A 57242-nucleotide genomic window follows, 5' to 3' on the forward strand; every position below is an offset into this window, starting at 1 on the left:
CAGCCCTCGGCGGCGCTGGTCAAGGCCCTGCTCATCAACGGCGCCGTCGAGCTGACCGGCCAGTACGCCCCCAGCGAGGCGGGCAGCAGCCCCAACCACGACTCCGGCTTCGGCCGGGTCGACCTCGCCCGCGCCATCGTCGTCCCCGGCCGCTCCCGCGACGCGGGCTTCCTCCAGGGCGACCCGCTCGACCAGGAGCAGGAGCACAGCACGACGATCACCGTGCCGGAGCGGGCGCGCAGCACCGGCGCCACGCTGAAGGTCACCCTCGTCTGGACCGACCCGCCCGGCGCCGGCCTGCAGAACGACCTCGACCTCGTCGTCCGCGCCGGCGGCGGGGAACGCCACGGCAACATGGGCAGCGGCGACGGTTACGACCGCCGCAACAACGTCGAGCAGGTCTGCTGGAGCGGCGTCCCCACCGGTCAGGCCGTCATCACGGTCCGCGCCCACCGCATCACGCGCGGCCCCCAGCCGTACGCGATCGCCTGGCGCGTCACCTGACAGGCCCTGTGAACCTGGCCGGCCGGCCATCTTCGGGCGCGGGCGGGCCGGTGACAATGACAGGGGTGGCCGAGATGCGCAGGACCGCCGCCCGCGCCTCCGGGAGGAGTACGTCTCATGCCCTCTCTCCGTCCGGCCCGCACGTCGCGGACCGAGCAGGTGGAGCGCTTCCAGCAGGTGGCCTCCGACGCGTTCGCCCCCATGCGCATCCGCCCCACCGGGCCGGGACCCGACGGGGAGTTGCGCGGCGTCCGGCCCGGCGGGGTGCTGGTCACCCGGATCGTCGGCGGCCCCTGCGTGGTGCGGCGCTCGCGGGCGCTCATCGGTTCCGGGGACCGCGAGCTGGTGAAGGTGGCGCTGCACGGGCGGGGGCGGGCGGGCGTGCAGCAGGACGGCCGGCAGTGCCTGCCGGGCGCCGGCGACCTCGTCGTGTACGAGACCGTGCGGCCGTACGAGCTGCGGTTCTGGGATCCGTTCGATCTGGTGGTGCTCGGGATTCCGCGCCCGCTGTTCGGCGGCCACCTCGGCCGGCTGGCGGCGCGGACGGCGTCGGTGGTGCCGACGGACGGCGGCGGGCGGCGGCTGGCGGCGTTGTTGCTGCGGGAGGCGGCCGGTGAGCTCGACGCCATGGGGCGGGAGGCGGGCCCGCACGTGGCGGACGCGCTCGTGTCGGTGGTGCTGTCGGCGCTGGCCGAGCAGCCGGTGGCGGCGCCGGGCCAGGACGATCTCGGCGACCGGCTGCTCACGTACTGCCTGGGCCGGTTGCACGATCCGGGGCTGACGCCGGCGTCGGTGGCCCGCGCGCACCACGTGTCGCTGCGTTACCTGCACAAGGTGTTCGGCGCGCGCGGCCTCACGCCGGCGGCCTGGATCCGCCGGCAGCGGCTGGAGCGCATCCGCCGCGACCTGGCCGATCCCGCGCTGGCCGGGCGCAGCGTGGCGGCGATCGCCGCCCGCTGGGGCGTGCTCGACGCCGCGCATCTCAGCCGGGCCCTGCGCGCCGAGTTCGGGTGCGGCGCGGCCGAGATCAGGAAGGCGGCGTACGGTCCGCGCCCTGAGACGGGCCCTGAGACGGGCCCTGAGACGGGCGCTGGAGCGGTGCCGTGACCGTGCAGGTCAGGCGGCCACGGCACCGGATCGCAGAGCCTGCCGTCAGGCGAGGCTGGTCCAGATGCTCTTGACCTCGGTGTAGGCGGTGATGGCCTCCCAGCCCATCTCGCGGCCGATGCCGGAGGCTTTCATGCCGCCCCAGGCGGCTCCGGCGTCGAGGCCCTGCATCATGTTGATCCACACGGTGCCGGCCTTGACCTGCCGGGCGAGCCGGTTGGCGGTGCCGATGTCGCGGGACCAGATGGCGGCGGCCAGGCCGTAGTCGCTGTCGTTGGCGAGGACGGCCAGCTCCTCGGGGTCCTCATAGGGCAGGACGGTCAGCACCGGGCCGAAGATCTCCTCGCGGGCGATGCGCATGTCCTGCCGGACGCCGGCGAACACGGTCGGCGGGTAGAAGAAGCCCCGGGCCAGCTCGCCGCCGGGCCGTTCGCCGCCGGTCAGCAGCTCGGCGCCCTCCTTCTTGCCGAGCGCGACGTAGCTGTCCGCCTGCTCGACCTGCTCGGCGGAGACCAGCGGGCCGAGGTGGGTATCGGGGTCGAGGCCGTCGCCGAGCCGCAGGGTCGCCGCGGCGGTGGCGAGCTGGTGAGCGAACTCGTCGTGCCGCCTGGCGTCGACGTAGAAGCGGGTGTAGGCGGCGCAGACCTGCCCGGAGTTGAGCAGCCCGCCCAGCAGGTTGCCCTGGAGGACGGCGCCGAGGTCGGCGTCGGCGGCGATGATGCTCGGCGCCTTGCCGCCGAGCTCCAGGGACACCTTCTTCAGCGCGCGGCCGCATTCGGCGCCGATCTCCCTGCCGACCTGCGTGGAGCCGGTGAAGGAGATCTTCTTGACCTGCGGGTGCCGGACGAGCGCGCGGCCCACGTCCGGGCCGCCGGTGACGACGTTGACCACCCCGGCCGGGACGCCGGCCTCCTGGATGAGCTCGGCCAGCCGCAGCGTGGACAGCGGCGTCTGCTCGGCCGGCTTGATCACCACGGTGTTGCCGCAGGCGAGCGCGGGCGCGAGCTTCCACACGAGGATCATGAGCGGGAAGTTCCACGGGGTGATGAGCCCGCAGACGCCGACCGGTTCGCGGCGGCTGCGATAGTCCACGTCCGGGACGGACAGCGGCACGGTCACGCCGGTGATCTTGGTGACCCAGCCGGCGTAGTAGCGGAAGTGCTCCACGGCGTTCGGGACGGAGAATCCCGCGCTCACGTTCAGCGGCTGCCCCTGGTCCTGGGTCTCCAGCCGGGCCAGCTCGTCGGTGTGCTCCTCCAGCAGGTCGGCGACCCGCAGCAGGAGCCTGGCCCGGGCGGCGGGCAGCAGCCCGCCCCACCCGGGCGAGGCGAACGCGGCGGCGGCGGCCCGCACGGCGGCGTCCACGTCCTGCTCCGTCGCCTCGCGCAGCTCGGCGAGCACCTCGCCGGTCGCGGGGTTGTACGAGGGGAAGACGGGCCCCGCGCCTGCCGTCCACTCGCCTCCGATCAGCATGTCCGTACGCATCTTGCGACCTCTCCTGTTCACCAACGCGGACCGGTGAGACCTCCTTCGCCCGTTCGCCATGGGCGCACCGTACGACGGGCCGCGGGCGCGAATCTCCAGTACGCGCACGGGCGCTCTCCAACGCGCGCACCGCCCGGCCCGGCATGGACGCGGTCGTGCGCGCGCTGGAGAGCGGGCAGCTCACCGGCACGCGGGAGAGCCTGGAGGCGTGGCTGGACGGCGCCCCGATCCGGGAGGAGTATCTGATCGTCGAGGGCGGCGCACTGGCCGGCACCGGCGCCCACTCCTACTCCACCGGGAAGTGACCCTGTGATCAGCAAGCAGCAGGCCGCGGAGGCCGTCCGCCACGCCAAGGCCGTGACCGGCGTGACCTGGGAACAGCTCGCCGAAGCCGTCGGCCGCCCCCTGGTGTGGACGACGGCGGCGCTGCTCGGCCAGCACCCGATGAGCAAGGAGGAGGCGGCGAAGGCGGCGGCCCTGCTGGAGCTCGGCGACGACGTCGCGCTCGCCTTCCAGCTGCAGCCCACCCGGGGCGGGCTCGACGCCGCCGTCCCGGTCGATCCCACCATCTACCGCCTGTACGAGGTCATCCAGGTGTACGGGCCGGCCATCAAGGAGCTGATCCACGAGCAGTGCGGCGACGGCATCATGAGCGCCATCAACTTCCGGCTGGACGTCAAGCGGGTGCCCGACCCGGCGGGCGACCGCGTCGTCATCACCATGGACGGCAAGTACCTGCCCTACCAGTGGTGACCGGCCCCGGGGGCGAGGACGGCCAAAAGCAGTCGCCTCGCCGGGTGGTCCGGCGCGAAGATCTCCGGTGTGACGCTGCATGAGAACGAGGTGCCGATCGACGAGGCGACCGTCGGGGCGCTCCTGAGGGAGCAGTGCCCGCGGTGGGCCGGCCTGCCGTTGTCGCCGGCCGGGTCGGGCACGGACAACGTCATGTACCGGCTCGGTGACGACCTGCTCGTGCGGCTGCCGCGAACGGCGGAGAAGGCGCGCTCGGTGCGCAAGGAGCAGGAGTGGCTGCCCCGGCTGGCGCCGCAGCTCGCGCGGGCGGTCCCGGAGCCGGTGCATGCCGGGCGCCGGGCGCGGCGTTCCCGCTCGCCTGGTCGGTCTACCGCTGGATCGACGGGGACGAGGCCCGGCACGACACCGTCCACGACTGGTCCGCCTTCGGCGCCGACCTGGCGGCGTTCGTCCGGGAGCTGCACGGCATCGACCTGAGGGGCGCGACGCGCACGGGCGACCTCAGCTGGTACCGCGGAGGCCGTCTCCAGGACTGCGACGCGTGGGTCGCCCCGTGTTTCGCCGACTGCCGGATCGCCTCCGACACGACGCTCGACGTCGAGACCCTGGAACGGCTGTGGCGGGCCGCGCTCGCCCTGCCCGAGCCCTCCGGGGCGCACGTGTGGCTGCACGGCGACCTCAAACCCACCAACCTCCTGGTGCGGGAGGGCAAGCTGCACGCGGTCATCGACTTCGGATGCCTGTCGGTCGGTTTCCCCGACGCCGAGCACGCCACCGTCTGGGACCTGCCGCCCCAGGCGCGGCAGGCGTACCGCGACGCCCTGGGCCTCGACGATCCGGTCTGGGCGCGCGCGAGGGCGTGGGCGATCGCGGTGGGCATCACCGGAGTGTCGTACTACTGGCACATCTATCCCGCCTTCGTCGCCGAATGCCGGGCCCGGCTTCAGGCGATCGTCGCGGCAGAGGGTTGAGAGCACTGGTCGTCGGCGACCAGCACCCGGATCGTCACCACGCGTTCCCTTCCCTGGGCAGGTCGGCCCGCACCCGCCAGCCGCCCGGTCCCGCCGGTCCCGCCGACAGGGCGCCGCCGAGCAGGCGCACCCGCTCCCGCATGTCGCGCAGGCCCGCCCCTCGGTCTGCGGCATGCCGGACGGCGTTCGTCAGCGCCTCCTGGACCACCCGGTAGGCCGTGTGATCGACGGCCGGCGGCAGCGCACCCGCGCTCCCGGAGCGGGGCCGGTATTTGTCTGTCTTCTGGCGTAATGTCACACCGCGGGGCCTTCGCCTGTTAGATTCCGTTGTCATGATCAAGGAGAGGCGCGTCAGCGGCCCTGCCACGGGCCGTTGAGGCGCGCGGGGTTGCTCCACGGGGGTCTGTTCCAGGTACAGCGAGGCAGGACCGATCGAGCAGCCCGGCGGGCCCGGCGACGTGCCGATCGACGAAGAGGAGCAATGTGCTGAGAAGAACTCCCCTGCTCGCCGCCATCCTCATGATGATGGCGACGCTGCTGGCCGTCCCCATGGCGGGAGCGGCCGGCGCGGAGACGGACGAGCAGGACGTCACGGATGCCGTCGGCAGGCGCGGCATCACATGGGGGCCGTGCGAGGAGGAGCCGAGCGTCGAGTGCGGCACGCTGGCCGTGCCGATCGACTGGTCCCGGCCGTACGGGCCGACCGTCGCCCTGGCCCTGGCCCGGCGCAAGGCCACCGACCCATCCGCGCGGATCGGGTCGCTGCTGACCAACCCGGGCGGGCCGGGCAACTCGGGAGTGAACGACATCCTGCGCCCCTCGGGCTTCAGCGAGGAGATCCAGCGGCGCTTCGACATCGTCAGCTACGACCCGCGCGGCGTGGCCCGCAGCGGCTCGGTGACGTGCTCGGCCGCGGTCTACAACGAGATGCCGTACCCGGTCATGACCAGCCAGGCCGACTTCGACAAGTGGGTGGCCTTCGACCGCAAGCTGCGCGACGACTGCCGCAAGCGGACCGGCCCGCTGTACGACCACCTCGACTCGGTCAACGTGGCCAAGGACATGGACGCCATCCGCGCCGCGCTCGGCGAGAGCAGGCTGACCTCCTACGGCGTCTCCTACGGCACGCTCGCCCAGCAGATGTACGCCGAGCTGTTCCCGCACCGCATCCGCGCCATGATCCTGGACAGCAACATGGACCACAGCCTGGACGTCAAGGCGTTCCAGGTCACCGAGGCGGCCACCGTCCAGGACAGCTTCGACGAGTTCGTCGCCTGGTGCGAGCGCAGCCAGGAGTGCGTGCTGCACGGCCGGGACGTGCGGGCGCTGTGGAAGAGCCTGCTGGACAAGGCCGAGCGCGGCGAGCTGCTGTGGCCGGGCGACGGCCGCCCGGTGCCGGCCCACAACCTGCTCTGGCTGGGCGTGATCATGAACGAGGCGCCGTCCTGGCGGCTGGAGGCCCAGGTGCTGCTCGCCCTGGACGGCGGGCCGGTGCCGGACGACATGCCGGGCCCGCCCGGCAACTGGCAGGTGGGCGGCGAGACCGCCGAGCTGCCGACCGCGATCCTGTGCCAGGACTGGAACCTGGGGCTGCGCGACTACGCCCACTACGCCGAGGTGATGAGCGCCTCCAACGCGGTGGCCCCGGACATGCGCTACAACCCGATGCCGATGGGCGACATGCCGATCTGCCAGGGCCACCCGGTCAACAACCCGCAGCACCGGCTGCGCTACCTCGGCAGCACCCCGCTGCTGGTGGCCACCTCGAAGCACGACCCCGACACCCCCTACGAGTGGTCGGCCAACGTGGCCCGCCAGCTCGGCTCCAAGGCCACACTGCTCACCTACGAGGGCTGGGGCCACGGCGTGTACGGCATGACCGAGTGCACCACGAAGGTCATGGACACCTACCTCATCTCGCCGGCCACCCCGGTCACGGGCAACCGCTGCCCGGCGGAGGAGCCCCAGGGCTAGGCCGGGACCGTCGTTCCCCGCCCCTCAGGGTGCGGCCCTCAGGGTGGGGCCCTCAGGGTGGGGAACGGCGGGCGCGGTGGCGGCGGACCGCGTCGCGGTTGGCGCACGGGTGGGAGCAGTAACGCTGCCGGGCCGTGCGCGAGGTGTCGGCGAAGATGGTGTCGCAGTCGGCGGCGGCACAGCGGCCGAGCCGGTCCATGCCGCGGCTGACGAGGTGCAGCGCGGTGCCCACGGAGATCAGCGCGAACAGCACCGCGCCGAGCGGCTGGTCGTCGTCGCGATAGTGCAGGTGCCAGCCGTGGGCGTGGTCGGTCATCCGGGGATAGGCGGCCGACCGGGCCAGCATCTCGTTGACCAGCTTGGCCCGTTCTTGCTCGCCCGTGGCGTCGACGACCCGCGTCCAGGCGTCGATGACGGCGAGGGTCCGGCCGAGGTCGGCCGGCTCGACGGGGCGTTCCAGCACGAGACCGGCCGCGCGGCAGCGGCCGGCGAGCTCGTCGGCGCTGCGTGGCGGGTGGTTCGCCAGCTCCGCGGCGAAGTTCACCACATCCGCGCCGTAAGGGTTGAGGTGCACAAGCTCATTACAACAGCCTGGACGGCATGACGCGAACCGCGCGATACCGCTGGGTCATCCTGGGTGTCGCCACCTTCACCCAGGCCGCGACCGGGTTCTTCGTGCAGGGCATCGGCGCGATGAGCGTTCACCTGCAACGCGACCTGGAGCTGAACACGACCCAGCTGGGCCTGCTGCTGTCGGCCGCCCAGCTCCTCCCCCTGGCCGGGCTGCTCGTGGCGGGCCGGCTGCTGGACCGCCACGACGAACGCTGGGTCGTCGGCATCGGCGCTCTCGTGGTCGCCGCCGCGCTCGCCCTGGCCGGCGTGGCCCCGGGATACCTGTCGCTGCTGGCCGTCCTGCTGATCGTCGGCGCCGGGTACAGCACGATCCAGCCGGGCGGCAGCAAGTCGGTGGCGTCGTGGTTCGGCGCCTCGCAGCGCGGGCTGGCCATGGGTATCCGCCAGGCGGGGCTCCCGCTCGGCGGCGCCCTCGCCGCCTTCGTGCTCCCCGCCATGGCGGCGGCCTACGGCTGGCGGTCGACGGTGCTGGCCGGCGCGGTCATCGCCCTGGCGGGCGCCGTCGCCTTCATGACCCTCTACCGCCGCCCGCCGAACCGGCGTCCCGTGCCGGCGACCTCCCGCGTGCGGCTGGAGCTGTTGCGCGAGCCGTACATGAAGAAGATCGTCCTGTCCGGGACGAGCATGGTGTCGGTGCACAGCGGCCTGGGCGTCCTCACCGTCCTGTACCTGCACGAGGTGACGTCACTGAGCGCCGCCGTGGCGGCCCTGGTGTACGTCGCCGTCCAGTGCGCGGGCGCGCTGGGCCGCATCTGCCTGGCCGCCTGGAGCGACCGCCACGCCGCGGGCCGCTACGCCTGCGTCCTGACCTGCCTGATCGCCGTGATCATCGGGATGCTGGCGCTGACGACCCCGCTCGGCCGCTCCCCCGTCGCGGCCTGCCTGCTCTTCGTCTGGCTCGGCTTCTTCGGGATCGGCTGGTACGGGCCCTGGATCACCTACGCGGCCGAGTCGGCGCCGCCGGACCACACCGGGTTCGCCCTCGGCCTGGCCATGGCGGTCAACCAGGTGGCGATCGTCCTGGCGCCCTTCGTGCTGGGCCTGCTCACGGACCTGACCGGCGGCTTCGCCCCCGCGTGGATCCTGCTCTCCGCCCTGACCGCCGTCACCCTGGTCGCGACCGTCCGCCTGTGACGGACGTCACCGCCCGCCCTGTCACGCGACCGCGACGACCGGTGTCTTGGGGGCATGACAGGACACAACACCTCCCACAAGGTCGTGGTCATCGGTGGCGGTTATGCCGGAACGCTGGCGGCCAACCGGCTGCGCGTGCGCGACGACGTCGCCGTCACCCTGGTCAACCCGCGGCCGGAGTTCGTCGAACGCATCCGGCTGCACCAGTTCGTGGCCCGTACCGGACAGGCCACGATCGACTACGGCACGCTGCTCGGCGAGGGCGTCGAGCTGGTCGTGGACAGCGCGACCCGCATCGACACCGCCGCCCGCCAGGTGCTGCTGGCCTCGGGCGGCGCGCTGGACTACGACTACGTCATCTACGCCGTCGGCAGCACCGGCGCGGTCCCCTCGGTGCCGGGCGCGGCCGAGCACGCCTGGCCCCTCGCGGACCTGGAGTCCGCGCGGCGGCTGCGCGCCCGGCTGGACGAGCTGCCGCCCGGCGCTCCCGTCACGGTGGTCGGCGGCGGGCTCACCGGCGTCGAGACGGCCGCCGAGCTGGCCGAGCGGGGCCGCGCGGTCGCGCTGGTCTGCGGCCGGACCCTGGCGCCCTACCTCAGCTCAGGGGGACGCCGGTACGTCGCCAAGTGGCTGGCCCGCCACGGTGTCACCGTGCTGGAGGGCGTCACGGTGACCGAGGTCCGGCCGGAGGCGATCGTCCTGGACGATGGCGGGGTGCGTCCGAGCGTGCTGACCATCTGGACGGTCGGTTTCGGGCTGCCGGAGCTGGCGGCGGCGAGCGGGCTGCGTACCGACGCGCTCGGCCGGCTGCTCACCGACGAGACGCTGACCAGCGTGGACGACGAGCGCGTCGTCGCGGCGGGCGACGCCGCCGCACCGTCGGGCCGGCCGCTGCGGATGAGCGGCTACGCCGCGGGGCCGCTCGGCGCGCAGGCCGCCGACACCGTGCTGAGCCGCATCGCGGGCACCGAGCCGGCGGCGATCGACCTGGCCTTCACCGGCGCGTGCGTCAGCCTCGGCCGGCACGCCGGCATCCGGCAGATCGCCGGCAAGGACGACAAGGCGGTGAACGTCTACATCCCCGGCCGCGCGGGTGCCATCATCAAGGAGATGACGTGCAGGTTCGTGGTGTCGAAGCGGATCCGCGGCGAGGCGCGCAAGCCCGGCTCCATGAGCTGGCCCAAGGGCGGCCCGCGCCCCGAGACACCCGCCACCGCCCCGGTCACCCCGGCATGAGCGGCACCGACGAGCACGCCGAGCGCTTCACCGTGCTGCGGCCGCTGCTGTTCACCATCGTGTACGAGATCCTCGGCTCCGCGACCGAGTCCGACGACGTGCTGCAGGACAGCTACCTGCGGTGGGCCACGGTGGATCTCGCCACGGTGCGCGACACCCGGTCGTACCTGGCGCGGCTGGTGACCCGCCAGGCGCTCAACGCCGTGCGGGCGAGCACGCGCCGCCGCGAGGAGTACGTCGGCTCGTGGCTGCCCGAGCCGCTGCTGCTGGCGGACGACGACGCGTCCGCCGACGTGGTGCTCGCCGAGTCGGTGTCGATGGCGATGCTCGTCCTGCTCGAAGCGCTCACCCCCGACGAGCGCGCGGTGTTCGTGCTGCGCGAGGTGTTCGGGTTCGACTACGACGAGGTCGCGTCGGCGGTCGGCAGGTCCGTGGTGACGGTGCGCCAGATGGCGCACCGCGCCCGCGGGCACGTGCAGGCGCGGCGCAGACGCTTCGGCCCCGTCGACGCCGAAACGACCACGCGCGTCACGGAGCAGTTCATGGCCGCGACGGCGACCGGCGACATGGAGGGGCTGCTCGCGCTGCTCGCGCCGGACGCCACCTGGACCGCCGACGGCGGCGGCAAGGTCACCGCGACCCGCCGGCCGGTGGTGGGCGCGCGGAACGTGGCCGCGCTCGTCATGGAGCTGTTCCGCGCGGGACGGGTGCCGGGCTCGCGCGTCGAGCCGGTCACCTGCAACCACGCGCCCGCGCTGGCCGCCTACGACGGCGATCGCCTGGCCGGCGTCTGCCTGCTCGAGATCGGCGACGGGAAGATCACCCACTTCTACGTCGTCCGCAACCCGGACAAGCTCCTCGCACTGACGGCTCCGCGCCGGATCAGCCGGTAGCGGTCCTTTTCACTTGATCAAGGAGTTCAACGATGACCGACACCCAGGTGGTGATCGCCGGGGCGGGGCCGACGGGGCTGATGCTGGCGTGCGAGCTGGGGCTCGCCGGGATCGACGTGCTCGTCCTCGAACGGCTCCCCGAGCCTCGGACGGTGGAGTCGCGGGCCGGCGGCCTGCACATCCGCACGCTGGAGACGCTCGACCAGCGGGGCCTGCTCGACCGCTTCCTGGAGCGCGGACGGCCACGCCACGACGTGCACTTCTCCGGCCTCACGCTCGGCCTGTCCGGCGTGGCGACGCGGTATCCGTACGCGCTGCTCATCCTGCAGGCCGAGGTGGAGCGGCTGCTGGAGGAACGCGCGGCGCGGCTGGGGGTGCGGCTGCGCCGTGACGCCGAGGTGACGGGCTTCACCCAGTCCGGCACGGATGTCACGGTCGAGCTCGCCGACGGCTCGCGCGTCCGGGCCGGCTACCTCGTCGGCTGCGACGGCGGGCGCAGCACCGTGCGCCGGCTCGCCGGCATCGGCTTCCCCGGCACCCCGGCCACGATGACCGCGATGCTCGGCGACGTCGAGCTCGCCGAGCCGCCCGCGCACGACATCTTCCAGGAGCGGCGCGAGCACGGCAGGTTCTCGGTGCTGTCGTACGGCCCCGGCTGGTACCGGGTGCTGACCAACGAGTTCGGCCACGTCGCCGGCCGGGACGAGCCGATGACCCTGGAAACCCTCCGCAAGGCCATGCTCACCATCGCCGGCACGGACTTCGGCATGCACTCGCCGCGCTGGCTCTCCCGCCACGGCGACGCGGCCCGCCAGGCCGACCGCTACCGCGACGGCCGGGTGCTGCTGGCCGGCGACGCCGCCCACGTCCACTTCCCGGCGGGCGGCCAGGGCCTGAACACCGGCGTGCAGGACGCGGTCAACCTCGGCTGGAAGCTCGCCGCCGTCGCCCACGGCCACGCCCCCGACTCGCTCCTCGACACCTACCACGCCGAGCGGCACCCGGTCGCGGCCCGCGTCCTGCACAACACCCGCGCCCAGACCGCGCTCTGGCGGGTGGACGAGCACACCTCCGCGCTGCGCGAGGTGCTGGACGATCTCATCGGCATCGACGAGGTACGGCTCCGCCTGGCCGGCATGATCACCGCGACCGACCTCCGGTACCCGATGGACGGAACCGACGACCTCCTCGGCCGCCGCATGCCGGACCTCGACCTCGACCGGGGCCGCGTCTACGATCTCCTGCACCACGCCCATGCGGTCCTACTGGATCTCGGCGATCTTCCGGCGCTCGACGGCGTCGTGACCGGCTGGGCGGGCCGGGTCGATCTCGTCCGCGCCCACCCTGCCGGCGGCTCCGAGCTGGACGCCGTGCTCATCCGTCCCGACGGGCATGTCGCCTGGGTCGCCCGCTCCGGGCAGCGGCCGGACCTGGACGTGCTCCGGGCCGCGCTGACCACGTGGCTCGGCCCCGGCACGCGTTAGCCCGCCTGTGCGGGCGCCGGCCCTGCGCGGTTCTCTGTTCAGCGGCCGGTGAGCTCGGCGAACCTGCGGGGTCGATGGTGCCGCCGAGAGGCGATCACGCCGACGCGCCGCTGCGGTCCCGGGACGTGGCCGGCCAGGAGGGCGGCCACGGGCGCTGGCGTCGAGCAGGCGGCGGTTGACGGCGGAGGTGATCTCGCCCGGGATGGGCAGGGCCTGGCCGTCGGCGATCGTCCGCGGCACGGGGATGGAGACGCGTTCCCCGCTCTCCAGCAAGCGCTTGGTGTCGTAGCCCTCCGCGGGCTCGACGCCGACGACCTGGATCGCGGGGTGCAGCGTCCTGGCCGCGACGGCGCTGCCGGCGATGAGACCGCCGCCTCCGACGGGCACGATCAGCGCGCCAGTCTCTTTGAGCAGCTCAAGAGCGGCGGTGCTCTGCCCACCACGTTTCCCGGAGAGCTCTATCCGCCAGGTTTCCCGGAGAGCTCTGCCCGCCACGTTTCCCGGGGAGCTCTGCCCGCCACGTTTCCCGGGGAGCTCTGCCCACCGCGTTTCCCCGGATACGCGTCGGCGCGCGGACTCGGAGTCCGCGCGCCGGAAATATCAGGCCGTTTCCCGCTTCGGGAGCTTCCACCCGGGACGGGGGAAGTGGCAGGTGTAGCCGTTGGGGTACTTCTGCAGGTAGTCTTGATGCTCGGGCTCGGCCTCCCAGAAGTCGCCCGCCGGGGTGACCTCGGTGACGACCTTACCCGGCCACAGGCCCGAAGCGTCGACGTCGGCGATGGTCTCCTCGGCCACCCGCTTCTGCTCGTCGCTCGTGTAGAAGATCGCCGAGCGGTAGCTGGTGCCGATGTCGTTGCCCTGGCGGTTCTTCGTCGAGGGGTCGTGCACCTGGAAGAAGAACTCGAGCAGCTCGCGGAAGCTGGTCTTGTCGGGGTCGTAGACGACCTCGATGGACTCGGCGTGGGTGCCGTGGTTGCGGTAGGTGGCGTTCGGGACGTCGCCGCCGCTGTAGCCGACGCGCGTGGACACGACGCCGGGCTGGTGGCGGAACAACTCCTCCATGCCCCAGAAGCAGCCGCCGGCGAGAATCGCCTTTTCGGTGGTCACGTCGTCTCCTTACTTGTCGGTGTCGCTCGCGAACAGGGTGCGGTATTCCCCGTACCCCTCCTGCTCCAGGTCATCGAGGTGGATGAACCGCAACGACGCGGAGTTGATGCAGTAGCGCAGCCCGCCCCTGTCGGCAGGACCGTCGTCGAAGACGTGCCCGAGGTGACTGTCCCCGTGCAACGAGCGGACCTCCACCCGGACCATCCCGTGGCTGAAGTCCTTACGCTCGACGACGTTCGGCTGGGCGATCGGCCCAGTGATGGGCCCGGTGACCGGCCCGCTGATCGGCCCGCTGATCGGCTTGGTGAAGCTCGGCCAGCCGGAGTGGCTGTCGTACTTGTCGACCGACGCGAACAGCGGCTCGCCGGACACGACGTCGACGTAGATGCCGGGCTCGTGGTTGTCCCAGTAGGCGTTGGCGAACGGGCGCTCGGTACCGTCCTGCTGGGTCACGCGGTACTGCTCCGGGTCGAGCCGCGAAACAGCTTCCGGGTTCTTGTGGTACTGGGTCTGCCGGGGCACAACTTTCCCTTCCCGGCCTTTCGGCACGAAGCTGGGGAACCAGGTGAAGCGCTCCTGGACGCGGAGATAGAGACACTCCACGGGCCGGTTCTATTCCTACAGACACCCGCTTGCGCTCTCCCTCTGCAACCTCCGCGCCAAGGTCGCGTCCGGCCACCCACACGTCAGGTGAACACCGCAGGTCACGTAGGGCTGCGGCGCAATGTCTGGAGGCCATTGGCCCCGGGACTGGTGCGGCCGGTGCTCGTCGTCATGGATCAGATACTCCTGCGGCACGCGGGCCGGATCGTGGATCACGAACCGCAGCCCGGCGATGCGCTCCCCCAGGCCCATGCTCAGGTCGCGGGCCCGTTGCACCGTCCATGCCCCGGTCGGGTAGCCCAGGCGAGCCAACTCGCCTTGCAATCGGGAAGACTCGCGCCCACTGGCGGCGGTGGATCAGCCGCGATAACGCCGTGAGCCAGAGCCGGTCGGCGTGATTCCACCGCGGCCGAGCCGCCGACCTGGCGGCGGAGCGCCTGGTTCGATAGACAAGCGACAACACTACAACGCGATGATCGCAGCCACCGCCCTGACCTTAGCTCACAGCACGAAACCGCGTTTTCGAGCGAAACAAGGCCGAGACCATCCGCAGTGAGGATGCGACCGATGGTGCCCTCCCCTATCTGATGGCCGAGGCCCAGCAGTTCACCATGGATCCGCCGATGTCCATCGTGGGTTCTCTTCAGCCACCCGGATCACCAGATTACGCAGCCCATTCGGGACCGGTGGAGGGCTCGGCCATGCCTGGGTAAGTCCAGCGCTGGCTGATCAGACGGCGGCGCCTGGTCGACAAGGGCCCGGTGGTCGTGGCCGCAATCATCAATAGATACAGCAGGATGCAGAACCCCAGGACCTGGTACGCCGATCTGAGCAATACCAAGTTTCGGGGGCGGTGCGGGGTCGGCTCTATCGAGAGGACTGGTGGGTGGCCGGCCGGCGTGGGCGTGGACGCCGACCGTCACCTCATCGATCGTCCCTGTCGGGAGCGCTCAGCCAGCGGCCGATCGACCCGGCGAACGTGATCACAGCTCCCGCCAGGATCAGCGACGAGCCGACCACCCCGCCCGGCTCGGGCGGCGTCGTGCGCGAGTAGATCAGCGCGCCGGTCATGAGAACGAAGCCGACCACCGTAACGACCCACCACATCCTTCTCACGGACGCGCTACCCCCTGCCGGGCTGCCGGCTGTCTATCGTGGCGCTCTCGTGCCCATTGGTGACACGGTAGGTGACGACATTTCCATGGCCCTTGTTCACCGCCCCGATGGCGATGAAGAAGACTCCTGAGAACACGCTGACCATACCGCACGCAAGTCCTACCAGATGGGTTACCAAGATGAACAGCGCGTACGCGCCCGTACCTCTCCAGCGCCTCGTACACATCCTTCGCCGGCGGGCAGTTCGATCCGCTGTAGCCGATGTCACCGGCACAATCCGTTTCACCGAACTTTTGCGCGCTTCATGTACCAGTCGTCGACGACCGGGCAATCTTTGGAGCTCTTAGCCTTGAGACAGCCGAGCATGCCGTCCTGTACGGGAACCAGCCGCGGCGCACTCGCCGGTAAATGTTCCTGAGCGAGCTTGGCGATCACCGTAGTGATCGAGGCGAGCCCGGCACCGGCAGTCTCAGCTTGAGAGCGCGGAGGCCGAAGCGGGAGGTCGCGTCAGCGTGGTGAGGGTGTTGAGGTCGGCGAGAAACTCACCGGCCAGTTGCTCGTTGGTGAACAGCTGGCTCGGCCTGGTCATCGGCGCGGGGTACCGCTGATGCCGTACCGGTTCTGCCGTGCCTGTTCGAGGCCACCACGCCTGGTGAGACGTCGCGGCGGCGACCTGTCGCAGCTTCGCACGGGGATGCGTGCCGCGGATCGCCATGTGCAGGTGCGGCGTGAGCCGCCTCTGGGGCTCGACGGTGGCGGAGTACTGCACGTCATGGCCGCCACACGGACCGATCGACCGGCTTGGGAAGTGCAGCGCGTCTCACGGTGCCGTTCGGGTCGGCGACGGAGAGTTCGCCGGCGGCTGAGCCGGTTGACGAGGTTGTCTCAGGGGACTGCGTTACTGGCACGTGTTACCCACGGGCGGGCGGACGTTAGCATCGTCCCGACGGATGGACGGCGGGGGCGAGGGCAGAGTGGCGGACCAGAAAAAGGGCAAACGCCGCATCACCAGTGTGGACGTGGCGCGGGAGGCGGGGCTGTCGCGGGCCACGGTTAGTTTTGTCCTGAACGACACGCCGGGTCAGTCCATCCCCGAGGCCACCCGGCAGCGGGTGCTGCAGGCGGCGGCCCGACTGGGGTACACGCCCTACGCGCCTGCCCGTACGCTGCGCAGCGGCCGGAGCGACGTCGTGCTGTTCGTCCTGCCGGATTGGCCGCAGGGGCCCACCATGGCGGAGTTGGTCGACCGGGCCGCGCAGGTGCTGGCCGGCGCCGGGCTGACCCTCGTCACCCATGTGCACACCGGCCGGGACGACGATCTCGCGCGGCTGTGGACCGCGCTCGCCCCGGCGGCCGTGTTCGGCATGCGGCCGTTCACGGCCGGCGAAAGGGCCGGCATGAAGCGCGCGAACATCGCGGCCGTGCTGCCGTCCCCGGAGCAGAGCGGCCACGATGTCGGCTCGACCTTGTGGCTCAACGGCGTGGGCCGGCTCCAAGCGCAGTACCTGATCGGGAAGGGGCATACCCGGCTCGCCTACGTCCTGCCCGACGACCCCCGGCTGAGCGCGCTGGGTCAGGGGCGGGCCGAGGGAGCGGCGCAGGCGTGCGCGGAGGCCGGTCTGCCGGTGCCGATCGTCGCGACCATCCCCCTGGACGCCGCCGCGGCGGCCGAGACGGTGGCGGGCTGGCGGCGACCTCCGGGCGCCGTGTGCGCCTACAACGACGAGGTGGCCCTGGCGCTGCTGGCCGGCATGCGGAAGCTGGGCACGAGCCTGCCGGTGATCGGCGCCGACGACATTCCGGCGGCCCGCTTCGCGGTGCCGCCGCTCACCACGGTCGCCCAGGACAGCGGCGAGCTCGGCGCGCGCATCGCCGCCGCGCTGCTCAGGGCGCTGAACGGCGAGCCTTCGCAGCTTGACGTGCTGCCGGATGCCGGGATCCGGGTGGTCGAGCGGGAGTCCGCCTGAAGGGGCCACGGCGGGCGACTCGGGCTCGGCCGTTCATGGTGCCCGGAGATCGACGTTACTATCACGTGTAAGTAGTGCAGATCGATACCCTGCCGGAGGCTGAGAACCCCCATGTCCCCGCAAGACGTGACCGTTACCGGCGATCATCCGCCTGTCCCCGTGCGGGTGTATCCGGCGGCCGGGGAGCCTGGCAGGCCCGGTCTCGTCTGGATGCACGGCGGCGGCTTCATCGGCGGCTCCCTGGACATGCCCGAAAGCGACGCGGTCTGCCGCGCGCTGGCCGCGAACGGGATCGCCTGCGTGAGCGTCGGCTATCGTCTGGTTCCGGGCTTCGGCGACCGTCGTGCCCAGCGCGCTTCCGACGCCGTCCGGTTCCCGCTTCCTCTCGACGACTGCGAACGTGCGTGGGCGTAGGCGCGGCACCACGTCGACGACCTCGGCGTCGACCCGTGCCGCCTGCACGTCGGCGGTGCCAGCGCGGGCGGGGCGCTGGCGGCGAGCCTCGCCCTGCGGCTGTACGACGGCTCCGCCCCGCCGCCGGCGAGCGTCGTCCTGGCCTATCCGCTCCTGCACGCGGCGCTCCCTCCGCTGAGCGCGGAGGCACGCCGCAGCCTGCGCGGCCTGCGGCGGCTCGGGACCTTCTCCCCCACCTCGGTGTCCTGGATGGCGCGCAACTACGTCGGGCGCGCGAACCTGGATCGGCTGCCGGAGGCGTTCCCCGGCGGCCGTGACCTCACAGGCTTCCCGCCGACGCTGATCGTCAACTCCGAGCGGGACAGCCTGCGCGCCTCCGGCGAGGCCTTCGCGGACGAACTGCTCGCCCACGGGCGGCCCGTGGAGGTGAGCACGGAGCCGGCCACCTCCCACGGCCACCTGAACCGCCCGCGGCGAACGGCCTTCCACCGGACCATCAGCACCTTCAGCACATGGCTGTCCCGATAGGCGCCCGGCGGCGGGCCCAGCGCGTCGGCGAGGGCAGGGCCGGCCGCCGTGGCCGAGGTCGGGTGAGCGCCGCAGGTCACATGTGAGCGCCGCCGTCGACGCGGATCTCGGTGCCGGTGATGAACGCGCCGTCGTCGGAGACGAGCATGGCGACGACGCCGGCGACGTTCTCGGGGCCGGGCAGGCCGTCGCTGATGGCGGAGGTCAGCTTGAGGAAGAGGTTCCAGTCGGTGTCCTCCGGTACGAGGGAGCCGATGTTGTTGGTGATGCCGCTGCTGATGCCGCCGGGCACGACGTTCACGGCACGCAGTCCCTGCTTGGAGTACTCCAGGGCGAGGCTGTGGGTGAAGGAGGCGATGCCGCCCTTGCTGGCCGAGTAGGCGGCCATGAACGGGTGGGCGTAGAAGGCGGCGGTGGAGCTGAAGTTCACCACGACGCCCCGGCCGGACTCCAGCAGGGCCGGCAGGGCGGCCCTGGTCATGAGGAAGGTTCCGGTCAGGTTGACGGTGATGATGCGGTTCCACAGCTCCAGGGAGCAGTCGTGGGTGTGCGCGCCGCGCAGGATGGCGGCGGTGTTGACCAGGGCGTCCAGGCCGCCGAGCGCGCTCACCGCCGAGGAGACCACCTCGGTGACCGAGCCTTCGTCGGCGATGTCGACGGGGGTGACGGTGAGCCGGTCGGCGGTGCCCTGCTCGGTCGCCAGGGCGAGCGTCTGCTTCAGACCGTCCTCGGCGATGTCCGCGGCCACCACGCGGGCGCCTTCGGCCAGCAGCCGGAGCGCGGTGGCCTGGCCGATGCCGGAGGCGGCGCCGGTGATGAGGATGCGGCGGTCGGTGAGTCGCTGCATGAGAGGGTTCACTCCGTTTCAGTTGATGACGCAGGTCAGATGGCACAGGTCAGATGGCACAGGTCAGACGGTGCAGGTCAGATGGCGGTGCAGGTCAGATGGCGGTGCAGGTCAGAGGGAGGTCGGCGGCGGAGCGGCCGATGCGCAGCCGGTGCGGGCCGCTGGACGGCTTCCGCGGGGCCACGCCGATCCGTACCGTGATCGTCTGGCCCGGTGCGGCTTCGGCGGCGGCGAAGCCGGCCAGGCGCAGAGCGCCGTCCTGCTCCAGATACGCCTGGACGACCTCGCGGCCCGGCCGGTCGCCGGCGTTGCGGAGCGTCACCTCCACGGAGCCGTCCACCGGGCCGTCCACCGAGCCGTCCACCGAGCCGTCCACCGAGCCGTCCACCGAGCCGTCCACCGAGCCGTCCGCGGCGTCGTCCACGGTCTCGGCGCGCAGGTACTCCCAGGTGGTGTAGGACAGGCCGTGGCCGAACGGGAACAGCACGCCCTCGGGCCGGTAGGCGCGGTAGCCGATGCGGTCGCCCTCGGCGTAGTCGAGCACACCGTCGTCGTCGGGCCGCGTGGACAGGATCGGGACGTCGGCCTCGGTGGCGGGGAAGGTGGTGGGCAGCCGGCCGCCGGGTTCGGCGCCGGTCAGGACGTCGGCGATGGCGTCGCCGCCTTCCTGGCCGGGGAACCAGGACCACAGCAGCGCGGCCGGTTCGTGTGCCCAGGGCATCAACCACGGCGCGCCGGCGTTCACCACGACCACGGTGCGGGGATTGGCCGCGCAGACCTGGCGGACCAGGTCGTCCTGCCGTCCGGGCAGGGTCAGGCCGGTGCGGTCGAGGCTCTCGGTTTCGGTGTCGGCGTCGCTGCCGACCAGGACGATCGCCACGTCGGCGGCGCGGGCCGCCGTGAGGGCGGCCTCCAGTTCTTTTTCGTCGGTGCCGCGCGGCGGCTCGTAGCCGAGCCCGGTCAGGGTGACCGGGTAGGGCAGGTTGCGTTGCGGGCTGATCAGCAGTTCGACGTCGATCGGGCCCGCGCCGGCGGTGAAGGTGAAGGTGTGGGAGGGCGGGTTCAGCAGCAGGGCGGCGATGTCGTCGCCCTCCTGGAGCCGTTCATGGAACTGGTCGGCGTTGCCGGGGACGCGCAGGGTGTGGCGGCCGGTGCCCAGGACCGACAGCCGGTGCAGGCCGGCGGCGGGCAGGGTGAGGCGGGTCCGGACGACCAGCTCGGCGACCTCGTCGGCGAGGATGATCGGGAACCACCAGGGGGCGGGGTCGCGGTGCTCGGCCGTCAGGACGGTGCCGTCGGCCGTGCGGTGCTCCAGCCGTACGCCGTGCTCGCCGGTCTCGGGGTCGGTGGCCATACCGGGCGGCAGGGGCCGCAGCTTGGCGTGCGGGAAGACGCCGGCGTGGACGGTGATCTCGGTGTCCGCGCCGAGCACCCGGCGCAGCCCTTCGAGCGGCGTGACCACGTGCTCGGGGGTGACGTGGGCGCTGCCGCCGCCCTGGGCGGTGAACCGCACCGCGTTCGGCCCGATCAGCGCGACCTTGCGCAGACCCGGCGGCAGGGGCAGCAGGCCGTCGTTGCGCAGCAGGACCGAGCCGCGGATCGCCAGCTCGCGCAGGCGGTCGCGGACGTCGCCGGAACCGGCGGGGCCGGCGTGGCGGGGACGCCTTCGAGAGCGGGAACGCCTTCCAGAGCGGGGACGCCTTCCAGAGCGGGGACGCCTTCGAGAGCGCCGGTGCGCGCGGCCAACCGCAGGATCCGCAGCACCTTGTCGTCCACGACCTCGGCCGGGACGCGCCCGTCCTCGACCGCCGCCACCAGCGCGTCCCCCCAGGGCCCGTCCGGGCCTGGCATGACCAGGTCGAGCCCGGCCAGGGCGGTGGCCTCGCAGGATCGGGCGGCGGTCCAGTCGGAGACCACCACGCCGTCGAAGCCCCACTCCTGCTTGAGCACGCCGGTCAGCAGATCGCGGTGCTCGGTCATGCTCTCGCCGTTGACACGGTTGTAGGCGGCCATCACCGCCCAGACGCCGGCCTCGCGCACCGCCGCCTCGAACGGCGGCAGGTACACCTCGCGCAGCGTGCGCTCGTCGATGCGGGCGTCGTAGGTCATCCGGTCGGTCTCGGAGTCGTTGCCGACGAAGTGCTTGACGGTCGCCGCCACCCCCGCCGACTGCACGCCCCGGATGAAGCCGACGGCGATGCGGGAGGTGAGCAGCGGGTCCTCGGAGTAGCACTCGAAGTGGCGGCCGCCGAGGGGTGAGCGGTGCAGGTTGACCGTGGGGGCGAGCAGGACGTGGACGCCCATCTCGCGGGCCCGGGCGCCCATCAGCCGCCCGGCCTCGTAGGCGGTCTCCTCGTCCCAGGCCGCCGCCAGGGAGGTGGGGCTGGGGAACAGCAGCGAGGGCGGGGTGTCAGCGCCGAAGGAGGTGCCGCGCGGCCCGACGGGGCCGTCCGACAGGGCCAGCGCGGCCAGCCCGGCCGACGCCACCGGGGTCAGCGTCCAGGCGTCCGCCCCGGTGAGGAGGGCGACCTTCTCCTTCAGGGTCATGGCGGCGAGGCGGCGCAGCAGGTCCGCCTCATCGATCAACGGCACGGTGTCAGTCCTTCTGGAGCTCGGCGAAGCCGGTCTCGATCTCGGCGGGCAGGTGGTCGGCGTTCGGGATCAGGGCGATGGCCTCGCGGACGGTCATGTTCCGGGCGGCGGAGTCCAGGCCGGTCTCCACGTACTCGGCGATCTCCGGCAGGTGCCGGACGATGGCGTCGGTGACGACGCGCATCGCGCCGGGCCGGTCGGCCACCTCGGCCAGGGTGCTGTCCAGGGTGAGCGGCGCGGCGGCGGCTCGGGTCTCGGTGTAGGGGGAGGTCCAGCGGTGGGTGCCGGAGCCGACGGTGTGCCGGTCGCCGCCGGGCAGCGTGACGTGCGCGGTGGTGTTCGGCGGGACGACGGCTTCGACGGTGAGCGTGCCGTCGTCGATGCGCCAGGAGGCGGCGGCCAGGCCGTAGGGGGTGCGCAGCCGGGCGGCGGCATGGGTGAGCCCGCCGCCGGGCCTGGGCCGTACGGAGATCTCCCGGTAGCCCGGCGCGGCCGGGGCCAGCCCCGCGACCGTGCGGTGCAGCCAGTCGGCGACGGCGCCGAAGGCGTAGTGGTTGAAGGAGGTCATGCCGCTGGGGTTGACGGTGCCGTCGGGCAGCAGGCTGTCCCAGCGTTCCCAGATCGTGGTGGCGCCCTGCGTGACCGGATACAGCCAGGACGGGCACTCGCGCTGCAGCAGCAGCCGGTACGCGGCCTCCGTCTCCCCCGCCTCGGCCAGGGCGTCGCAGATGAGCGGGGTGCCGACGAAACCGGTGGCGATCTTGTAGCCGCTCGCGCGGACCAGCTCCACCAGGCGGGCGGCGGCGCGGGCGCGCCGGTCCGGCTCGGGGAGCAGGGCGAACTCCAGGGCCAGGGCGTAGGCGGTGGGCGAATCGCTCAGCAGCCGCCCTGAGCCGGTGACGTACTCGGCGGTGAAGGCGCGGCGCACCTGGCCGGCGAGCTCCCGATGGGGAGCGGCGTCCTGCCCGATGGCCTCGGCCGCCCGGGCGAGCAGGTCGGCCGAGCGGGCGAAGTAGGCGGTGGCGACGATCTCGGGATAGGTGCGGGCCTGCTCGGGCCGGTTGGCGGGCGCGGCGGGGTCGAGCCAGTCGCCGAACTGGAAGCCGCTGTCCCAGAGCCGGTCCGGCCCGGCCAGGCCGGCGACGTGCTCGACCCAGGCGCGCATGCTCGCGAACTGCCGTCGCAGGATGCCGGTGTCGCCGTAGCGGCGATACAGCACCCACGGGACGATCACGGCGGCGTCGCCCCAGGCCGCGGCGGCGTTGGAGGCGGAGGTGACGTTCGGCACGACGTGCGGCACCAGGCCGTCCTCGCGCTGCTCGGCGGCCAGGTCGGCGAGCCAGGAGGACAGGAAGCCGGCGCTGTCGAACAGGAACGACGCCGTGGGGGCGAAGACCTGCAGATCGCCCGTCCAGCCCAGGCGCTCGTCACGTTGCGGGCAGTCGGTGGGCACGTCGAGGAAGTTGCCGCGCATGCTCCGCACGACGTTCTCGTGCAGCCGGTTGACGAGCGGGTCGGAGCAGTCGAACCAGCCGGTGCGCTCCAGGTCGGAGTGGCAGACGACGGCGACCACGTCGTCCACCGGCCCCGACACCTCGGCGTAGCGGAAGCCGTGGAAGGTGAAGCGCGGCTCCCACGTCTCCCCCTGCTTGTCGCCGCGCAGGAGGTAGGTGTCGGTGGCCTTGGCGGTGCGCAGCGGTGCGACGCACAACTCGCCGTCCTGAAGGATCTCAGCGTGCCGCAGCGTCACCCGGTCACCGGCGGAACCGCGGGCGGTGATCCTGAGGCGGCCGACCAGGTTCTGGCCGAAATCGTAGACGGTGGCGCCGCTCGGGGTGACGCGCTTCTCGACGGGGGCCAGGGTCTCGGTGCGGCGCACCGGCGGCCCTTCCGGCGCCACCAGGGTGCCCAGGTCGTGCTCCACGATCTCGACCGGCGACCAGCCGGAGTCGTCGTAACCGGGCGACGACCAGCCTTCGCGTTCCAGGCGGGCGTCGTGGGTCTCGCCGTCGTACAGGTCGGAGGAGAGCAGGGGCCCGGACGCGGCCCGCCACGACTCGTCGGTCACGAAACGCTCTGCCGTGCCGTCGTCGTAGGCGATCTCCAGCTGGGCCAGCCAGGCGAGCCGGTCGCCGTACAGGGCCCGCTTGCCCTCGAAGCCCAGCCGTCCCCGGTACCAGCCGTCGCCCAGGGTCGCGCCCAGGCAGTTGGTCCCCTCGCGCAGCAGGCCCGTCACGTCGAAGGTCTGGTAGCGCAGGCGGTGCCGGTAGGCGGTCCAGCCGGGCGCCAGCACGTGGTCGCCGACGATCTCGCCGTTCAGCTCCGCCTCGTACACGCCCAGGGCGGTGGTGTAGAGCCGGGCGGCGCGCACGCCCCGGCGGACCTCGAACTCGCCGCGCAGCAGCGAGCCCTCCCCCGGGCTGACGAACGCGGCCGACCAGTCCTCCCGCGCCAGCAGCCCCGCCTCCACGTGCGCGGGCTCGCTCCACGCCGACCAGCCGCCGGGGCCTTCGACGCGCACCCGCACCGCCACGCGCTCGCGCGATGCCAGCGGCGCGAACGGCCAGGGCACCAGGACCGATTCGGCCGACTCGACCCGGACCCGCTCGCCCCGGGCCTCGACCTCATAGGCGCTCTGCCGCCAGTCCGGCGTGCCGGTCTCGACCGACCAGGACAGGCGGGGTGTGGGGGTGCCGATGCCCAGCGGTTCACGCAGGTGCTCGAATCGGACGGTGATCACTCGGACGAACCCTCCCTGCTTACACGTGTTAGTGCCGTCACCGTACACCCTGAACGAGCCGGACCGTCAACCCACCGACGACCGGCGCCACGGAACCTGCCCGGAATGATGTTCCGACACCTACTTGCACGTGTTAGTAGCCCGTGGTTAACATCCGGGACACATCTCCGCCTCTTCCCTCTGTGGGGTCCACATGAGCCTGCACCCCGGTGGCAGCGCATCGCCAACACCCACCCTCCCGAGGGTGGGCCCTCGATACATCTGGTTGATGGTCCTGGGCCAGTTCGGGGTCTTCATGGCCTTCATCACGCCGCTGGCCATCTCCCTGTCCGTCAAGGTCAACCAGCTCGCACCCGGACGCGAGGAGTATCTCGGCTACATCACCGGCATCGGCGCTCTCGTGCCGCTCCTGATCGGACCCCTGTCCGGCACCTGGAGCGACCGCACCCGCACCCGGCTGGGCCGCCGCCGCCCCTTCATCATCGGCGGCATGCTGGTGGGCGTCGTCTCCCTCGTCGTCATGGCGACGGCGCCCAGCGTCCTCGTCCTCGGCGCCGGCTGGGTGCTGGCCCAGCTCGGCTGGGGCACCACCTTCGGCGGATTGAACAGCTCCCAGGCCGACCGGCTGCCCGAGGAACAGCGCGGCAAGGTGGCCGGGCTGTGCGGCTTCGCCACGCTGGTCGCACCGGTTGCGGGAGTCGCCCTGGCCGGAGCCCTGGGCGGGGATCCCCTGCTGCTGTTCCTCGTCCCGGGCGCGGTCGGCGTAGTGTCCGTGGTGTTGTTCGTCTGGCTGGTCGGCGAGGCCGACAGCCGCGGCCTGCCCGCCGCCGAGCCGCTGACCGCCCGGTCGCTGCTGCTGAAGTACACCTGGAGCGTACGGCGCTTTCCCGACTTCTCCCTCAACTGGCTGGGCCGCTTCGCCTTCTACTTCGGGCTCACGCTCAACACCACTTTCACCGCCTTCTTCTTCGCCTCCCGGCTGGACGTCACCGTCGAGCAGGTCGCGGGCACCATCGCGGCGATCTCCGGCATCGGCGTGCTGGCCACCGCCGGAGGCGCGCTGGGCGGCGGCTTCCTGTCGGACAAGCTGCGCCGCCGCCGCGTGTTCGTCCTGGCCGCCGGCGTGATCTACGCCCTGGGCACGGTCACCATGGCGCTGTCGTCCGACGTGCCGCTGCTCTTCACCGGATCGATCATCAGCTCGCTGGGCCTGGGCGTGTTCTCCGCCGTGGACCAGGCCCTCGCCCTCGACGTGCTGCCCGAGCGGGAGACCCACGCGGGCCGCTACCTGGGCGTCTTCGGCTTCGCCACCTCCATACCGCAATCCGCCGCGCCGTTCCTCGCGCCCCTGCTCCTGGCCGTCGGGGCGGGCGGCGCGGAGAAGAACTACACGTTGCTCTACCTGGTGGCGGCCGCCTGCACGCTGGCCGGCGGCCTGATCGTCCTTCGCATCAAATCCGTCCGCTGAGGAGCGGCCGTCCGTGACGTGAGGCCGCCGCGTACTCCCCTCGCGTTCAGCCCCGGCGTCTCCGACGAACTGCGCAACGACCTGAAGGAAGCCCTCTCGTGAACCTGCAAGACAAGGCGTCCCTGCTGTCCGGCCGGGATTTCTGGAGCACCAAGCCGGTCGGCGACGTGCCCGCCGCCGTGCTGAGCGACGGCCCGCACGGCGTGCGCCGGCAGACCGGGGAAGCCGACCACGTCGGCATCCACGAGAGCCTGCCCGCCACCTGCTTTCCTCCCGCGGTGGCGGTCGGCTCCAGCTGGGATCCGGCCGTCGCCGGCCGGCTGGCCGCCGCCGTGGCCGTCGAGGCGCGCGCGCTGGACGTCCAGATCAACCTGGGGCCGGGGGTGAACATCAAGCGCTCGCCGCTGTGCGGGCGCAACTTCGAGTACTACTCCGAGGACCCGCTGCTCACCGGCGTGCTGGCCGCCGCCCACGTCGAGGCGCTGCAGGCGGGCGGCGTCGGCGCGTCGGTCAAGCACTTCGCGGCCAACAACCAGGAGACCGGCCGCATGCGGGTCAGCGCCGAGATCGACGAGCGCACCCTGCGCGAGATCTACCTGCCGGCCTTCGAACGCGTCGTCAAGCACGCCAGGCCTGCGACCGTCATGGCCGCCTACAACAAGGTCAACGGTGTCTACGCCAGCCAGCATCCCTGGTTGCTCACCCGGGTGCTGCGCGAGGAATGGGGGTTCGACGGCGTCGTGGTCTCCGACTGGGGCGCCGTCAACGACCGGGTCGCGGCGCTGAAGGCCGGGCTGGACCTGGAGATGCCCGGCAACCCCGCGAACGACGCCATGATCGTCCAAGCGGTCCGGGACGGCGAGCTGGACGAGGCGGTCGTCGACCGCTCCGTCGCGCGGGTGCGCGCCATGGTGCGTGCCTGGCGGCCGGAGCCTGCCGCGTTCGACGCCGATGCCCATCACGCGCTGGCCCGCGAGCTGGCCGCGGAATGCGCCGTGCTGCTGAAGAACGACGGTGACACGCTGCCCATCAGGGCGGACGTACAGACGATCGCGGTCCTCGGGCCCTTCGCCACCGAGCCGCGGTTCCAGGGCGGTGGCAGCTCCCACGTCACCCCCACCCGCGTCGACAGCCCGCTGGAGGAGATCAGGAGGCTCGCCGGCGACCGGGTCGTCACCGCCGACCCCGACGACGCCGACCTGGCGATCGTCTTCGCCGGGCCGGCCGACCTCGACGAATCGGAGGGGTACGACCGGGCGGGCCTCGATCTGCCCGCCGAACAGGTCGAGCTGATCCGCGCCACCGCCGCCGCGGCTCGCCGTACCGTCGTGGTCCTGTCCAACGGCGGGGTGGTGTCGCTGGAGGGCTGGCACGACGAGGTGGACGCCATCCTGGAGGGGTGGCTGCTCGGCCAGGCGGGCGGGGGCGCGATCGCCGATCTGCTGTTCGGCGTCGCCGCGCCCTCCGGGCGGCTGGCGGAGACCATCCCGATGCGGCTGCAGGACACCGCCAGTTACCTGAACTTCCCCGGTGAGCAGGACGTGGTCCGCTACGGCGAGGGCGTCATGGTGGGTTACCGCTACCACGAGACGGCCGGGCGGCCGGTCCGCTATCCCTTCGGCCACGGGCTCACGTACACGACTTTCGCGGTCAGCGACCTCACGGTGCGGGTCACCGGCGACGACAGCGCGCGCGTCTCCGTCACCGTCGCCAACACCGGCCGGCGGTACGGCAAGCACGTCGTCCAGCTCTATGTCGCCACGCAGGCCGGGCCGGTCCGCCGCCCGGCTCGCGAGCTGCGCGCCTTCACCAAGGTCGGCCTCGAACCCGGCCGGTCCACGACCGTGACCTTCGACCTGGACGCCCGCGCCTTCGCCTACTGGGACGTCAAGGAGGGCCGCTGGCTGGTCGCGCCGGGCGACTACACCGTCCAGATCGGTGAGAACGCCTCGGCGGTCGTCGCCGAGGAGACGATCGAGCTCGCCGGTGAGGTGATCGCCAGGGAGCTCACCCTGGACTCCAGCGTCGGGGAATGGTTCGCGCACCCGCAGGTGGGCCCGGTGCTCATGCGGCACGTCGCGGCCACCATGACCGAGGAGCAGCGGGCCGCGGCGGCCGAGCACCAGGACCTGCTCAGGATGATCGAGTCGCTGCCCATGCACCAGTTCCTCAGCCCCATGGGCGTGCGGCTCCCGGACCAGGCCGTGCGGGAGATGATGGAGCTGAGCCGGAGGCCGCAGTGAACATGCCGAACCGGCTGAGGGTGGACCATCTGAGCGAAGTGCTGGGCACCGACGTCGCCCGGCCGTGCCTGTCCTGGTGGCTGCCCGCAGGATCGGCCCGTCAGCTCGCCTACCGGATCCGCACCCAGGACTGGGACTCCGGCCGGATCGACAGCGACCGGAGCGTGCTGGTTCCCTACGCCGGGCCGGAACCGGCCGCCGGTCAGCGGGTCACCTGGCAGGTCAAGGTCTGGACCGATCTCGGCGAGAGCGACTGGTCCGCGCCCTCGTTCTGGGAGCGGACGATCGGCGCCTGGACGGCCCGCTGGATCGAACCGGCCGAGGACGGCACGCCCGAGCCCGGCAGACGCCCCGCCTACCTGCTGCGGCACGAGTTCACCCTCGACGCGGTGCCTGCCAGGGCGCGCCTGTACGCCACGGCGCACGGCGTCTACGAGGTGTTCGTCAACGGCGTGCGCGTCGGCGACCAGGAGCTCACGCCGGGCTTCACCGCCTACCGCTCCCGCCTGCACGTGCAGACCTATGACGTCGGCGCGCAGTTGCGCGCGGGATCCAACGTCATCGGCGCGGTGCTGTCGGACGGCTGGTACCGGGGACGGACCGGCTACGAGCGGGTCCCCGACGGGTACGGCACGCGCACCGCCTTCCTCGCCGAACTCCACACCGGCAACACGGTGATCGGTACCGGCCCGGACTGGCGCTCGGCCACCGGGGAGATCGTCGCCGCCGACCTCATGGACGGCCAGGAGAACGATTTCTCCCGTGCGATCCCGGGCTGGTCGCGCCCCGGGCTGGACGTCGGCGCCTGGCAGGAGGTGGGGCTGCCGGACCTGACGGCCGAGGGCAGGCTGACCACCAGCCCCGCCCCGCCCGTCCGCCGGATCGAAACGCTCGCGCCGGTGGCGATCGCCAGCCCGCGCCCCCGCGTTCAGGTGGTGGATTTCGGGCAGGCCATCAACGGCTGGGTACGGCTGAGCGCACCGCCCGGGCAGGTCACCCTGACCCACGGGGAGGCACTCGGCCCCGACGGCGACCTCACCATGGACCACCTGGCGGCCGTGGACCACGCCACCGGGACGAAGCTCGACACCGGGCAGCGGGACCGGGTCACCGCCGCGGGCGGCGAGGTGTTCGAGCCGCGCCACACCACGCACGGCTTCCGCTACGTGCGCGTCGAGGGCCACGACGGGCCACCGGACGTCGAAGCCGTGGTCGTCCACACCGACCTGCGCCGCACCGGCTGGTTCACGTGCAGCGACGAACGGATCAACCGGCTGCACGAGGCGGCGGTGTGGAGCTTCCGCGGCAACGCCTGCGACATCCCCACCGACTGCCCCACCCGCGAACGCGCCGGCTTCACCGGCGACTGGCAGGTCTTCCTGCCCACGGCCGCGTTCCTGTACGACGTGGCCGGGTTCTCGATCAAGTGGCTGCGCGATCTCACGGCCGACCAGTGGCCGGACGGGCGCGTCCCCAACTGGGCCCCGGAGCCGGGCCACGACCGGCGCGCGGACGAGACCTACGCCTACATGAACGGGTCGGCGGGATGGGGTGACGCCGCCGTCATCGTGCCCTGGCAGACCTACCTCGCCTACGCCGACGAGCGCGTTCTGGCCGAGCAGTACGCGTCCATGACCCGATGGGTCGATTTCGCCGCCACCCGCGCCCGCGAGGGCCGCCATCCCGAGCGCGCCGCCGCCCGCCCGCGACCGGCTGCGCACGAGGAGTACCTGTGGGACACGGGCTTCCACTGGGGCGAATGGACCGAGCCGCGGCAGGACCAGCCGTTCTGGGCCATCGACCAGGGAATCGTGGCCACCGCGTACCTCCACCTGTCCGCGAAGCTGCTCGCCTGCACCGCCGCGGTGCTGGGCAGGGACGCCGACGAGGCCCGCTACGCGGCCTACGCGGACAACGTCCTGGCCGCGTGGCGGGCGGAGTTCATCCGCGCCGACGGGACGCTGACCGTCGACACCCAGGCCACCCACGTGCGCGCGCTCGCGTTCGGCCTCGTGCCGCCGCGACTGCGCGAGCGGACCGCGCTGCGCCTGGTCGAGCTGATCCGGGCGGACGGCACGCACCTGGGCACCGGGTTCCTCGCCACGCCGTTCCTCCTGCCGGTGCTCGCCGACACCGGCCATCTCGACGTCGCCTACGAGCTGCTGTTCCAGGACAGTGTCCCGTCGTGGCTCGCGATGATCGACCGCGGCGCCACCACGATCTGGGAGGACTGGGACGCCGTCGCCGACGACGGCACCCCGAAATCGTCCCAGAACCACTACAGCAAGGGTGCGGTCGTCTCCTTCCTGCACCGCTACGTCGCCGGCATCCGGCCGCGCGACGACGCGCCGGGTTACCGGCACTTCGACATCCACCCTCAGCCCGGCGGCGGCCTCACCTCCGCCGAAGCCCGGCTCGACTGCCCCTACGGGCGGATCGCCGGCCGCTGGCGGATCGACGGCGGCACGTTCCACCTCACCGCCACCGTCCCGCCCGGCACCCGCGCCACCCTCACCCTCCCGGACGGAACCACCGCCGACGTCGGCCCGGGCCGGCACCACTACACCTGCCCGGCCGCATGAGCTCTGTTCTCAACGACGGTCTCCGAGCCAGGCCGCTTCGAGGATGGCGGTCAGGCTGGCGGTGTCGGTCGGGCCCGGATGGTTCTGGATCAAGCGGGTGACGCCACTGGCCAGCTCCGCGAAGCGGGGGAGGTCGGCGCGTGCCACGCCGATGTCCGCCAAGGTAGGAGGGATGCCGATGCCGGCGAGGAGCCCGTCCAGCCAGGTGAGGAACGCATCCGCGGCCTCGGCGTCCGAGGCGTCGCTCACGTCGAGCCCGCACACCCGGGCGAGGACGGCCAGCCGGTCGCCGATGGCGTCCCTGGCCGCGTCCAGCGCGTAGGGCAGCAGCAGCCCGACGCCCAGGCCGTGCGGGGTGTGGGTGGCCGCGCCGATGGGGTACTGGAGCGCGTGCGGAGCCGCGTTGCCCGCGTGGGAGAACGCTAGCCCGGCCAGCATGGACCCGTAGGACATGTCGGCGCGCGCGTCCTTGTCGCCGCCGTCCCTGACGACATGCGGCAGGCTGCGGGCGATCCGCTCCGCGGCCAGGAGCGCGTAGTGGTCGGTGACCGGGTTGCGGCCGAGGAAGACCTGTTCCACCGGGTCGCGCGGCCCGTGGGCGCGGGGCCGCGCGGTGTAGCTCTCCACCGCGTGGCAGAACGCGTCGATGCCGGAGTGGGCGGTGACGGTCGCCGGGCAGGTGTAGGTGAGCTCGGGGTCGACGATGGCGAAGTCAGGCACGATGTGGACGCTGGAGACCCCCACCTTCAGCGCGCGGTCCGGGTCGGTCAGCACCGAGACGGGCGTGAGCTCGGAGCCGGTGCCTGATGTCGTCGGGACCGCGACGAGAGGCGTCGTCGGCCCCGGCACCTTCGACTCCCCGTAGAAGTCGCGCGGCGTCCCGCCGTGGCACCGGATGACGCCGACGATCTTGGCGAGGTCGATCACCGTGCCGCCCCCGACGGCGAGGATGACGTCGGCGTCCACCTCCGCGGCGGCCGAGACGGCCAGGGCGACATCGGTGAGCGGCACGTCCGGAGTCGCGTCGGCGAACACGCCGACGACCTCGACCTTCTCCCGTACGGCGGCCACGATCCCGGCCACGCCCGGCTGCCCCAGCAGGACCCGGTCGGTCACGATGAGGGCTCGCGAGCCGCACTCGGCCACCACTCGCGGGATGTTCTGCGCGACCCCTTCGCCCACGATCAGCTGGCGTGGTCCGCGGACGGTCTCAAGCATGTCAGTGCCTCTCTGGAACGTCGGCGGTGATGTGCCGATGCCCGGCGGGCGCCCGGAGCAGCGGGCCGGTCACGGGAGGTCGATCGCCGCGTAGGTGACGTCGAGATACTCGAGGATGCCCTCGTGCGACCCCTCCTTGCCGATCCCGGACTGCTTCACCCCGCCGAACGGAGCCGACGGGTCCGAGATCAGGCCGCGGTTGACGCCGAGCATCCCCGTCTCCAGCCGCTCGGCGAACCGGAGCGCCCGCTGGAGGTCACGGGTGAAGACGTATCCGGCCAGGCCGTGCTCGCTGTCGTTGGCCTTCGCGATCACCTCGTCGTCGGAGGTGAACGAGATGATCGGGGCCACCGGGCCGAAGATCTCCGCCTTCAGCATCCGCGCGTCGTCGGGCACGTCGACGAGGACCGTGGGCGGGTAGAAGTGGCCCGGCCCGTCCGGGCGCTCGCCGCCCACCAGGACCCGGGCTCCGCGATCGACGGCGTCGGCGACGAGCTCGTCGATCTTGGTGACCGCGGCCTCGTCGATCAGCGCGCCGACGTCCACGCCGTCGTCCAGACCATGGCCCACCGAGAGCGCGGCCATCCGCTTGGCGAAGCGTGCCGTGAACTCCTCGCGCACCGGCTCCTCGACGTAGATGCGGTTGGCCGCGATGCAGGACTCCCCGAGGTTGCGCATCTTGGCCACCATGGCGCCGTCGAGCGCGACGTCCAGGTCCGCGTCGGCACACACGATCAAGGCCGCGTTGCCGCCCAGTTCCATGGAGGTGCGCAGCACGTTGTCCGCCGCCTGCCGGAGCAGCACGCGCCCGACCTCGGTCGACCCGGTGAACGACAGCTTGCGGGTCCGGCGGTCGGCCAGCAGGGCCGAGACCACCTCGCCGGCACGCGTGGTCGTCACGACGTTGACGACGCCCGGAGGAACGCCGGCCTCCTCCATGATCCGGGCCAGGAACAGCATGGTGAGGGGCGTCTGGGCGGCCGGCTTGGTGATCGTCGTACAGCCCGCCGCCAGCGCGGGAGCGAGCTTGCGGGCGCCCATGGCCAGCGGAAAGTTCCATGGGGTCACGAAGACGCACGGTCCGACCGGCCTCGGCACGGTGAGGATGCGATATCCACCGTTGGGAGCGGTGTTGTAGCGTCCCTCGACGCGCACCGCCTCCTCGGCGAACCAGCGGAAGAACTCGGCGCCGTAGGCCACCTCTCCGCGAGCCTCCGCCAGCGGCTTGCCCATCTCGAGCGTTATCAGCCGGGCGACCTCCTCGGCCCGCTCGGTCAGTGCCCGGTACGTCGCGGTCAGCAGCTCCGACCGTTTTCGCGGTGGGGTCGCCGCCCACTCCGCCATGGCCTGGCTCGCCGCGTCCAGGGCGGCGAGCCCGTCGACGACGTCGGCGTCCGCCACCTCGGCGATGGTCCTGCCGGTGGCCGGGTCCTCGACGGCGAAGGTGGCCGCGCCGGCGGCGTCGCGCCAGGCGTCGCCGATCCGGAGCCGCCGGTGCTCGGGGGCCAGGACGTCCATGGGGTCACTCATTGCGTCGCCTCCTGTGATGCTCTCGGTGATGTCCGGCGTGACCTCAGCGGTTACCTCCCGGCCTCGGACAGCGCCAGCCCGGTGTCCGCGTCGAACAGGTGCGCGCGGTCCAGGTCGACCGTGACGAGCAGCCGCTCGCCCGGCGTGCCGGTGACGGTGGTTCGTGCCTTGACCTTGAGGATCTGCGTCCCCACCCGGACGTCGACCACCGTCCGGTCACCGAGCGGCTCGAGGCCGTAGAGCTCGCCCGGCAGCGACGCGTCGCCCCGCTGCTCGACGGACAGGTCCTCCGCGCGCAGGCCCAGCAGCAGCGGACGGCCGTCCTCAGCCGTGGTCCAGCGGGGCCGCGGCAGCGTCCAGCCTTCCCCGACCAGGCGATCTCCCTCGGCGTGGCAGGCGAGCAGGCCGATCGGCGGGCTCCCGACGAATCCCGCGACCCACTGGTTGGCCGGACGCTCGTACACCTCGGCCGGCGTTCCGACCTGTTGCACCTTTCCCTCCTTGAGCACCGCGACCTGGTCGGCCATGGACAGCGCCTCGACCTGGTCGTTGGTCACGTAGATGAAGGTCGCTCCGAGGCTGCGGTGAATGCGGGTGAGCTCGGTGCGCATCTCGACGCGGAGCTTGAGGTCGAGGTTCGTCAGCGGCTCGTCCATGAGGAACGCGCGCGGCTGCCGGACCAGCGCCCGGGCCAGGGCGACCCGCTGCATCTCACCGCCCGACAACTGCGCGGGACGACGCTGCAGCAGACGCTCGATGTGCAGCAGGCTCGACATCCGCTCGACGGCGGCGGCGATCTCGCTCGGGGAGCAGCGGCGGGCCCGCAGCGGCGAAGCGATGTTCTCGTACGCCGTGTGCCGCGGGTAGAGGGCGTAGTTCTGGAAGACCATGGCCAGGTCGCGGGCGGCCGGGCTGTCACCGGTCGCGTCCCTCCCGTCCAGGTGCACCGACCCGGCGTCGAGCTTCTCGAGGCCGGCGATCGCTCGCAGGGTCGTCGTCTTGCCCGCCCGGAGGGCCCGAGCACGACGAAGAACGAGCCGTCCGGTATGTCGAGCGTCACCCCGTCCAGGGCCTGGACCTTGCCGAAGGACTTGCTCAGCCCGCGCACCGCCACGGTTCCCATCAGGCCACCAGCTCTTCCGTACTCACGTCGTAGACCGGCGGGGGCCCGCCGGTGTGCCGCAGCCCGACCGGTGCGTCAGCGGCGAAACGGACGGTCGGTGGCATCCGCACCCGTACGTCGCGGTGTCCGTCGTGGTCGACCACGTAGATGATCTCGTCGCCCAGCCACTCCGCCGAGACCACGCGGGCCGGGACCGAATGCTCCGCCCCTGGCTCCGTGACCTCCAGCGCCTCCGGCCGGACGCCCGCGACCAGGCGACGGTCGCGCGGCAGGTCCGGCGGTGGCGTGAGGGCCAGCCCGCCCTGGCTGCGCAGCTTCCCGTCGGCCACCTCCACCTCGATCAGGTTCATCGGCGGGGAGCCGATGAACGCGGCGCAGAACAGGCTCGCCGGACGGTCGTAGACTTCCAGCGGCGTGCCGATCTGCTCGACGCGGCCCTTGTTGAGTATGGCGATCCTGTGGCCGAGCGACATCGCCTCGACCTGGTCGTGAGTGACGTAGACCATCGTCGTCCCCAGCTCCCCTTGCAGGTGCTTGATCTCCGTGCGCATGTCCGCCCGCAGCTCCGCGTCCAGATTGGTGAGGGGTTCGTCCATGAGGAACGCGCGCGGCCGGCGCACCAGGGCGCGGGCGAGCGCGACGCGCTGCTGCTCCCCGCCGGACAGCCGGTGCGGCCGCCGGTCCAGGAGCGGGCCGAGCCGCATCAGCCGGGCGGCCTCCTCGACCCGCTCGCGCACCTCCGCCTTCGGCAGTCCCTCGGCCCGCAGCGGGAACGCCAGGTTGTCGCGGGTTCTCAGGTGCGGGTAGAGAGCGTAGAACTGGAACACCATGGCGATGTCACGGTCGGCCGGCGGCAGGTCGTTGACCAGCGTGTCGCCGATGCGGATGTCGCCCGTCGTCTGCCTCTCCAGGCCGGCTACGGCCCGCAGTGTGGTCGTCTTGCCGCAACCCGAAGGGCCGAGCATCACGAACAGCTCGCCGTCGCGGATCGACAGGTCCACGTGGTCGACCGCGACCGTCCCGTCCGGGTAGCGCTTGTGCAGGGCGCTCACCTCGATGCCCGCCATCAGCGTCGCACCGCCCCGAGCGTCACGCCGGCGACGAGGTGCTTGCGCACCAGGTAGGCGAAGACGAGCACCGGCAGGGCGAACACCACGGAGGCGGCGGCCACGAGACCCCAGTCCACCGTGGTTCCGCCGATGAGGCCGGCGATGGCGGGCGGGGCCGTCCGCACGTCGTCGCTGGAGGTGAGGAAGATGGCGAACACGAACTCGTTCCACGAGAAGATGAGGGCGAAGACCGCCGTCGCGGCGATGCCGGGCAGGAGCAGGGGAAGGGTGAACCGCCAGAACGCCTGCAGGCGGGTGTAGCCGTCGAGCATGGCGGCGTCCTCGTACTCCGCGGGCACCTCGTCGACGAACCCCTTCATCATCCAGATCGTGAACGGGACGTTGAAGGCGGTGTAGATGAGGATCAGGCCGAGCTTGGTGTCGATGAGCCCGACCTGGCGGTACATGAGGAAGATCGGGATCACGACCACCACGGGCGGCATGAAGCGGGTGGACAGGATGAAGAACAGCTGGTCCTTCTTGGCCTTCACGGAGAAGCGTGAGTAGGCCCAGGCCGCCGGGACCCCCAGCACGGTGGCCAGCGCCGTGGAGACCCCGGCGACCAGGACGGAGTTGAGGAACGAGGCGGACAAGGTCGAACGCCCGCCGCCGGAGGCGACGAACACGTCCTTGAAATGCTCCATGGTGACCTTGAAGTCGAAGAACTTGGCCGGGATGGCGTAGACGTCCCGGTTCTCCTTGATGGACGTCTCGATCATCCACAGCACCGGGAAGAGCATCACGACGGCCAGCACGGTCAGCAGCGCGACCTCCAGCACGGCGCGGCCCCGGCCGCCGAAGCGGCGCGAGGGGGGCGCGTGATCCCGGGCAGGACCTGTGGACACGGCCTCGTCGACGGAGAGGGCCATCAGTCCTCCTTGAGCTTGTTCAAGTAGCGCAGGTAGAGCTGGGTGAGGACGATGACGACGAGAACCATGAGGATCCCGTACGCCGAGGCGGTCCCGGTGTTGAAGCCCAGGAACGCGACCTTGTAGACGTGGAACGACAACGTCTCCGTGGAGACCCCCGGGCCTCCGCTGGTGAGGATGTAGACGAGGTCGAACAGCCGGAAGGCCTCGATGGCCCGGAACAACACGGCGATGAGCAGCAGGGGCCACACCAGCGGAAGGGTGATGGTGCGGAACTGGAACCACTGGGACGCCCGGTCGATCGCGGCGGCCTCGTACAGGTACTTGGGCACCGCGGTGAGGCCCGCGAGCGCGATGAGCATGATGAACGGCGTCCACTGCCAGGTGTCGACCAGGATCAGCGAGATCAGTGCCGTGCGCTGCCGGGTGAGCCACTCCACCTGCCCCAGGCCGAGCGAGCCGAGCATGCTGTTGATCACGCCGAACTGCGCGTCGAGCATGAAGCGCCAGAACAGCCCGACCACGACCGGCGACAGCATCATCGGAACCAGGAACAGGGTGGTCAGCAGCCCTCGTCCGTGCGTGCGCCGTGAGATCAGGTAGGCGATGGTGAAGCCGAGCACGGTCTGCAGGGTGACCGCGCCGGCCACGTAGATCAACGTCGTCAGGGCCCGCTGGTGGACCTGCGGCGACGTCAGGATGGCGGTGTAGTTCTCGAACCAGAGGAATTGGGCGGTGCCCCCGCGGGTGGCCGAGTAGTCGGTGAAGGACAGGTACAACGCCCACAGCAACGGGAACACCGACATGGCGAGCAACAGCAGCAGCGCCGGAGAGGTGAAGGCCACGGCGAGCCCGCGGTCGCTCAGGCGGCTGGACCGGCCCGGTGCGGGCGGCGTCGCGGACGCCACCTGCCCGGGGTGGTCGGTCGTCAGGGGGGCGGAGTCGCTCACAGTCCGCCGCCGCCCTTGCCACTGCCGGCGTTGAGCACGGCCTGCTGCTGCTTGGCGATGTCGTCGAGCGCGGCCTTCGGCGCCTTCGCGCCGTTGAGAGCCGCGTTCACGTTGGTGTTCTCGATGTCGACGAGGCGCGCGTACTCGGGCACGTTCCACATGTCCCGCATCCGCGGCACCGAGTCGGTGTACACCTGGTTGAACGGCGCGGCGTCGAGGAACTCGGGCGACTCCAGGGCGTCCGTACGCGAGGGCACGCCACCGGCCGCGGCCCACTTCTTCTGAATGTCACCCTGCTCGAACCACTTCATGAAGTTCAGGGCCTCCGCCTGGTTCGCCTCGGGCGAGTAGGCCGACACGTGCATCCCCATGCCGCCGAGAGGCACCAGGTTCGTCTTCTGGGCCGGCAGGGTGGCGAAGCCCAGCTTGTCGAGAATCTGCTCCCGCGTGGTGCCGAGCGTCGACTGCTTCGGGTCGAGCAGGCCGCCGCTCGCGGCGATCCAGTTGAACGCGATGCAGGCCTTGCCCTGGGCGACCGCCGCGTTCACCTCGTCGATGAACCAGTTGCCTGAGCCCTTGGCGGTCAGCGGCTTCATCTTGTTGACCAGGACGTCCATCGCCTCCTGGCCCGCGGCGTCGTTGAGGACGCCGTCGATCTTGCGCGTCTTGGGGTCCCAGAGGTTGCCGCCGTAGACGCCGTTGACCGTGTTGTAGGTGACGGCCGCGGCGTCGGAGCCGTTGGCCTGGTGGAAGGCCAGCCCGCTGACGCCGGGGTTGTCCGCCTGGCACTTCTCGGCGACGGAGATCATCTCGTCCCAGGTCTGCGGTGGCTTGTCGCCGATCAGGTCCTTGCGGTAGATCATCGTCCAGGTGTCGCCGAGCAGCGGCAGCCCGTACAGGCTGGCGTTCTCGTCGCGCTTGCCGGTCTCCGCCTGGGGGAACTGGCCGTAGGCCGCCAGCAGGTACGGGTTGTAGGCCTTGACGTCGATGTTCTTCTTGACGAAGTCGGTGATGTCGAGGATGTTGCCGTTCGTCACGGCCTCGCCGATGTGCTGCGAGTCCAGGATCGGGATGTCGAAGTCGGTCTTGTGTGCGGCGAACTGGGTGAACATCGCATCGTGCCAGTTCGCGTTCGGCACGGTCTTGACCTTGATGGTCACGTTCGGCCGCAGCTTGGCGTACTCGGCGTTCGCGAAGGCTTCCAGCGCGTGGGCGGGGGGCCAGTCGAACCAGATGAAGCTGAGGGTCAGCGGATCCTTGGTGAGCTCCGGGATGGTCGCCGGCGCCTTGGGGGCGCTGCCGTCCTGACCGCCGCAGGCCGCCAGGGTCGTGGCCGCCAACATGGCCGCCGTAGCCAGCCGCGCCTTTCGACCGGGAACCGACAATCGTCCTGTTCGCTTGGGATACCGCATCTTCTTGCCTGCTTTCTGGGGGGATTTGTGGAGCCTGGCCGCGTGCGTCGCCGAGCAGTTGCCGTTGGTCAGGCGTGTTGCCGGCTGTCGCGGGGGCTGATCAGCAGACCGGCGTCACGAGGACGCCGCGACTTCATGGGGCTTCAAGCAGTCGGGAAGTCCTTCGGTCCTGGTGCGGCCCGATGACGAACCGAAGAGGACGTCGAGCATGCTCATAAGAGCTCCAACTGATCGAAGCGGAGCGATGGCGGGCGATTCCCCGATGGGTGAAGGATGGCTGGCGTCCGCCACCTTTCCTATACGATCCGGGTGGGAGCGTCAACATCTGCCATGCTGCGACCGATGCCGGCAGGTTCCCGAAGACGCAGGAAAGGACCTCACGTGACGATGGACGACGAAGCGATGATCGCGCGGCGCCGTGGGGCCATGACGGGCGGGATCCCGCGGGGAAGATCTCGCGGCCGGCTCGCCGACGAGGTGTACGACACGCTGCTCGGACAGATGATGTCGCTACGGATCGAGCCGGGCTCCCGCGTCACGATCGACGCCCTGGCGCGAGAGCTGGGGGTCTCGCAGACGCCGATCCGGGACGCCCTGAACCGCATGGAGGCCGAGGGCCTGGTCGTGCGCGTGCCCCACGCCGGCTATCGCATTCCCCCCCAGATCACCCGCCACCGGTTCGAGGACATGCTCGAGGTCCGCCTGCTCCTCGAGCCGGCGGCGGCGCGCAGATCCGCGGAACGCGCATCGTTGCAGCAGGTGGCCGGCCTGCGGCGGCTGCTGGAGGAGATGGCGGAGCTGGAGGGGGGCGACGGGCTCATGGCCTATGGCGCCTTCGGGCTGCGCGACGCCGCCTTCCACGATCTCGTCGCCCAGAGCGCGGAGAACCAGGTCATCCGCGAAGCGCTCGCCCGCCTGCACACGCACGTGCACCTGTTCCGGCTGCTCCACGACACCCAGGTCACCCACCTGGCCATGGCCGAGCACGAGGAGGTCCTGACCGCGATCGCCGCGCGTGACCCCGACGCCGCCGCCTACGCCATGCGCCGGCACATCCTGCGGTCCGGCGAGCGGTTCCGGCGGTTGTTCGACGAGGCCGAGGGCGCGGGCGGAATGGCGGCGGAGGCTTGACGGGCGGGCCGGGCCGGTGAATGCTAGGGCAACCCGATCGGATCGGATTGGATCCACCTCACCCGCCCCAGATGCGAGGAGAAGCAGGTGCCCAGAGCGCTGCTCCTGACCGGCGACGCCGCCGAGGAGCTCGACACCATGTATCCCTACTATCGCGTGCAGGAGGGCGGCTGGGACGTCGACGTCTCGTCACGGACGATGCGTGACGTTCAGCTCGTCATCCACGAGTTCGACCCCGACTCCGACGCCTACGTGGAGAAGAACGGCCGGAAGCTGCCGGTCGACGTGCCCTGGGCCGAGGTCGACGTCGAGCGCTATGACGCCCTCATCATCCCCGGGGGACGCGCCCCCGAGTGGATCCGGGTCGACGCCGACGTCAGGCGCATCACCGAGCACTTCTTCGCGCGCAACCTCCCGATCGCGCTGATCTGCCACGGCGCGCAGGTGCCGGCCGTGTACGGGCTGCTGAAGGGCCGGAAGACGGCGTGCTTCCCGCCCATCACCGGTGACATGGAGAACGCGGGCGCGACGGTCATCGACGCTCCCGACGTCGTGGACGGCAACCTTGTCTCCTGCAGGGGGTGGCCGGACATGCCGCAGTTCGGCAGGGCGATGATGGAGGTCTTCTCGAAGTCCGTCAGCTCCGCATCGGCATGAGCGCACCTGGCCCGTCCCGGTGACGGCATCCCGGACCGTCACCGTCGGCGGCTCCCCCGTCCACGTCATGGAGAGCGGCACCGGGCCCGCGGTGCTGATGCTGCACGGCTCGGGGCCCGGTACGACCGGATCCGGCGCCTGGGCGGCGACGGCACAGGCGCTGGGCACGTCCTGGCACCTGGTGGCTCCTGACCAGGCGGGGTTCGGCCGCACACCGCTCCCGGCCGGCTCCAGGGGCGGGCTCCGGCTGTGGACGGAGCAGGCCGCGGGCCTGATGGATGCTCTCGGCGCCGAGCGGTACGCCGTGGTGGGCCACTCCATGGGCGGCGCCGTGGCGCTGGCGCTGGCGGCCGCGCGTCCCCGGCAGGTCACCCACGTCGTGGCGGTCTCGACGATGGGCGCCCCCGGGGCGCCGCTGTCCGCCGACCTCGACGCGATCTGGGCCGCCCCCGCCGACCCGCTCGGGGCACGGGACATGTTGAGCCGCCTCGTCCTCGACCAGTCACTCGTGACCGAGTCGGCCGTCGCCGCCCGCGCGGCCGCGATGCGAGCCGGGGCGGCCGCATACGCGTCGCTGTTCCCTCCGCCCAGGGCCCGCTGGGCCGACGACCTCACCCTCCCGGCGCGAACGCTGGCAGAGGTGCGCGCGCCCGTGCTGCTCGTCCACGGCGCCGAGGACCGGGTCACCCCGCTCCGGACGGCGGCCCTGCCCCTGCTCGAGCACCTGGCCGATGTCCGTCTGCACGTGCTCGGCCGATGCGGGCACGTGCCGGCGCTCGAGCACCCGCGCGACTTCCGGCGACTCCTGTCGTGCTTCCTCGGCCGGGAACGAGGTCTCTGACTCATATCCGTGGGCCGCGGGTTCCGGTCCCGCCCGCCCTGCCATTAGGCATCTCCCGGACGGCGAGCTTCGCAGGCGTCCCCGTGTGGAAGTTTCACTAACAGCGCCGCGCTGACGACTGTGATGACGCGGGTACGACCGCCGCGTCGCGCGGCGTCACATGCCCTGCGATCAGCCTGTTGATCCGCGGGGCGCGATCGGCGCCCTTTTACGGGCCGTACGGAAACCGCGATTCACCGCTTGTTTCGGAGAGCGGTCCTTTATATGGGGCTGTCCAGTTCGCGGCCATTGTGTGATCCTCCCCTCGAGAAGGCATATCCCGCGGCGTCCCGGGCGCGCGGCCCGCGCACTCAGGATTGCGACCGGCGGCAGGGAGAGATGGGAAATCTTTTCTCAGAACAATGTGGCTTACGCCGATAAAAGCACCATGGTGTCGTACGTGCCCGCCTCACCCCGGTCAGGCCGGACGTCGAGGCCGGCAACTCTGGCGAGACCTCCACAGAAAGGGAACCCCATGATCGCTGGCAATCTGATCCGCCGGGCACTGGCGGCCGGCGTGATGCTGGCCACCACCGCCGCGATGGTCGTGACCACGCAGCAGCCCGCCGCCGCCTCGACCCTGACGCTCAACGCCACGGTGGACTGCCTCAACGTCAACTACTCCGGCGACACCCGCGACTGGTACGCCTCGTACGTGGCGGTCGGCTCCGCGCCTCCTTCGTACGGCGTGACGATGCCCTACAGCTCGATGGTCGCGAACCCGGCGAACCACTCGTGGTCGTTCACGATCAGCCTGCCCGGCGGCAGCACCTCGGTGAGCGTGTCGGCCATCTGCAGCGGCGGTCACCAGTACGACCAGGTCGGCTGGACCAACGGACCGGCGATCAGCATTCCCTCCTCGGCCACGACCCTGACCGCGACCTGGGGCTGCTCCACCCAGCAGGTCTACCCCGGGCCCTACATCACCGGCTGCAGCGCGCAGTCCTACTCCTACAGCTGAGGCTCCCGCCTCCCCGGAAGGCCGTCCGCTTTCACCGCGGGCGGCCTGCTCGCATGCGGGCACGGATACCGCGCCCGTCACCAGCTCTGTCAGCGGCGGTGCGGAAGAACGGGTGCGGCCCAACCCCCGCCGAGACGTTCGCCGGGGGCTGGGCCGCTGTCCGGTCGCGTGGTCACGCGCTGGTGCAGGTGTATCCGGTCGGCAGGGCCGTGTTGCCGCTGGGGCGGCTGGCCTGGAAGCCGAAGCTGGTGGTGCTGGCTCCGGGGGCGAGCGTGCCGTTGTGGCTCACGCTCTTGGCCGTGACGGTCTGGCCGCTGGTGGTGACGGTGGCGTTCCACGAGCCGGTCAGCGTGTGCCCGGCCGGGAGCGTGAACGTGACCGTCCAGTTGGTGATCGTCGAGGTGCTCGTGTTGGTGATGGTCAGCGGCTGGATCACATAGCCGGTGCCCCACTGGCTCTGCACGGTCGGCGTCGCCGAGCAGGCTCCGGTGCTGGTGCCGCTGGTGGTGACCTGGACGGTGTCGGACACCGGCGAGAGGTTGCCGGCGGCGTCCCGCGCGCGGACCTGGTAACGGTAGGTGGTGCTCGGGGTCAGGCCCGTGTCGCTGTACGAGGTCGTGGCCGAGGTGCCGACCTGGGCGAAGGTGCCGCCGCTGGCCCCGGGTGCGCGCAGGATGTCGTAGCCGGCGACCCCCACGTCGTCCGTGGAAGCGGTCCAGGACAGGGTGGTGCCGCTGGCCGTGGTGCCGGAGGCCGCCAGCCCGCCGGGGGCGGTGGGTGGCGTGGTGTCGCCGCCGGTGGAGGTCGTGGTGAACGTGACGATCGCGGAGTTGGCCGACAGGTTGCCCGCGCCGTCGCGTGCTCGTACGTAGACCTGGTATTCGGTCTCGGCGGTCAGCCCGGTCAGGGTGATCGAGTTGGTGGCGGACTGGCCGAGCTGCGGGTCGGTGGCGCCCTGCTCCCGGTAGACGTTGTAGCCGGCCAGGCCGGAGCCGCCCTGGTCGGTGGAGGCGGTCCAGGTCAGCGTGGCGCTGGTGGCGGTCACGTTGGCCGCGACGGGGGTGCCCGGCGTGGTCGGCGGGGTGGTGTCGTTCGTGCTCTGGAACTGGTTGAAGAAGTTCCACACCACTGTCTTGGTCCAGGTCCGTGCGCCGTCGTCGGCGGTGGACCCGTCCACTGGACCAGGGGTGTGCCCCCCGTCGAACGCCGCCCACACGACCGGGTACCCGGATCGGCATCCCGAGTAGGTGGTGACGACGTGCGTCAGGCTGCCCTGCGCCGGCTCGGGCGGATTCTGGGCCGTGCACCCGTTGTTCCTGACGAACGTGTCGCGCAGCGACCGGCCCTGAGAGATGTTGAGCACGTTGTCCCTGATGCCGTGCAGCCCGATGTAGGCGATGGGCTGGGTGCCGCCGCTGCATCCGCTGAGCTGCGCGCCGGAGTAGACCGCGACCGCGCGGAAGACCGACGCCCGGGCGCAGGCCAGGGCGTAACTCATGCCGCCGCCGTAGCTGAAGCCTCCGGCGAACAGCTGCGTGGTGTCGACGCACAGGTCCGCTTCGATCAGCCTGACCAGGTCGTCGACGAAGGTCAGGTCCTGCCCGCCGGAATTCGCCCAGCCGTTGTTCAGCCCCTGGGGGGCGACGAAGATCGCAGTGTTGTTCGCCAGTTGCCTGAGCCCGTAGTAAGACCAGGTGAATCCGCTGCTCCCGCCCGTGTCGACGTCGTTGGCGGTGCCGTTGAGCCAGTGGAAACCGAAGATCAACCGGTAGGGGTTGGTGTTGTTGTAGTTGTCGGGAATTCTCAGGATGAAGGAGCGACTCTGGCCGCCGCTCTGGATCGACTGCGCACCACTTCTGAGTGTCGGAGTCTTGCCGCATCCTGCCGTCGCAGCGGCGGCGGCGCTCGCCGCGCGTGACGTGGTCGCGCTGCTGCCCAGCGCCGTACCGCCGGTGGCCACCGCGAGAAGCAGCGCCGCGATGACAGCGGCGAGGACGGATTTACGCCGCATCATCACTCACCTGCCTGTGGCACCGCCGGGAAGGACGGCGCCAGGGCGTTGGTAGCGTTAACATGAGCTGGATCAGTCCTCTCATCCATGCGGAACCGGCGTGATCGGAGGGCATGACGAAAAAACCGCGTCGTCGTTCACATCGCTTTGCCGCGCCCGTTCCTGCCGATCGGTGGTGGTGCGACGGAGCAAATACGAGGCATGCGGATCCGTCAAGGCGCGGGTCGCTCCACTGACGTTACGAGCGGCACTCCCACGCCGTTTACTGGCACGTATCGCGTCGTTCGACCTGAGAACATATTGAAAGTTTCACGGCAAGGCTCCCAGAAAGCCATGAGGCCGCATTCAACCCTTTCGACGACGCGTGGCTTTCCCCGGTGGTAAGTCAGCAACATGTCAACGCGCGTAGTGCCCAAGCCGCGGTAGGCATAAGCGAGTCAGTCAGGCAGCAACTCGCTGAGCAGTTTCTCCACTCGGGAGCGGATGTCGTCACGGATGAGGCGGACGGTGTCGATGCCTTGGCCTGCCGGGTCGTCGAGCTTCCAGTCCTCATACCGTTTGCCGGGGAAGATCGGGCAGGCGTCGCCGCAGCCCATGGTGATGACCACGTCGGAGGCCTCGACCGCGTCGACGGTGAGAACCTTGGGCCGGGCGGCGGTGATGTCGATGCCGGCCTCGGCCATGGCCTCGACGGCGGCCCGGTTGACCTCCTCGGCCGGCGCGGAGCCGGCCGAGCGGACCTCGATCCGGTCGCCGGCCAGGTGGGTGAGCCAGCCGGCGGCCATCTGGGAGCGTCCGGCGTTGTGGACGCAGACGAACAGGACGGACGGCTTGCCGGCGGGGGTCTCGGCGGCGTTCTCAGGCATGGGCAGGCTCCTTGGCGATGAACAGGCGGCCAGGCTGACGTAGGCCGAGGTCCTGATGCGGGAGACGGCCCTCGCTTCGGACGCAGGGAGCGCCGCCGCGCCATCGGGACAGGCAAGAGGTCAGGGCACCTTCCGGAGTCTGCAGGCGAAGCACTTGTACGCCTGCTGCCCCGAAAGGTTGTCATAGAACTGGTCGTCCACCAGCGTGTTGGCCGCCTCGTAGTGGGGATCGCCGAAGATGTCGCCCACTTTCTGCGCAGGTCCGAACGTGTTGGGCAGGAATATGGTGTCGGTCCGGATGCCGGGCTCGATGAGGGCGGTGCCGGTCACCGCGCCGCGCGGGCTCTCCACCAGCACCGCGTCGCCGTCGGCGATGCCGTACCGGGCGGCGGTGTCGGGATGGATCTGGATCAGGCGGATCCCGTTGAGCTGCTCGCCGGTGTACGTCCAGTGCGTCACTCCGGCGAAGTGCACGACGCTGGGGCGGCCGGTCATGCCCATCAGCGGATATCGCCGGTGCACCCGCCCGTCTCCGGGGGTGCCGAGCCGGACGGGCCGGGTCAGCGCATGAGGATTGACGGGGTTGGTGACGAACGCGTCGCCGTAGGTCAGCGTCGGGTGCGCGCCGGTCACCTCTGGGTGGGTGAAGAACACGGGAAGCGCGCCGTGCCCGCTGGGCGCGAGCCGGCTCTCCAAGGCGGTGGTGAAGATCTCCACCTTGCCGCTGGGGGTGAGGAACCGGTTGCCGGAGCCGAGCGAGCGGGCGGCCTGGTACCAGGAGGGATGATCGAGGTAGAGGGTGCTCACGCCTGGATGCCCGGTGGCGGGGCAGGGCCAGCGCAGCGGCTCGGTGCGGGCGCGCAGGCGGTCGCGGGTCATGCCGGCGGCGCTGGGGGTGTTGGCGACGAAGGCGGCCCACAGCTTGTTGTAGTCGGTCCATTCGAGAGGGAGGGCGTCCGTCCAGTACGCCGGCGGGTGCCGGCGGTCGTTGCGCGCGAGCGCGTGTGCCAGCCCGATGAAGATCTCGGTGTCGGAGCGTGATTCGCCGACTCTGGGCACGGCGGCGTCCTGCCAGCGGATGGCGCGGTCGTCACGCCGCATGTAGACGCCCTCGAACTCCATGCCGCTGCACACCGGCAGGATGACGTCGGCGTAGTGGGCGGCCTCCTCCATGAACAGCCCTGTGTAGACGTAGAAGTCCAGCTTCTCTAACGCGCGGCGGACCTTGCCGGTGTTGGCCGAGCTGATGAGGGGGTTGCCTTCGGTCATGACGGCTCGCAGCCGGTACGGCCGTCCGGTGAGAATGGCGTCGGCGAACGCGTCGGGGCCGACGGGGAGGGCCGGGCCGGGTTCGGGGACTCCGGCCTTCAGCGGAGGCAGGCCGAGCTCGCCGGGCCAGGTGTTGTGCATGAAGTTGCAGCCGCCGCCCGGCACGCCGACGTTGCCGGTGATCGCGGCCAGCATCGCGATGGCCCGGTAGGTGTCGAACGCGCCGAGCTGGTGTGAGATCCCGGCGTTGCAGAAGATCGCCGCCGGCTTCGCCGTGGCGTACTCCCTGGCGATCCGGCGGATCGTGGTGGCCGCGACCCCGGTCACCCCGGCGGCCCACTCCGGTGTGTAACCCTTGCCTGTCACGTGATCGCGGAGCTCCTCGAAGCCCACCACCCACTGGCGGACGAAGGCCCGGTCGTGCAGCTCCTCGCTGATGACCTCGTGCAGCATGCCGAGGACAAGGGCGAGGTCGGTGTGCGGTTTGGGCGCGATCCAGTCGTCCGCGAGCGCGCCGGTGGGCGTGCGCCGGGGATCTACCACGACCAGCCGGGCACGGGTGCGCTGCCGGGCCCGCAAGAGGTAGGCGAAGGTGACGGGGTGCGTCTCCGCCTGGTTGGTGCCGAGCATCAGCAGGTAGCGGGCCGCCCCCAGGTCTTCCCTGCCGGTGGTGGGATCGACGCCGTACCCGTTGGTGAAATTGCCCAGCCCGAACGTCACCGCGAGCGCGTTGCCGCCCGCATCGTTGCACACGGGGCCGACGTCGGTGTCGTTCGGGCTGCCGAGCAGGCTGAACAGGCGATGTGCCAGCGCGCCGGCGCCGCGCGGCATGCGCCCTGTGGTGCGGTTGGCGATCGCTCGCGCCTCCCCGCTGTCGCGCAGGTCGAGGAATCGGGTGGCGATGAGGTCGAGTGCCGTGTCCCAGGTCACGGGCTCGAACCGGGAGTCCGGGTCTCCCTTCGCCCCGCCGGTCCGGCGCAGCGGGCTGGTCAGCCGCAGCGGGTTGTAGGCCAGTTGCGGCATCATGGAGGCCTTGACGCACAGGTTGCCGTCCTGGACGGGGTCCGCCCGCTCCCCGCGTACATCGATGATCCGGCCGGCCTTCATCCGGATCTCCAGCCGGCAGTCGCAGTTGCAGAACTGGCAGGCGCCCGCCACCGTCCTGTCCGGTCGCAGGGCCGCGGAGCCTTCGGTGAAGTCGGGCATCGACGCGTCGCCCGTCGCGGGCGCGGCCTGCGCGGCGTACGGGACGAGGGTGGGCAGTGCGCCCGCGATCGCGCCCGTCCCGCCCAGGACCGCTCCCCGCAGCACCGACCTGCGCGAAGGAGGATCGGGTCGTGGCTCGTTCATGGCTGTCCTTCGCAGAGGGGTCAGCAGTCGCCGCCGCAGCCGCAACTTGGGGCCGACGGATCAGGAGCGGCGAGGCGGTGCACCGGCAGCGGGTAGGCGGGCTGGAAAGCCCGCTCACCGGCGCGCCGCTCGACCTGCGCGGCGGCGGCCTCGGTGGCCTCCCGCACCGCGGCGTCGACGGCCTCGTCCAGTTCGCCGGGCTTGCACGCGACGCGCGCGTTGATCCGGGCCTCCGCCTCGGGCAGCGGCCCCGGAGCCGGGCCGTCCGCCACGGGCGCTCCCCCGGCGCGGGTCAGGCTGAGCCTCGTGAGGACGCCCGGAGCGTGCAGGCTCACCTTGGCGTGGCCGACGGTCCAGCCCATCCGAAGGGCGGTCCGGGACAAGTGCTCCAGCAGCGTACGTGCCCACAGGTCGCCGTCGAGACCTTCGTCCGCGCGCACCACGAGGGTCTGATTCAGCCAGGCGAGCGCGGCCTCGGCCCGGGCGTAACGGTTGTAGTCGATCTCCACGTTGCGCGGCGCGGGCGGCTCGCCCAGCCAGGCGTTCATCAGCTGGTCGAGCCCTCTGCCCGATCTCGCCGAGTACCCGACCACCGTCGCGGCGGGGTACCGGACATGCAGGTCGTCGAGGGTGTCCCTGATCGTGTCCGGGTCGAGGAGGTCGATCTTGTTCAGTGCGATGACGTCGGCCTCTTCGAGCTGCTTGCCGAAGAGGTAGGAGAGGTCGGCGTCCCCGTTGTGCGCGGCGGTCTCGCGCAGGGCCGCGAGCCGCTCCGGATCGACGACCGTCATGAGCGAACCGGCCGTGAAGGTGTCGCCGTAGTACCTCCGGAGCGGCCGCAGGACGGTCGCCTGCAAGTCGGCGCAGCTGCCCACCGCCTCCGCGAGCAGCGTCTCGACCCGGTGGTTGTCGATCAGCTCCCGCGCCACGTCGAGGAGATCGTCGAAGCGGCAGCAGAAGCAGCCGCCCGTGACCTCCCCGGCCTCGCTGGAGGCGGATCGGGCCAGCCGGGTGTCGACGAGGTCGCTTCCCTGATCGTTCGTGATCACCGCCACCCGTTCGCCGTTCGTCCGCAGGCGCCTCGCGACCTCGACGAGCGTGGTGGTCTTGCCGGCTCCGAGAAAGCCGCTGAGCGTCATGAATTCAATCATTTTGCTCGCCTCACTGACCGATGCTTTTGTCGCACGATAACGACGGACCGAGCGGCCGATCAAGCCGTTCAATTACATGGCCGTCTAATTAGCTATCCGGGCAGGAGCACAGCCGTTCTGGCCTGCCCGTCCAGCAGAATCGACAGCTCGGCCAGCTTTTCCGGCACGGCTCGATAATGGATCCAGGTGCCTTGGCGCCGGCTTTCGATGAGGCCCGCCTTGCGCAGCACCTTCAGGTGGTGCGAAATCGTGGGCGCCGCCAGGTCGAAGGCCTTCGTCAGGTCGCACACGCACGGCTCCCCGTAAGCGGCGATCATCGATATCAGCTCAAGTCGTACGGGGTCGCCCAGGGCCTTGAACACCTCGGCGAGACTGCCGGCCTCACGGCTGGTCAGCGGTGGTACGGGGGCGGAGATCCGGCAGACGGCGGTGACATCAGGCTCCAGCACCAGATCAGGGTGACAGGAGGCCTTTGCCCGGACAAGCCGCCCGCCACCGGCCCCGCCAAACAGAATTCGACGTCCTTCTATTTACGGTCGTTCACCGACGCGTAATTGCGAGTTAATTGACGCCCCTTTTATCGTCGGCGGGACGTCGAGCGGATCGGAGGCGGATCATGACCGTCGTGATCTTCATTCTTCTCGTCGGCCTGGCGGCCGCGAACGGCGGCAATGACGTTCCCAAGGGAGTGGCGACGCTCGGCGGAGCAGGGGTCGCGAGCTACCGCACCGCCGTCGTCTGGGGAACGGTGACCACGCTGGCCGGATCCCTGTGCTCCCTGGCCCTGGCCGACCGGATGACCGCGCTGTTCTCGAAGGGCATCGTCAGTGCGCCCGCGACCGACCCGTTCGCCTTCGCGGTCCTCCTGGGGACGGCGAGCTGGATCGTGCTCGCCACGTTCCTCCGCCTGCCGGTCTCGACCACGCACGCCCTGGTCGGCTCGCTGATCGGCGCCGGAGTGCTGCTGGGGAGCTCGTCGGGATCAAGCGTGCACGTCGAAGTGCTGGGCAGCAAGGTCGTGCTTCCGTTGCTCGCGAGCATCGCGGTCGCGTACGTGTTGTCCGCGGTGCTCAGGCAGGTCGCACGGCGCTTCACCAGACCGGACCGATGCACCTGCGCCCAGGCCGAGGCCGAGGTGATCAGCGTGCCCACCGGCGGCGGCGTCCAGGTCGGCACCGTCACCACATGCGCGGTCCACCGCGACCGGACGGCCCGCGGATTCGACGTGGTGACGGCGGCGCACTGGTTGTCCAGCGGGGCCGCGAGCTTCGCCCGCGGGCTGAACGACACACCGAAGATCGTGGCCATCGGCACGTTCTCCCTGGTGCCGGCCGGGATGACGATCACGCAGGTGCTCCTGGCCGTCGCCCTGGCCATGGTCGTGGGCTCGCTCGTCGGCGGCCTCCGAGTGGCGCGGCGGCTGGGCGAGGACGTGGTCAAGATGTCGCACGTGGAGGGGCTGACGGCGAACCTCACCACCGCTGTCCTGGTCGGATTCGGCGCCGGCGCGGGAATGCCGATGTCCACCACCCAGGTCTCGACGGGCGCGATCGCCGGGATCGCGGGGCGCGACGTCGGACGGCTGAACCGCCGCTCCTTGCGCGACTTCCTCCTGGCCTGGACGGCGACGCCGCTGATCGCCGCAGGCGTGGCCGCGCTGGCCTTCCTGCTGGTGCGATAGCCGACGGCGGGAGGGGTGCCATCAGGCGTCCTTTCCGCCCGCCCGCGTTATCGCGGAAAATTCGTTGTGCTTCGTGGCGGCCGGCGACATCGACGCCCGCCGAAAGAAACATCGAACAAGTGCCTGCGGGATAAAATACCGATCCTCCGAATAATGGCGAAGGGCATTGTCATGGCACCCTTCTACAAAGTATTCGACCTGCCACCGGCCGCCCCGTCCGTCCTGGCCGAGTTCGCGACCCTTCCGCTGGATCCGTACACCGGCGGGCGGCAGCGCAGCAGACGGTTCTCCCAGTACCGCCTGCGGCTCGACCCCGAGCCTCGTCAGTGGCGGCTCTCGCTGCTGCCGCATCGGCCGTTCCTCCAGCCGCCCACAGTCAACACCCTGGTCGGCGGCATACCGCGGGAGCTGGAGCCGCTGCGGATCGACCCGACGCCGCAGATCCACACGGCGGCCCGCCAGATCGGCCTGGACGAAGGTCATGACTGGCACATCAACGTGCACCAGTGCCGGGTGAAGGTCGGCCCGGGTGTCGCCGGCGTGTCCGTGCCCGAGGGGCCGCACCGCGACGGCCACGACTTCGCGATGCTCGCCGTCTTCGCCCGGCACAACATCTCCGGCGGCGAGAACCAGTTGATGCCGCTCGGCGGCGGAGAGCCGTTCTTCCGCGTGACGTTGCAGCCGAACCAGGCTCTGGCCTTCGACGACACGGCCATGTGGCACACGGCGACCGACCTGGAGTCGCTCGACGGCGGCTTCGGGCATCGCGACCTGTGGATCGTGGTGTTCAACCGGTGGGACCGCAGGAAGTACGGGGAGGAGTTCGAGGCCCGGGCCGTCGCGGGAAGAGCCGCCTCATGACGCACCCGCGGACCCGCGCTGTCGCGGGAGGAGCCGCCTCATGACGCACCCGCAGACCCGGGCCGTCCGGGCGTGGGCGCCGCCACCGCCGACCTCGCGTCCGGTGGCCGTTCCCCTCTACCAGACCTCGACCTTCGCCTTCGAGGACCCCGACGCCTGCGCGGAAGGGCTGCGTCATCCCGACCGCGGCTACTCGTACACCCGGCATTCCAACCCCACCACCAGGGCCCTGGAGACGGCCGTCGCCGATCTGGAAGGCGGCGTCGCGGCGCTCGCGACCGCCTCCGGCATGGGAGCGATCAACGCGGTGCTGCTGGCCCTGCTCCGTTCCGGTGACCACCTCATCGTGCAGCGGCGCGTGTACGGCGGCACCCAGAGCGTGCTCATGCGCCTGGCGGAGCGCTTCGGCGTCGCCGTCACGCGAATCTCGGGTGCGGACGCCGGTGAGCTGGCCGCCGCGGTCAGACCGGAGACCAGGCTCCTCTACCTGGAGACGATCGCCAATCCGACGACCGAGGTCGCCGACCTGCCCGCGCTGCTGGCGGCGGGCCGGGCGGCCGGGCTGGTCTGCGTGGTGGACAACACCTTCGCCACCCCGATGTTGTGCCGGCCGATCGAGTACGGCGCGGACGTGGTCGTGCATTCGGCCACCAAGTACCTGGGCGGCCACGACGACGTGGTCGCGGGCTTGGCCGTCTTCGCCAGCCGTGACGTGCACGAGCGGGTGTGGCACCTCGCGGCGGACCTGGGTGCGGTGGTGGATCCGTTCGCGTCCTGGCTGGTTCTGCGCGGGCTGAAGACGCTCGCCCTGCGCGTGGAACGCCACTGCGAGAACGCCGGCCGCCTGGCGCACCTGCTGGAGGGGCATCCTCGGGTCGCCCACGTGCGCTGGCCGGGGCTGCCCAGCCATCCGAGCCACGCCGTGGCGCGGCGGATCCTCGACGGCTATGGCGGGGTGTTGTCGTTCGAGGTGGACGGCGACGTGCGCGCGTTCCTCGTCCGGCTGCGCTGCGCGGAGCTGGCGACGTCCCTGGGCGGCCCGCAGACTCTGGTGCTTCATCCGGCGACGACCTCGCACCGGGAGCTCGACGAGGCTGAGCTTCGCGCCGCGGGGATCAGCCCTGGGACGCTCCGCGTCTCCGCCGGTCTGGAGCACCATGAGGATCTTCTGGCCGACTTCGCCCAGGCTCTCAAGGCGTAGCGGCCTCGTCCACGAGGGAGTCCCCCAGCGGGGTCCGCCGGTAGAGGACGCGATACCCGGCGCGCGACCGGTCGAGCAGCCCGGCCTCGCGCAGCACCGCCAAGTGATCGCCCACGGTGCCGACGGACAGGCGCAGACCGGCCGCGAGCTGGCTCGTGGTGGCCGGCTCGCGCAGCTCGTCCAGCAGCCGGGCGCGGGTCCTGCCCATGAGCCTGGCCAGCGCGGACAGGCGGTCGCCTGTCGAGGGCTCGAAGGCGGAGCGGTGCCCGGCCGGGTAGACGAGGGTGCAGGGCCACGGCTCGTCGGCGTAGACGGCGAAACCGGGCCAGACGAAGGCGCTCGGCACGAGGAGCAGCCCACGTGGCGCGGTGAGCCGGTCGTCGGGAGCGCAGCGGGCCAGCTCAAGACCTCCTGCTCGCCACCGGATCCGCGGGTGCAGGTCGCCCAGGGTCTTGGCCCATCCGGCGCGCCCGAGCATCGCGGCGTGGGCGGTGACGTCCCGTTCGTAGGCGGAGCGGATACGGGGCCAGTGCGGAGCGAGCAGGCGGTCCCACGCGTGGGCGAGCGCGTCGGCGATCACCTCCACGATCTCCGCGCCGGCGAGCGTCGCGCGGATGCCGGCGTCCGTGACCGGGCGGGCTTCCAGGCAGGCCCTGATCTCCTCCCGGGCCAGCGCCAGCGGCGTGGCGCGGACGGCCGCCAGATCGTCGGCGAAGGTCTGGGCCATGCTGTGCGGCGGCGGGGTGATGAAGCCGGCGTGGTACGTGCCGCCCTGCAACGCGAGCAGCACGGCGCATCCGGCATGCTGCCGCAGCTCGTCGTAGGCGGGCGAAAGGCGGCGTACCCAGGTCTGGGCGGGGTATCCGCGGGACCTGCCGCTGAGCACCCGGAGCACGCCCATGAGCTCGAACAGCGGCGACACGGCGAAGCGGCTCGTGGCCAGCTCCTCCGACGACAGCTCTATCCGCATGGCGTCCGCGCTCCTCAGGCTTTCCCCCGCCCGGCGTGCACCGTGGCCGGATCAGCCGCCGGCCATGGCGCCGACGATGAGGAAGGGCTCCACCCCGGTGCGGATCATGCTGGGCAGCGGGCTGTCCGGCGGGTCGAAGGACACGTCCTCCCCGCAGGCGAAGAACTTGACGAGCGCTCTGCGCCGGCCCGTGCTCTGGTCGCGGATCGTCCCGCGCAGCATGGGGTAGCTCGCTTCGAGCGCGTCCAGCAGCAGGCGCTGGGTGGCTCCTTCTTCGCCGTCGAACTGCAGCGTCACTTCGCCGTTGACGCTCGCGAGGCGGCGCAGGTGAGTGGGGAGCACGACCCGGATCATGGCAGGGTCTGCGCTTCCACGGAGAGCACGGCGGGCAGGTGGGCGGCGACGGCCTCCCAGGAGTCGCCCTCGTCGGCCGAGGCGAACACCTGGCCCCCGGTCGTGCCGAAGTAGACGCCGCAGGGGTCGAGGGAGTCGACGGTCATCGCGCCGCGGAGCACGTTGACGTAGCAGCGGTCCTCCGGAAGGCCCTTGGTGAGCGGCTCCCACTCGTGGCCGCCCGTGCGGCTGCGATAGACCCGCAGCTCGCCGTCGAGGGGATAGTGCTCCGACTCGCTCTTGATCGGCACGACGTAGACGGTGTCGGGCTCGTGCGCGTGGACCACGATGGGGAAGCCGAAGGCGGCGGGCAGGTCTCCGCTGATGTCCTCCCAGGAGTCGCCGCCGTCATCGCTACGGTCGACGTCCCAGTGCTTCTGCATGAAGAGCACGTCGGGACGCGAGGGATGCGTCGCCACCCGGTGCACGCAGTGGCCGACCTCGGCACGGGGGTCCGGCAGGTCCCGCGAGTACAGGCCGCGGTTTCTCGGTTCGAAGGTGATCCCGCCGTCGTCGGATCGGAACAGGCCCGCGGCGGAGACGGCGGCGAAGATCCGCTCCGGGCGGGTGGGGTCCAGGACGACGGTGTGCAGGCACAGCCCGCCGCCGCCCGGCTCCCAGGTCTGTGCCGACTCGTGCTCCCGCAGCGCCGTCAGCTCCGTCCAGGTGTGGCCGCCGTCCGACGTGCGGAACAGGGCCGCGTCCTCGACCCCCGCGTACACCGTGTCCGGGTCGGTCGGGGACGGCTGGAACTGCCACACCCGTGCGAACTCCCAGCGATGCGGGGTGGCGTCGCCCCAGTGCCAGCGGTGGGTGCCGGGCGGGCTCTGGTAGCCGAAGTCGTTGCCCACCGGACGCCAGGTCTCGCCGCCGTCGTCGGAGCGCTGGACCACCTGGCCGAACCACCGCGTCGACTGGGAGGCGTACAACCGTCGCGGGTCGGCGGGCGAGCCCGTGATGTGGTAGATCTCCCAGCCCGGGAAGTGCGGGCCGGTGATGTCCCACTGCCGGCGCGCGGCGTCCGAGGTCATCACGAAGGCGCCCTTGCGGGTGCCCACCAGCAGGCGTATCCGGCTCATCGGGCTCCTCCCACGGGCGACAGGGCCTGGGCGTCCAAGGTCCGGGAGAACGTCCGGTCACCTGCTCGCGTGCGCAGGACCACCTGCGTGCTCCCGGCCTCGTCGTGCCGCACCTGAACGGTCCGCTCCCCCGTCCAGCCCGCGAACCGGAACTCGCCGGCGCCTCGGTGGACGAGCCCGTAGACAGGCTCGCCGTTCACGTACAGGCCGAGCCCGCCGGCGTGCCGGTCGACACTCGCCGGCACGCCGGGCTGATCCTCCAGGAACGCGCCTTCCGGCTCCTCCCACGAGCGGAACGACTCCGGCAGCGTGAAGCGGCACCGGAGCCTCTCCAGCGCGTCGCGGCCCAGCGGAGCCGCCTCCGGCTCGAAGATCGTGCTCCGGTGCACGGCCGCGCCGTGGAAGACGGGCGGGAAGAGGGCCAGCAGCGCGGGCGTGACCAGCGAGTCGATGACGAGGTGGACGCGCACGTCGGTGCCCGTGTTCTCGACCATGTGGCCGCGGGTGAAGTCGGCGTACCAGACGGTGCCCGGCGGCCAGCAGTGGACCTCGCCGGCGATCGTCAGCGTCGCCTCGGGCATCGTCACGATGGGGACGTGCAGCCGCACCGACCCCCAGGGCAGCCCGACCTTGGTGTCGCTGTGCAGCGGCGTACGCGCGCCGGGACCGAGCGCCATCAGCCGCACGGACGCCAGTCGCGCCGGGATCGCCTTCAGCACCTCGGCCAGATGGGGCAGCCGGGCCAGCCACGGGGTGTCGGCGAAGTCCGCCAGGTCCGGTCCCCCCGCGTCCCCCCGATCACCGTCGCCGCCGATGCTCCGCAGCGGCACGGTCCTCCAGTCGAGCTTCGTGGCGTAGTCGCCCAGCCCGTCGCCCGACACGATGCGGATCTCCTTCCAGGCCGTCGCCTTCACCTGGTCGAGGTCTTCGAGCAGGCGCGCGATGTCGAAGGAGAGGTCCAGCTGAGCGGTCGGCGGCAGTGTCGCCAGGATGGGCGCCTGTGGCCAGGGATCGACGGCTGACATGGGCTTACCTCCCGTACTGGCGCGTCAGCGTGGACGAGCTGTGACGAACATGTGGTTCAGGCCGCGCAGCGTGCCTGTGGGACGTTGCACCGGCGGCTCGGCGAGGGTGAGGCGGTAGCGCTCGGAGAGCTGGGTGAGCACCGGCATGTGCAGCGACTGGGCGAGGTGCGCGCCGATGCACGCGTGCACGCCCTTGCCGAAGCCCAGATGGGGGTTGGACTCCCGGGTGAAGTCGAGGTCGTCCGGCCGGCTGAAGACGGCCGGGTCCCGGTTCGCCGCGGCGGGCACGAGGAGGACCTCCGTGCCCCTGAGGATCTCCTTGCCGCCGAGCGTGACCGTCTCGGCGCAGCCGCGCGTGTCCACCTGCACGGCGCCGGAGTGGCGGATGAGCTCGTTGTAGACCTGGTTGCTCACCTTGAGCGGCTCGTCGAGGTTGAGCAGGTTCCGTTCGACGAGGGTGCGGGTGATGCAGCTCAACGTGCTGCTGGAGGAGAGGAACCCGGCGACGAACATCTGCCGGAGGGCGTTGAGCACGTAACCCGTCAGCGGGCCCGTCCTGCCGAAGTCGACGTGCGCGAGCAGGCCGGTCGGAGGGGGGTTGATCGCGTACGGCGCCAGGACGCTGGTGCAGTACCGGCGGGCCTCGACGCCCGGCTCCAGCAGATCCGGGTTGAGCCCGAAGTCCATGCTCAGCACCAGGCGGCGCTGGGCTTCGTGGAACTTGGCCTCGTCGCCGAAATGGGGGATGCCGAAGAACAGGCACATGCTCCTGAGCGCGAGCGGCTCGTTGAACTGCTTGACGTAGTCGAAGCGCTCGAGGTTCACCTCGGCGAGCAGCTCGTCCGCGACCCTGGAGCAGTCCTCGATCCACGCGGGCATGTCGATGTTCCGCATGGCCTCGATGAGCAGGTGCCGGACCTCGGTGTGCTCGGGGGCGTCCAGCGTCTGCAGCCCCAGGATGTCCTCCGGAGCCTCCTCGCCGATCTTCCGGTAGTCGTTGATGAACGTCTCCGGGTCCCCGAGGATGCGGATGCAGTCGGCGTGCCTGGTGACGATCCAGGCGTTGAGCTGCTCGTGCCAGTGGACGGGGTCCTCGCGCTGCAGGTGCCGGTACACCGAGTAGGGGTCGGCGAGCATGCTCGGCGAGATGGGTGAGAAGATCTC

General features: G+C 71.3%; 48 protein-coding genes and 5 pseudogenes (2 of these 53 only partly in view). 22 read left to right on the forward strand and 31 right to left on the reverse strand.

Annotated elements, in window-relative coordinates:
* On the forward strand, window positions 1-504 hold the final stretch of the coding sequence (locus KIS93_RS58885; RefSeq protein ID WP_080039735.1) for a S8 family serine peptidase. It extends 1464 nt beyond the left edge of the window; the window shows 504 of its 1968 coding nt (coding positions 1465-1968); the start codon falls outside the window, past its left edge; it ends in the stop codon at window positions 502-504.
* Window positions 505-621: 117 nt separating this feature from the next.
* Window positions 622-1611: an AraC-like ligand-binding domain-containing protein gene (locus KIS93_RS58890; protein WP_080039736.1), complete on the forward strand. Its 990-nt coding sequence runs from the start codon at window positions 622-624 to the stop codon at window positions 1609-1611.
* A gap of 45 nt (window positions 1612-1656) precedes the next feature.
* On the opposite strand, the gene KIS93_RS58895 is transcribed toward KIS93_RS58890, so the two are convergent.
* A complete protein-coding gene (locus KIS93_RS58895) occupies window positions 1657-3096 on the reverse strand; it encodes an aldehyde dehydrogenase family protein (RefSeq protein WP_080039737.1) in 1440 nt (479 codons plus the stop codon).
* Window positions 3097-3239: 143 nt separating this feature from the next.
* Between KIS93_RS58895 and KIS93_RS58900 the strand changes: the two genes are divergently transcribed.
* The 3 genes and pseudogenes from KIS93_RS58900 to KIS93_RS58910 all read left to right on the forward strand — a co-directional run bounded on the left by KIS93_RS58900 (window position 3240) and on the right by KIS93_RS58910 (window position 4820).
* Window positions 3240-3401: a hypothetical protein gene (locus KIS93_RS58900; RefSeq protein ID WP_186405096.1), complete on the forward strand. Its 162-nt coding sequence runs from the start codon at window positions 3240-3242 to the stop codon at window positions 3399-3401.
* Window positions 3402-3405: 4 nt separating this feature from the next.
* Window positions 3406-3849 carry a cyanase gene (gene cynS, locus KIS93_RS58905; RefSeq protein WP_080039738.1) on the forward strand — a complete coding sequence of 148 codons (444 nt, stop codon included), beginning with the start codon at window positions 3406-3408 and terminating at the stop codon, window positions 3847-3849.
* 192 nt (window positions 3850-4041) lie between these two features.
* Window positions 4042-4820, forward strand: a pseudogene (locus KIS93_RS58910) (phosphotransferase).
* Between the two features lie 34 nt (window positions 4821-4854).
* On the opposite strand, the gene KIS93_RS58915 reads toward KIS93_RS58910, so the two are convergent.
* Window positions 4855-5118 (reverse strand): sensor histidine kinase, encoded by a 264-nt coding sequence (locus tag KIS93_RS58915; RefSeq protein ID WP_080039740.1) that lies wholly within the window; start codon window positions 5116-5118, stop codon window positions 4855-4857.
* Window positions 5119-5303: 185 nt separating this feature from the next.
* Between KIS93_RS58915 and KIS93_RS58920 the strand changes: the two genes are divergently transcribed.
* A complete protein-coding gene (locus tag KIS93_RS58920; RefSeq protein WP_155127739.1) occupies window positions 5304-6794 on the forward strand; it encodes an alpha/beta fold hydrolase in 1491 nt (496 codons plus the stop codon).
* Between the two features lie 52 nt (window positions 6795-6846).
* On the opposite strand, the gene KIS93_RS58925 is transcribed toward KIS93_RS58920, so the two are convergent.
* A complete protein-coding gene (locus KIS93_RS58925; RefSeq protein WP_080039742.1) occupies window positions 6847-7368 on the reverse strand; it encodes a CGNR zinc finger domain-containing protein in 522 nt (173 codons plus the stop codon).
* Between the two features lie 26 nt (window positions 7369-7394).
* On the opposite strand from KIS93_RS58925, the gene KIS93_RS58930 reads away from it, so the two are divergent.
* Genes KIS93_RS58930 through KIS93_RS58945 form a run of 4 tightly spaced genes read left to right on the forward strand, consistent with a single transcriptional unit; the run spans window position 7395 to window position 12174 of the window.
* Entirely contained in the window at window positions 7395-8561 is a 1167-nt protein-coding gene (locus KIS93_RS58930; RefSeq protein WP_080039743.1) for an MFS transporter, read from the forward strand.
* Window positions 8562-8615: 54 nt separating this feature from the next.
* On the forward strand, window positions 8616-9797 hold the full coding sequence (locus tag KIS93_RS58935; protein ID WP_080039744.1) for an NAD(P)/FAD-dependent oxidoreductase: 1182 nt from the start codon (window positions 8616-8618) through the stop codon (window positions 9795-9797).
* Entirely contained in the window at window positions 9794-10690 is an 897-nt protein-coding gene (gene sigJ / locus KIS93_RS58940) for an RNA polymerase sigma factor SigJ (RefSeq protein WP_080039745.1), read from the forward strand. Before KIS93_RS58935 ends, sigJ begins: the two co-directional genes overlap by 4 nt.
* 32 nt (window positions 10691-10722) lie before the next feature.
* Window positions 10723-12174: an FAD-dependent monooxygenase gene (locus KIS93_RS58945; RefSeq protein WP_080039746.1), complete on the forward strand. Its 1452-nt coding sequence runs from the start codon at window positions 10723-10725 to the stop codon at window positions 12172-12174.
* 219 nt (window positions 12175-12393) lie between these two features.
* Here KIS93_RS58945 and KIS93_RS68670 read toward each other — a convergent pair.
* From KIS93_RS68670 to KIS93_RS66940, 6 genes and pseudogenes are all read right to left on the reverse strand, one after another.
* Window positions 12394-12669: pseudogene (locus KIS93_RS68670) on the reverse strand (pyridoxal-phosphate dependent enzyme); the annotation flags it as partial.
* A gap of 105 nt (window positions 12670-12774) precedes the next feature.
* Entirely contained in the window at window positions 12775-13281 is a 507-nt protein-coding gene (gene msrA, locus KIS93_RS58955) for a peptide-methionine (S)-S-oxide reductase MsrA (protein WP_080039747.1), read from the reverse strand.
* A gap of 9 nt (window positions 13282-13290) precedes the next feature.
* Window positions 13291-13884 carry a peptide-methionine (R)-S-oxide reductase gene (gene msrB / locus KIS93_RS58960; RefSeq protein ID WP_230466268.1) on the reverse strand — a complete coding sequence of 198 codons (594 nt, stop codon included), beginning with the start codon at window positions 13882-13884 and terminating at the stop codon, window positions 13291-13293.
* 924 nt (window positions 13885-14808) lie between these two features.
* Entirely contained in the window at window positions 14809-14973 is a 165-nt protein-coding gene (locus KIS93_RS58965) for a hypothetical protein (protein ID WP_155127742.1), read from the reverse strand.
* 309 nt (window positions 14974-15282) lie between these two features.
* Window positions 15283-15435, reverse strand: a complete 153-nt coding sequence (locus KIS93_RS58970) for a hypothetical protein (protein WP_155127745.1) — start codon at window positions 15433-15435, stop codon at window positions 15283-15285.
* 220 nt (window positions 15436-15655) lie between these two features.
* A pseudogene (locus tag KIS93_RS66940) lies at window positions 15656-15769 on the reverse strand (replication initiator); the annotation flags it as partial.
* A gap of 205 nt (window positions 15770-15974) precedes the next feature.
* Between KIS93_RS66940 and KIS93_RS58975 the strand changes: the two are divergent.
* Both KIS93_RS58975 and KIS93_RS58985 read left to right on the forward strand, forming a co-directional pair.
* Window positions 15975-16967 carry a LacI family DNA-binding transcriptional regulator gene (locus KIS93_RS58975; protein WP_222108110.1) on the forward strand — a complete coding sequence of 331 codons (993 nt, stop codon included), beginning with the start codon at window positions 15975-15977 and terminating at the stop codon, window positions 16965-16967.
* A 210-nt stretch (window positions 16968-17177) separates the two neighbouring features.
* A pseudogene (locus KIS93_RS58985) lies at window positions 17178-17909 on the forward strand (alpha/beta fold hydrolase).
* Between the two features lie 76 nt (window positions 17910-17985).
* Here KIS93_RS58985 and KIS93_RS58990 read toward each other — a convergent pair.
* The 4 genes from KIS93_RS58990 to KIS93_RS59000 form a co-directional block, all read right to left on the reverse strand.
* Window positions 17986-18756, reverse strand: coding sequence for an SDR family NAD(P)-dependent oxidoreductase (locus tag KIS93_RS58990; protein ID WP_080039754.1), 771 nt, complete (start codon window positions 18754-18756; stop codon window positions 17986-17988).
* Window positions 18757-18850: 94 nt separating this feature from the next.
* Window positions 18851-20371: a glycoside hydrolase family 3 protein gene (locus KIS93_RS64140; protein WP_246005552.1), complete on the reverse strand. Its 1521-nt coding sequence runs from the start codon at window positions 20369-20371 to the stop codon at window positions 18851-18853.
* A complete protein-coding gene (locus tag KIS93_RS64145; RefSeq protein ID WP_246005541.1) occupies window positions 20284-21348 on the reverse strand; it encodes a glycoside hydrolase family 3 protein in 1065 nt (354 codons plus the stop codon). Before KIS93_RS64145 ends, KIS93_RS64140 begins: the two co-directional genes overlap by 88 nt.
* Window positions 21349-21352: 4 nt before the next feature.
* Entirely contained in the window at window positions 21353-24088 is a 2736-nt protein-coding gene (locus KIS93_RS59000) for a glycoside hydrolase family 78 protein (RefSeq protein WP_155127748.1), read from the reverse strand.
* Window positions 24089-24332: 244 nt separating this feature from the next.
* Here KIS93_RS59000 and KIS93_RS59005 point away from each other — a divergent pair, with 244 nt between their 5' ends.
* The 3 genes from KIS93_RS59005 (at window position 24333) to KIS93_RS59015 (ending at window position 30381) form a co-directional block, all read left to right on the forward strand.
* Window positions 24333-25556 carry an MFS transporter gene (locus KIS93_RS59005; RefSeq protein ID WP_222108111.1) on the forward strand — a complete coding sequence of 408 codons (1224 nt, stop codon included), beginning with the start codon at window positions 24333-24335 and terminating at the stop codon, window positions 25554-25556.
* Window positions 25557-25654: 98 nt separating this feature from the next.
* Complete coding sequence (locus KIS93_RS59010; protein WP_080039757.1) at window positions 25655-27799, forward strand: glycoside hydrolase family 3 C-terminal domain-containing protein; 2145 nt, start codon at window positions 25655-25657, stop codon at window positions 27797-27799.
* 2 nt (window positions 27800-27801) lie between these two features.
* On the forward strand, window positions 27802-30381 hold the full coding sequence (locus KIS93_RS59015; RefSeq protein WP_080039758.1) for a family 78 glycoside hydrolase catalytic domain: 2580 nt from the start codon (window positions 27802-27804) through the stop codon (window positions 30379-30381).
* 9 nt (window positions 30382-30390) lie between these two features.
* Here the strand turns inward: KIS93_RS59015 and KIS93_RS59020 are convergent, their stop codons facing one another.
* The 8 genes and pseudogenes from KIS93_RS59020 to KIS93_RS59050 all read right to left on the reverse strand — a co-directional run bounded on the left by KIS93_RS59020 (window position 30391) and on the right by KIS93_RS59050 (window position 38523).
* Window positions 30391-31599, reverse strand: coding sequence for an iron-containing alcohol dehydrogenase (locus KIS93_RS59020; protein ID WP_080039759.1), 1209 nt, complete (start codon window positions 31597-31599; stop codon window positions 30391-30393).
* Window positions 31600-31668: 69 nt separating this feature from the next.
* Entirely contained in the window at window positions 31669-33129 is a 1461-nt protein-coding gene (locus KIS93_RS59025) for an NAD-dependent succinate-semialdehyde dehydrogenase (protein WP_080039760.1), read from the reverse strand.
* 50 nt (window positions 33130-33179) lie between these two features.
* Complete coding sequence (locus tag KIS93_RS68130; RefSeq protein WP_335673948.1) at window positions 33180-33785, reverse strand: ABC transporter ATP-binding protein; 606 nt, start codon at window positions 33783-33785, stop codon at window positions 33180-33182.
* Window positions 33783-34124 (reverse strand): annotated as a pseudogene (locus tag KIS93_RS68135) (ATP-binding cassette domain-containing protein); the annotation flags it as partial. The gene KIS93_RS68130 and the pseudogene KIS93_RS68135, both read right to left, overlap by 3 nt.
* Before the next feature lie 127 nt (window positions 34125-34251).
* On the reverse strand, window positions 34252-35319 hold the full coding sequence (locus KIS93_RS59035; protein ID WP_080039762.1) for an ABC transporter ATP-binding protein: 1068 nt from the start codon (window positions 35317-35319) through the stop codon (window positions 34252-34254).
* The gene (locus KIS93_RS59040) at window positions 35319-36230 is read right to left on the reverse strand and encodes a carbohydrate ABC transporter permease (RefSeq protein WP_080039763.1); all 912 of its coding nucleotides are present in this window, start codon (window positions 36228-36230) and stop codon (window positions 35319-35321) included. Before KIS93_RS59040 ends, KIS93_RS59035 begins: the two co-directional genes overlap by 1 nt.
* The gene (locus KIS93_RS59045; RefSeq protein WP_080039764.1) at window positions 36230-37180 is read right to left on the reverse strand and encodes a carbohydrate ABC transporter permease; all 951 of its coding nucleotides are present in this window, start codon (window positions 37178-37180) and stop codon (window positions 36230-36232) included. The genes KIS93_RS59040 and KIS93_RS59045 overlap by 1 nt, the downstream gene beginning before the upstream one ends.
* Window positions 37177-38523, reverse strand: coding sequence for an extracellular solute-binding protein (locus KIS93_RS59050; RefSeq protein WP_222108113.1), 1347 nt, complete (start codon window positions 38521-38523; stop codon window positions 37177-37179). Before KIS93_RS59050 ends, KIS93_RS59045 begins: the two co-directional genes overlap by 4 nt.
* 456 nt (window positions 38524-38979) lie before the next feature.
* Here KIS93_RS59050 and KIS93_RS59055 point away from each other — a divergent pair, with 456 nt between their 5' ends.
* The 4 genes from KIS93_RS59055 (at window position 38980) to KIS93_RS59070 (ending at window position 42221) form a co-directional block, all read left to right on the forward strand.
* Window positions 38980-39723, forward strand: coding sequence for a GntR family transcriptional regulator (locus tag KIS93_RS59055; protein WP_080046852.1), 744 nt, complete (start codon window positions 38980-38982; stop codon window positions 39721-39723).
* An 87-nt stretch (window positions 39724-39810) separates the two neighbouring features.
* Window positions 39811-40380: a DJ-1/PfpI family protein gene (locus KIS93_RS59060; protein ID WP_080039766.1), complete on the forward strand. Its 570-nt coding sequence runs from the start codon at window positions 39811-39813 to the stop codon at window positions 40378-40380.
* Between the two features lie 19 nt (window positions 40381-40399).
* Window positions 40400-41221 (forward strand): alpha/beta fold hydrolase, encoded by an 822-nt coding sequence (locus KIS93_RS59065; protein WP_080039767.1) that lies wholly within the window; start codon window positions 40400-40402, stop codon window positions 41219-41221.
* Window positions 41222-41735: 514 nt separating this feature from the next.
* Complete coding sequence (locus KIS93_RS59070) at window positions 41736-42221, forward strand: hypothetical protein (RefSeq protein ID WP_080039768.1); 486 nt, start codon at window positions 41736-41738, stop codon at window positions 42219-42221.
* A 172-nt stretch (window positions 42222-42393) separates the two neighbouring features.
* Here KIS93_RS59070 and KIS93_RS66945 read toward each other — a convergent pair whose 3' ends face one another.
* The 5 genes from KIS93_RS66945 to KIS93_RS59095 form a co-directional block, all read right to left on the reverse strand.
* Complete coding sequence (locus KIS93_RS66945) at window positions 42394-44235, reverse strand: fibronectin type III domain-containing protein (RefSeq protein ID WP_080039769.1); 1842 nt, start codon at window positions 44233-44235, stop codon at window positions 42394-42396.
* 434 nt (window positions 44236-44669) lie between these two features.
* Window positions 44670-45098 (reverse strand): arsenate reductase ArsC, encoded by a 429-nt coding sequence (locus tag KIS93_RS59080; RefSeq protein WP_080039770.1) that lies wholly within the window; start codon window positions 45096-45098, stop codon window positions 44670-44672.
* Between the two features lie 120 nt (window positions 45099-45218).
* Window positions 45219-47717: a molybdopterin-containing oxidoreductase family protein gene (locus tag KIS93_RS59085; RefSeq protein WP_080039771.1), complete on the reverse strand. Its 2499-nt coding sequence runs from the start codon at window positions 47715-47717 to the stop codon at window positions 45219-45221.
* A gap of 20 nt (window positions 47718-47737) precedes the next feature.
* Entirely contained in the window at window positions 47738-48868 is a 1131-nt protein-coding gene (locus tag KIS93_RS59090) for a GTP-binding protein (protein WP_080039772.1), read from the reverse strand.
* A gap of 92 nt (window positions 48869-48960) precedes the next feature.
* Window positions 48961-49317: an ArsR/SmtB family transcription factor gene (locus KIS93_RS59095; RefSeq protein ID WP_080039773.1), complete on the reverse strand. Its 357-nt coding sequence runs from the start codon at window positions 49315-49317 to the stop codon at window positions 48961-48963.
* 176 nt (window positions 49318-49493) lie between these two features.
* On the opposite strand from KIS93_RS59095, the gene KIS93_RS59100 reads away from it, so the two are divergent.
* The 3 genes from KIS93_RS59100 to KIS93_RS59110 all read left to right on the forward strand — a co-directional run bounded on the left by KIS93_RS59100 (window position 49494) and on the right by KIS93_RS59110 (window position 52611).
* A complete protein-coding gene (locus KIS93_RS59100) occupies window positions 49494-50549 on the forward strand; it encodes an inorganic phosphate transporter (protein ID WP_186405097.1) in 1056 nt (351 codons plus the stop codon).
* A gap of 171 nt (window positions 50550-50720) precedes the next feature.
* The gene (locus tag KIS93_RS59105) at window positions 50721-51410 is read left to right on the forward strand and encodes a 2OG-Fe dioxygenase family protein (RefSeq protein WP_080039775.1); all 690 of its coding nucleotides are present in this window, start codon (window positions 50721-50723) and stop codon (window positions 51408-51410) included.
* Between the two features lie 40 nt (window positions 51411-51450).
* Window positions 51451-52611: a trans-sulfuration enzyme family protein gene (locus KIS93_RS59110; protein ID WP_080039776.1), complete on the forward strand. Its 1161-nt coding sequence runs from the start codon at window positions 51451-51453 to the stop codon at window positions 52609-52611.
* Here KIS93_RS59110 and KIS93_RS59115 read toward each other — a convergent pair.
* The 5 genes in view from KIS93_RS59115 to KIS93_RS59135 are tightly spaced (at most 51 nt apart) and all read right to left on the reverse strand, a layout consistent with a single transcriptional unit that may run on beyond the window.
* Window positions 52601-53581 (reverse strand): ArsR/SmtB family transcription factor, encoded by a 981-nt coding sequence (locus KIS93_RS59115; protein WP_080039777.1) that lies wholly within the window; start codon window positions 53579-53581, stop codon window positions 52601-52603. The genes KIS93_RS59110 and KIS93_RS59115 overlap by 11 nt on opposite strands.
* Before the next feature lie 51 nt (window positions 53582-53632).
* Window positions 53633-53923, reverse strand: a complete 291-nt coding sequence (locus KIS93_RS59120) for a MoaD/ThiS family protein (protein ID WP_230466270.1) — start codon at window positions 53921-53923, stop codon at window positions 53633-53635.
* A gap of 8 nt (window positions 53924-53931) precedes the next feature.
* Window positions 53932-55053 (reverse strand): WD40/YVTN/BNR-like repeat-containing protein, encoded by a 1122-nt coding sequence (locus tag KIS93_RS59125; RefSeq protein WP_080039779.1) that lies wholly within the window; start codon window positions 55051-55053, stop codon window positions 53932-53934.
* Window positions 55050-56078, reverse strand: coding sequence for an aspartyl/asparaginyl beta-hydroxylase domain-containing protein (locus KIS93_RS59130; protein WP_080039780.1), 1029 nt, complete (start codon window positions 56076-56078; stop codon window positions 55050-55052). Before KIS93_RS59130 ends, KIS93_RS59125 begins: the two co-directional genes overlap by 4 nt.
* A 24-nt stretch (window positions 56079-56102) precedes the next feature.
* On the reverse strand, window positions 56103-57242 hold the 3' portion of the coding sequence (locus KIS93_RS59135; protein ID WP_080039781.1) for a cytochrome P450. It continues 3 nt past the right edge of the window; the window shows 1140 of its 1143 coding nt (coding positions 4-1143); its start codon lies off the right edge, out of view; it ends in the stop codon at window positions 56103-56105.

It is taken from the genome of [Actinomadura] parvosata subsp. kistnae (genome assembly GCF_900323885.1).
Lineage (GTDB): Bacteria > Actinomycetota > Actinomycetes > Streptosporangiales > Streptosporangiaceae > Nonomuraea > Nonomuraea composti.

What these genes read in the sequence shown, in the direction of transcription:
- KIS93_RS58890 (WP_080039736.1), top strand. Translation starts at nt 622, where the DNA reads ATGCCCTCTCTCCGTCCGGCCCGCACGTCGCGGACCGAGCAGGTGGAG.
- KIS93_RS58895 (WP_080039737.1), bottom strand. Translation starts at nt 3,096, where the DNA reads ATGCGTACGGACATGCTGATCGGAGGCGAGTGGACGGCAGGCGCGGGG.
- KIS93_RS58900 (WP_186405096.1), top strand. Translation starts at nt 3,240, where the DNA reads ATGGACGCGGTCGTGCGCGCGCTGGAGAGCGGGCAGCTCACCGGCACG.
- KIS93_RS58930 (WP_080039743.1), top strand. Translation starts at nt 7,395, where the DNA reads ATGACGCGAACCGCGCGATACCGCTGGGTCATCCTGGGTGTCGCCACC.
- KIS93_RS58935 (WP_080039744.1), top strand. Translation starts at nt 8,616, where the DNA reads ATGACAGGACACAACACCTCCCACAAGGTCGTGGTCATCGGTGGCGGT.
- sigJ (WP_080039745.1), top strand. Translation starts at nt 9,794, where the DNA reads ATGAGCGGCACCGACGAGCACGCCGAGCGCTTCACCGTGCTGCGGCCG.
- KIS93_RS58945 (WP_080039746.1), top strand. Translation starts at nt 10,723, where the DNA reads ATGACCGACACCCAGGTGGTGATCGCCGGGGCGGGGCCGACGGGGCTG.
- KIS93_RS58990 (WP_080039754.1), bottom strand. Translation starts at nt 18,756, where the DNA reads ATGCAGCGACTCACCGACCGCCGCATCCTCATCACCGGCGCCGCCTCC.
- KIS93_RS59015 (WP_080039758.1), top strand. Translation starts at nt 27,802, where the DNA reads ATGCCGAACCGGCTGAGGGTGGACCATCTGAGCGAAGTGCTGGGCACC.
- KIS93_RS59020 (WP_080039759.1), bottom strand. Translation starts at nt 31,599, where the DNA reads ATGCTTGAGACCGTCCGCGGACCACGCCAGCTGATCGTGGGCGAAGGG.
- KIS93_RS59025 (WP_080039760.1), bottom strand. Translation starts at nt 33,129, where the DNA reads ATGAGTGACCCCATGGACGTCCTGGCCCCCGAGCACCGGCGGCTCCGG.
- KIS93_RS68130 (WP_335673948.1), bottom strand. Translation starts at nt 33,785, where the DNA reads ATGGACGAGCCGCTGACGAACCTCGACCTCAAGCTCCGCGTCGAGATG.
- KIS93_RS59035 (WP_080039762.1), bottom strand. Translation starts at nt 35,319, where the DNA reads ATGGCGGGCATCGAGGTGAGCGCCCTGCACAAGCGCTACCCGGACGGG.
- KIS93_RS59040 (WP_080039763.1), bottom strand. Translation starts at nt 36,230, where the DNA reads ATGGCCCTCTCCGTCGACGAGGCCGTGTCCACAGGTCCTGCCCGGGAT.
- KIS93_RS59050 (WP_222108113.1), bottom strand. Translation starts at nt 38,523, where the DNA reads ATGTTGGCGGCCACGACCCTGGCGGCCTGCGGCGGTCAGGACGGCAGC.
- KIS93_RS59055 (WP_080046852.1), top strand. Translation starts at nt 38,980, where the DNA reads ATGGACGACGAAGCGATGATCGCGCGGCGCCGTGGGGCCATGACGGGC.
- KIS93_RS59070 (WP_080039768.1), top strand. Translation starts at nt 41,736, where the DNA reads ATGATCGCTGGCAATCTGATCCGCCGGGCACTGGCGGCCGGCGTGATG.
- KIS93_RS66945 (WP_080039769.1), bottom strand. Translation starts at nt 44,235, where the DNA reads ATGATGCGGCGTAAATCCGTCCTCGCCGCTGTCATCGCGGCGCTGCTT.
- KIS93_RS59080 (WP_080039770.1), bottom strand. Translation starts at nt 45,098, where the DNA reads ATGCCTGAGAACGCCGCCGAGACCCCCGCCGGCAAGCCGTCCGTCCTG.
- KIS93_RS59085 (WP_080039771.1), bottom strand. Translation starts at nt 47,717, where the DNA reads ATGAACGAGCCACGACCCGATCCTCCTTCGCGCAGGTCGGTGCTGCGG.
- KIS93_RS59090 (WP_080039772.1), bottom strand. Translation starts at nt 48,868, where the DNA reads ATGATTGAATTCATGACGCTCAGCGGCTTTCTCGGAGCCGGCAAGACC.
- KIS93_RS59105 (WP_080039775.1), top strand. Translation starts at nt 50,721, where the DNA reads ATGGCACCCTTCTACAAAGTATTCGACCTGCCACCGGCCGCCCCGTCC.
- KIS93_RS59110 (WP_080039776.1), top strand. Translation starts at nt 51,451, where the DNA reads ATGACGCACCCGCAGACCCGGGCCGTCCGGGCGTGGGCGCCGCCACCG.
- KIS93_RS59115 (WP_080039777.1), bottom strand. Translation starts at nt 53,581, where the DNA reads ATGCGGATAGAGCTGTCGTCGGAGGAGCTGGCCACGAGCCGCTTCGCC.
- KIS93_RS59125 (WP_080039779.1), bottom strand. Translation starts at nt 55,053, where the DNA reads ATGAGCCGGATACGCCTGCTGGTGGGCACCCGCAAGGGCGCCTTCGTG.
- KIS93_RS59130 (WP_080039780.1), bottom strand. Translation starts at nt 56,078, where the DNA reads ATGTCAGCCGTCGATCCCTGGCCACAGGCGCCCATCCTGGCGACACTG.